Origin of the sequence: Halomonas daqiaonensis, assembly GCF_900109725.1 — a bacterium.
Taxonomy (GTDB): Bacteria; Pseudomonadota; Gammaproteobacteria; order Pseudomonadales; family Halomonadaceae; genus Halomonas; species Halomonas daqiaonensis.
On record NZ_FOBC01000001.1, the window covers coordinates 112,787 to 168,427 of the forward strand.

General features: G+C 64.6%; 52 protein-coding genes and 1 pseudogene (2 of these 53 only partly in view). 20 read left to right on the plus strand and 33 right to left on the minus strand.

What is annotated here, in order from left to right; genetic code table 11:
- Positions 1 to 717: the 3' portion of a Crp/Fnr family transcriptional regulator gene (locus tag BMY30_RS00545; protein WP_089709697.1), read on the plus strand. It extends 165 nt beyond the left edge of the window; the window shows 717 of its 882 coding nt (coding positions 166-882); its start codon lies beyond the left edge, outside the window; it ends in the stop codon at positions 715 to 717.
- A 54-nt stretch (positions 718 to 771) separates the two neighbouring features.
- Here the strand turns inward: BMY30_RS00545 and msrA are convergent, their stop codons facing one another.
- Genes msrA through BMY30_RS00565 form a run of 4 tightly spaced genes read right to left on the minus strand, consistent with a single transcriptional unit; the run spans position 772 to position 8,256 of the window.
- The gene (gene msrA / locus BMY30_RS00550; RefSeq protein WP_089709698.1) at positions 772 to 1,386 is read right to left on the minus strand and encodes a peptide-methionine (S)-S-oxide reductase MsrA; all 615 of its coding nucleotides are present in this window, start codon (positions 1,384 to 1,386) and stop codon (positions 772 to 774) included.
- 42 nt (positions 1,387 to 1,428) lie between these two features.
- The gene (gene tamB, locus BMY30_RS00555; protein WP_089709699.1) at positions 1,429 to 5,499 is read right to left on the minus strand and encodes an autotransporter assembly complex protein TamB; all 4,071 of its coding nucleotides are present in this window, start codon (positions 5,497 to 5,499) and stop codon (positions 1,429 to 1,431) included.
- A gap of 11 nt (positions 5,500 to 5,510) precedes the next feature.
- Positions 5,511 to 7,364, minus strand: a complete 1,854-nt coding sequence (gene tamA / locus BMY30_RS00560; RefSeq protein ID WP_089709700.1) for an autotransporter assembly complex protein TamA — start codon at positions 7,362 to 7,364, stop codon at positions 5,511 to 5,513.
- 28 nt (positions 7,365 to 7,392) lie between these two features.
- The gene (locus BMY30_RS00565) at positions 7,393 to 8,256 is read right to left on the minus strand and encodes a hypothetical protein (protein ID WP_089709701.1); all 864 of its coding nucleotides are present in this window, start codon (positions 8,254 to 8,256) and stop codon (positions 7,393 to 7,395) included.
- Positions 8,257 to 8,500: 244 nt separating this feature from the next.
- Here BMY30_RS00565 and BMY30_RS00570 point away from each other — a divergent pair, with 244 nt between their 5' ends.
- Positions 8,501 to 9,079, plus strand: coding sequence for a superoxide dismutase (locus BMY30_RS00570; RefSeq protein WP_089709702.1), 579 nt, complete (start codon positions 8,501 to 8,503; stop codon positions 9,077 to 9,079).
- A gap of 68 nt (positions 9,080 to 9,147) precedes the next feature.
- On the opposite strand, the gene BMY30_RS00575 is transcribed toward BMY30_RS00570, so the two are convergent.
- Positions 9,148 to 10,437, minus strand: a complete 1,290-nt coding sequence (locus BMY30_RS00575) for a UDP binding domain-containing protein (protein WP_089709703.1) — start codon at positions 10,435 to 10,437, stop codon at positions 9,148 to 9,150.
- Positions 10,438 to 10,442: 5 nt separating this feature from the next.
- On the minus strand, positions 10,443 to 11,333 hold the full coding sequence (gene galU / locus BMY30_RS00580) for a UTP--glucose-1-phosphate uridylyltransferase GalU (RefSeq protein ID WP_089709704.1): 891 nt from the start codon (positions 11,331 to 11,333) through the stop codon (positions 10,443 to 10,445).
- Between the two features lie 141 nt (positions 11,334 to 11,474).
- Between galU and ubiG the strand changes: the two genes are divergently transcribed.
- Both ubiG and BMY30_RS00590 read left to right on the plus strand, forming a co-directional pair.
- Positions 11,475 to 12,200, plus strand: coding sequence for a bifunctional 2-polyprenyl-6-hydroxyphenol methylase/3-demethylubiquinol 3-O-methyltransferase UbiG (gene ubiG, locus BMY30_RS00585; protein ID WP_089709705.1), 726 nt, complete (start codon positions 11,475 to 11,477; stop codon positions 12,198 to 12,200).
- A complete protein-coding gene (locus tag BMY30_RS00590) occupies positions 12,200 to 12,874 on the plus strand; it encodes an HAD family hydrolase (protein ID WP_089709706.1) in 675 nt (224 codons plus the stop codon). The genes ubiG and BMY30_RS00590 overlap by 1 nt, the downstream gene beginning before the upstream one ends.
- Before the next feature lie 36 nt (positions 12,875 to 12,910).
- Here the strand turns inward: BMY30_RS00590 and BMY30_RS00595 are convergent, their stop codons facing one another.
- The 12 genes from BMY30_RS00595 to BMY30_RS00650 all read right to left on the minus strand — a co-directional run bounded on the left by BMY30_RS00595 (position 12,911) and on the right by BMY30_RS00650 (position 23,242).
- Positions 12,911 to 13,675: a YciK family oxidoreductase gene (locus tag BMY30_RS00595; RefSeq protein ID WP_089709707.1), complete on the minus strand. Its 765-nt coding sequence runs from the start codon at positions 13,673 to 13,675 to the stop codon at positions 12,911 to 12,913.
- Between the two features lie 17 nt (positions 13,676 to 13,692).
- Positions 13,693 to 14,472: a tol-pal system protein YbgF gene (gene ybgF, locus BMY30_RS00600; RefSeq protein ID WP_089709858.1), complete on the minus strand. Its 780-nt coding sequence runs from the start codon at positions 14,470 to 14,472 to the stop codon at positions 13,693 to 13,695.
- A gap of 29 nt (positions 14,473 to 14,501) precedes the next feature.
- Positions 14,502 to 15,047 (minus strand): peptidoglycan-associated lipoprotein Pal, encoded by a 546-nt coding sequence (gene pal, locus BMY30_RS00605; RefSeq protein ID WP_089709708.1) that lies wholly within the window; start codon positions 15,045 to 15,047, stop codon positions 14,502 to 14,504.
- 23 nt (positions 15,048 to 15,070) lie between these two features.
- The gene (gene tolB / locus BMY30_RS00610; protein WP_089709709.1) at positions 15,071 to 16,360 is read right to left on the minus strand and encodes a Tol-Pal system beta propeller repeat protein TolB; all 1,290 of its coding nucleotides are present in this window, start codon (positions 16,358 to 16,360) and stop codon (positions 15,071 to 15,073) included.
- The gene (gene tolA / locus BMY30_RS00615) at positions 16,360 to 17,460 is read right to left on the minus strand and encodes a cell envelope integrity protein TolA (protein WP_089709710.1); all 1,101 of its coding nucleotides are present in this window, start codon (positions 17,458 to 17,460) and stop codon (positions 16,360 to 16,362) included. The genes tolB and tolA overlap by 1 nt, the downstream gene beginning before the upstream one ends.
- Before the next feature lie 9 nt (positions 17,461 to 17,469).
- On the minus strand, positions 17,470 to 17,910 hold the full coding sequence (gene tolR, locus BMY30_RS00620; RefSeq protein ID WP_089709711.1) for a protein TolR: 441 nt from the start codon (positions 17,908 to 17,910) through the stop codon (positions 17,470 to 17,472).
- A 13-nt stretch (positions 17,911 to 17,923) separates the two neighbouring features.
- The gene (tolQ, locus tag BMY30_RS00625) at positions 17,924 to 18,613 is read right to left on the minus strand and encodes a protein TolQ (protein WP_089709859.1); all 690 of its coding nucleotides are present in this window, start codon (positions 18,611 to 18,613) and stop codon (positions 17,924 to 17,926) included.
- A 47-nt stretch (positions 18,614 to 18,660) separates the two neighbouring features.
- Complete coding sequence (gene ruvB / locus BMY30_RS00630) at positions 18,661 to 19,677, minus strand: Holliday junction branch migration DNA helicase RuvB (protein WP_089709712.1); 1,017 nt, start codon at positions 19,675 to 19,677, stop codon at positions 18,661 to 18,663.
- 44 nt (positions 19,678 to 19,721) lie between these two features.
- On the minus strand, positions 19,722 to 20,336 hold the full coding sequence (gene ruvA, locus BMY30_RS00635; RefSeq protein ID WP_089709713.1) for a Holliday junction branch migration protein RuvA: 615 nt from the start codon (positions 20,334 to 20,336) through the stop codon (positions 19,722 to 19,724).
- 155 nt (positions 20,337 to 20,491) lie between these two features.
- Positions 20,492 to 21,031, minus strand: a complete 540-nt coding sequence (ruvC, locus tag BMY30_RS00640) for a crossover junction endodeoxyribonuclease RuvC (RefSeq protein WP_089709714.1) — start codon at positions 21,029 to 21,031, stop codon at positions 20,492 to 20,494.
- 124 nt (positions 21,032 to 21,155) lie between these two features.
- On the minus strand, positions 21,156 to 22,937 hold the full coding sequence (gene aspS / locus BMY30_RS00645; protein ID WP_089709715.1) for an aspartate--tRNA ligase: 1,782 nt from the start codon (positions 22,935 to 22,937) through the stop codon (positions 21,156 to 21,158).
- Between the two features lie 50 nt (positions 22,938 to 22,987).
- Positions 22,988 to 23,242 carry an FmdB family zinc ribbon protein gene (locus BMY30_RS00650; RefSeq protein ID WP_089709716.1) on the minus strand — a complete coding sequence of 85 codons (255 nt, stop codon included), beginning with the start codon at positions 23,240 to 23,242 and terminating at the stop codon, positions 22,988 to 22,990.
- A gap of 212 nt (positions 23,243 to 23,454) precedes the next feature.
- Here BMY30_RS00650 and BMY30_RS00655 point away from each other — a divergent pair, with 212 nt between their 5' ends.
- Genes BMY30_RS00655 through BMY30_RS00665 form a run of 3 tightly spaced genes read left to right on the plus strand, consistent with a single transcriptional unit; the run spans position 23,455 to position 26,278 of the window.
- On the plus strand, positions 23,455 to 24,390 hold the full coding sequence (locus tag BMY30_RS00655) for a D-2-hydroxyacid dehydrogenase (RefSeq protein WP_089709717.1): 936 nt from the start codon (positions 23,455 to 23,457) through the stop codon (positions 24,388 to 24,390).
- 14 nt (positions 24,391 to 24,404) lie between these two features.
- Entirely contained in the window at positions 24,405 to 25,337 is a 933-nt protein-coding gene (locus BMY30_RS00660; RefSeq protein WP_089709718.1) for a ribokinase, read from the plus strand.
- Positions 25,334 to 26,278 carry a nucleoside hydrolase gene (locus BMY30_RS00665; RefSeq protein ID WP_089709719.1) on the plus strand — a complete coding sequence of 315 codons (945 nt, stop codon included), beginning with the start codon at positions 25,334 to 25,336 and terminating at the stop codon, positions 26,276 to 26,278. The genes BMY30_RS00660 and BMY30_RS00665 overlap by 4 nt, the downstream gene beginning before the upstream one ends.
- Positions 26,279 to 26,338: 60 nt before the next feature.
- Here BMY30_RS00665 and BMY30_RS00670 read toward each other — a convergent pair whose 3' ends face one another.
- Positions 26,339 to 26,611, minus strand: coding sequence for an acylphosphatase (locus tag BMY30_RS00670; RefSeq protein ID WP_089709720.1), 273 nt, complete (start codon positions 26,609 to 26,611; stop codon positions 26,339 to 26,341).
- A 214-nt stretch (positions 26,612 to 26,825) separates the two neighbouring features.
- Between BMY30_RS00670 and BMY30_RS00675 the strand changes: the two genes are divergently transcribed.
- Positions 26,826 to 27,872, plus strand: coding sequence for a Glu/Leu/Phe/Val family dehydrogenase (locus tag BMY30_RS00675; protein ID WP_089709721.1), 1,047 nt, complete (start codon positions 26,826 to 26,828; stop codon positions 27,870 to 27,872).
- Positions 27,873 to 27,948: 76 nt separating this feature from the next.
- Here BMY30_RS00675 and BMY30_RS00680 read toward each other — a convergent pair whose 3' ends face one another.
- On the minus strand, positions 27,949 to 28,860 hold the full coding sequence (locus tag BMY30_RS00680) for a YihY/virulence factor BrkB family protein (protein WP_244516079.1): 912 nt from the start codon (positions 28,858 to 28,860) through the stop codon (positions 27,949 to 27,951).
- Positions 28,861 to 29,015: 155 nt separating this feature from the next.
- On the opposite strand from BMY30_RS00680, the gene BMY30_RS00685 reads away from it, so the two are divergent.
- Positions 29,016 to 30,107, plus strand: a complete 1,092-nt coding sequence (locus tag BMY30_RS00685) for a bifunctional nicotinamide-nucleotide adenylyltransferase/Nudix hydroxylase (RefSeq protein ID WP_089709723.1) — start codon at positions 29,016 to 29,018, stop codon at positions 30,105 to 30,107.
- 12 nt (positions 30,108 to 30,119) lie between these two features.
- On the opposite strand, the gene BMY30_RS00690 is transcribed toward BMY30_RS00685, so the two are convergent.
- From BMY30_RS00690 to BMY30_RS00720, 7 genes are all read right to left on the minus strand, one after another.
- Complete coding sequence (locus BMY30_RS00690) at positions 30,120 to 31,037, minus strand: LysR substrate-binding domain-containing protein (RefSeq protein WP_089709724.1); 918 nt, start codon at positions 31,035 to 31,037, stop codon at positions 30,120 to 30,122.
- 94 nt (positions 31,038 to 31,131) lie between these two features.
- Positions 31,132 to 32,550: a cardiolipin synthase gene (gene cls / locus BMY30_RS00695; protein ID WP_089709725.1), complete on the minus strand. Its 1,419-nt coding sequence runs from the start codon at positions 32,548 to 32,550 to the stop codon at positions 31,132 to 31,134.
- Positions 32,551 to 32,667: 117 nt separating this feature from the next.
- A complete protein-coding gene (locus tag BMY30_RS00700; RefSeq protein ID WP_089709726.1) occupies positions 32,668 to 34,173 on the minus strand; it encodes a fumarate hydratase in 1,506 nt (501 codons plus the stop codon).
- A gap of 179 nt (positions 34,174 to 34,352) precedes the next feature.
- Entirely contained in the window at positions 34,353 to 35,177 is an 825-nt protein-coding gene (nei, locus tag BMY30_RS00705) for an endonuclease VIII (protein WP_089709727.1), read from the minus strand.
- Positions 35,178 to 35,189: 12 nt separating this feature from the next.
- The gene (gene uvrB / locus BMY30_RS00710) at positions 35,190 to 37,214 is read right to left on the minus strand and encodes an excinuclease ABC subunit UvrB (RefSeq protein ID WP_089709728.1); all 2,025 of its coding nucleotides are present in this window, start codon (positions 37,212 to 37,214) and stop codon (positions 35,190 to 35,192) included.
- 65 nt (positions 37,215 to 37,279) lie between these two features.
- Positions 37,280 to 37,705 carry an OsmC family protein gene (locus BMY30_RS00715; RefSeq protein ID WP_089709729.1) on the minus strand — a complete coding sequence of 142 codons (426 nt, stop codon included), beginning with the start codon at positions 37,703 to 37,705 and terminating at the stop codon, positions 37,280 to 37,282.
- Positions 37,705 to 37,902, minus strand: a complete 198-nt coding sequence (locus tag BMY30_RS00720) for a hypothetical protein (RefSeq protein WP_089709730.1) — start codon at positions 37,900 to 37,902, stop codon at positions 37,705 to 37,707. Before BMY30_RS00720 ends, BMY30_RS00715 begins: the two co-directional genes overlap by 1 nt.
- A gap of 145 nt (positions 37,903 to 38,047) precedes the next feature.
- Here BMY30_RS00720 and ygfZ point away from each other — a divergent pair, with 145 nt between their 5' ends.
- Positions 38,048 to 39,085, plus strand: a complete 1,038-nt coding sequence (gene ygfZ / locus BMY30_RS00725; RefSeq protein ID WP_089709731.1) for a CAF17-like 4Fe-4S cluster assembly/insertion protein YgfZ — start codon at positions 38,048 to 38,050, stop codon at positions 39,083 to 39,085.
- On the opposite strand, the gene BMY30_RS00730 is transcribed toward ygfZ, so the two are convergent.
- Positions 39,082 to 40,053: a helix-turn-helix transcriptional regulator gene (locus BMY30_RS00730; RefSeq protein WP_170840031.1), complete on the minus strand. Its 972-nt coding sequence runs from the start codon at positions 40,051 to 40,053 to the stop codon at positions 39,082 to 39,084. The two genes, ygfZ and BMY30_RS00730, sit on opposite strands and share 4 nt — an antisense overlap.
- Before the next feature lie 104 nt (positions 40,054 to 40,157).
- Here BMY30_RS00730 and BMY30_RS00735 point away from each other — a divergent pair, with 104 nt between their 5' ends.
- From BMY30_RS00735 to BMY30_RS00750, 5 genes and pseudogenes are all read left to right on the plus strand, one after another.
- Positions 40,158 to 40,445, plus strand: a complete 288-nt coding sequence (locus tag BMY30_RS00735; RefSeq protein ID WP_089709733.1) for a hypothetical protein — start codon at positions 40,158 to 40,160, stop codon at positions 40,443 to 40,445.
- 74 nt (positions 40,446 to 40,519) lie between these two features.
- Complete coding sequence (locus BMY30_RS00740; RefSeq protein ID WP_089709734.1) at positions 40,520 to 41,833, plus strand: vWA domain-containing protein; 1,314 nt, start codon at positions 40,520 to 40,522, stop codon at positions 41,831 to 41,833.
- A 59-nt stretch (positions 41,834 to 41,892) separates the two neighbouring features.
- Positions 41,893 to 43,467 (plus strand): Calx-beta domain-containing protein, encoded by a 1,575-nt coding sequence (locus BMY30_RS00745; RefSeq protein ID WP_170840032.1) that lies wholly within the window; start codon positions 41,893 to 41,895, stop codon positions 43,465 to 43,467.
- A 34-nt stretch (positions 43,468 to 43,501) separates the two neighbouring features.
- Positions 43,502 to 43,708, plus strand: a pseudogene (locus tag BMY30_RS18405) (WG repeat-containing protein); the annotation flags it as partial.
- Positions 43,709 to 43,714: 6 nt separating this feature from the next.
- Positions 43,715 to 45,565 (plus strand): WG repeat-containing protein, encoded by a 1,851-nt coding sequence (locus BMY30_RS00750; RefSeq protein ID WP_139195443.1) that lies wholly within the window; start codon positions 43,715 to 43,717, stop codon positions 45,563 to 45,565.
- Here the strand turns inward: BMY30_RS00750 and BMY30_RS00755 are convergent.
- The 3 genes from BMY30_RS00755 to dkgB all read right to left on the minus strand — a co-directional run bounded on the left by BMY30_RS00755 (position 45,554) and on the right by dkgB (position 48,848).
- A complete protein-coding gene (locus BMY30_RS00755) occupies positions 45,554 to 46,318 on the minus strand; it encodes a TatD family hydrolase (RefSeq protein ID WP_089709737.1) in 765 nt (254 codons plus the stop codon). The genes BMY30_RS00750 and BMY30_RS00755 overlap by 12 nt on opposite strands.
- 8 nt (positions 46,319 to 46,326) lie before the next feature.
- Complete coding sequence (locus tag BMY30_RS00760; protein ID WP_089709738.1) at positions 46,327 to 47,916, minus strand: peptide chain release factor 3; 1,590 nt, start codon at positions 47,914 to 47,916, stop codon at positions 46,327 to 46,329.
- 122 nt (positions 47,917 to 48,038) lie between these two features.
- Complete coding sequence (gene dkgB / locus BMY30_RS00765) at positions 48,039 to 48,848, minus strand: 2,5-didehydrogluconate reductase DkgB (protein WP_089709739.1); 810 nt, start codon at positions 48,846 to 48,848, stop codon at positions 48,039 to 48,041.
- Positions 48,849 to 49,036: 188 nt separating this feature from the next.
- On the opposite strand from dkgB, the gene BMY30_RS00770 reads away from it, so the two are divergent.
- From BMY30_RS00770 to BMY30_RS00785, 4 genes are all read left to right on the plus strand, one after another.
- Positions 49,037 to 50,905: a PHA/PHB synthase family protein gene (locus BMY30_RS00770; RefSeq protein ID WP_089709740.1), complete on the plus strand. Its 1,869-nt coding sequence runs from the start codon at positions 49,037 to 49,039 to the stop codon at positions 50,903 to 50,905.
- A gap of 206 nt (positions 50,906 to 51,111) precedes the next feature.
- Positions 51,112 to 51,648: a DUF1269 domain-containing protein gene (locus BMY30_RS00775; RefSeq protein ID WP_089709741.1), complete on the plus strand. Its 537-nt coding sequence runs from the start codon at positions 51,112 to 51,114 to the stop codon at positions 51,646 to 51,648.
- Between the two features lie 154 nt (positions 51,649 to 51,802).
- On the plus strand, positions 51,803 to 53,074 hold the full coding sequence (locus tag BMY30_RS00780) for an ATP-binding protein (RefSeq protein WP_089709742.1): 1,272 nt from the start codon (positions 51,803 to 51,805) through the stop codon (positions 53,072 to 53,074).
- A gap of 43 nt (positions 53,075 to 53,117) precedes the next feature.
- The gene (locus BMY30_RS00785) at positions 53,118 to 53,657 is read left to right on the plus strand and encodes a response regulator transcription factor (RefSeq protein ID WP_089709743.1); all 540 of its coding nucleotides are present in this window, start codon (positions 53,118 to 53,120) and stop codon (positions 53,655 to 53,657) included.
- A 6-nt stretch (positions 53,658 to 53,663) separates the two neighbouring features.
- Here the strand turns inward: BMY30_RS00785 and BMY30_RS00790 are convergent, their stop codons facing one another.
- Entirely contained in the window at positions 53,664 to 54,434 is a 771-nt protein-coding gene (locus BMY30_RS00790; protein ID WP_089709744.1) for a 3-hydroxybutyrate dehydrogenase, read from the minus strand.
- A 129-nt stretch (positions 54,435 to 54,563) separates the two neighbouring features.
- Positions 54,564 to 54,986 carry a [NiFe]-hydrogenase assembly chaperone HybE gene (hybE, locus tag BMY30_RS00795; RefSeq protein WP_170840033.1) on the minus strand — a complete coding sequence of 141 codons (423 nt, stop codon included), beginning with the start codon at positions 54,984 to 54,986 and terminating at the stop codon, positions 54,564 to 54,566.
- A gap of 160 nt (positions 54,987 to 55,146) precedes the next feature.
- On the opposite strand from hybE, the gene BMY30_RS00800 reads away from it, so the two are divergent.
- A protein-coding gene (locus tag BMY30_RS00800; protein WP_089709745.1) for an inositol monophosphatase family protein crosses the window boundary here: on the plus strand, positions 55,147 to 55,641 show its 5' portion. It continues 324 nt past the right edge of the window; the window shows 495 of its 819 coding nt (coding positions 1-495); it begins with the start codon at positions 55,147 to 55,149; the stop codon falls past the right edge of the window.

The window sequence follows — 55,641 nt, forward strand, 5'->3', positions numbered from 1 at the left end:
CGACATGTGGACTTGAGCACATCGGAAAGGGAACTGCTGGCAGGGTTCGAGCAACGTACCCAATCCGCTGCGAAGAATGAGCTGCTCTGGCGTCCCCGCACTAGGGTAGGCGAGCTGTTTATCCTGCAGAGTGGCTGGGCCTGCACCGTCCGTTGCACGGCAGGCGGCGAGCAACAGGTGATCGAGTTGTTGCTGCCCGGTGATATCATCGGACTCAGGGAATTCACCTTCATGAGGCACGTCACCGAGGCCAGTATGATTACCCAAGGCTCGATCCAGCCTTTCCCTCATGAAAATATCGTCGATATCATCACGGCTTCCACGCCGCTGGCGATCGCCCTCTTTGCCATTATCGGCCGCCAGGAAACCCTTCTCACCGAACGAATGCTGATGACGCTTCATCGCAGCGCGCGGTCTCAGGTACTGCATTTCATGGTCGAGACCTTCTTTCGCCTCGAGAAGGTGCAGCCAGTCAATCTGGCATCATTCGAGTTTCCCGTTTCCCAGCGGCTGCTGGGCAACATATTGGGTCTATCACCGGTGCATATCAATCGCATCCTCAAGTCGCTGGAGCAGGACGGCGTGCTGAAAAAGCACCGCGACCACATCGACGTCTATGACACCCAGCAACTTATCAAGGAAGCCGAGTTCGACGCCGATTACCTGAGCGATGAACTTGACGGATTGAAGGAACGGCTAGCGCAACTTCAGCACTAGCTGGGCCTATGTGCCTGCACGATACAAGCATCACACCGGCACGGTATTCGGAGCTCAACCGATCGGACAACGGATGCCGGTCCCCTTCAGGCCGCAGTAGCCACCCGGGTTCTTCGCCAGATACTGCTGGTGGTATTCCTCGGCGTAATAGAAGGACTCTAGCGGCTCGATCTCGGTGGTAACCTCGCCCTTTCCACTACGCGAAAGCGCTTCGGCATAGGCCTCACGGCTGCGTTCTGCCAGTTCGCGTTGAACTGGGGTGGTGGTAAGGATGATCGAGCGGTACTGGCTACCGATGTCATTGCCCTGGCGATGGCCCTGGGTCGGGTCATGCGCCTCCCAGAACACCCGCAGCAGGGTCTCCAGATCGATCGCGCGAGGATCGAACGCCACGCGCACCACCTCGGCATGGCCGGTGCGGCCACTGCACGTCTCCTCGTAGGTGGGATTCGGGGTCACGCCGCCGGCATAGCCCACGGCGGTGACATGCACGCCCGGCTGCTGCCAGAAGAGCCGCTCGGCCCCCCAGAAACAGCCCATTCCCAGCACGATCTCTTCCATGCCCTCGGGCCAGGGAGGCAGCATGGCATGACCGTTGACCAGGTGGGTCCCGCTGATCGGGATCGGCGTGTCGCGCCCCTCGGGCGCACGGTCTGGGTGCAGTGGCATGGTGATGGCTCCATCGTCTGGTGAATATCCGTCTGGCTCGCCTCACGGAGTAGGTGGCTCGCCCGGCAGACTGAACTTGTAGACCAGGTCGACCGCCTGAGACGCCCCCGAGACCGCCTCGAGATAGAGATTGCGCCACAGCTGGTAGCGCAGGGTTAGCTCGGCGATGGGCGAGAAGACGCCCACCCCGTAGCCGATGCTCAGGCGATCGGTAAGATTGCCGGTGACCACCACCTGACTCTCTTCCCCTGCCCCAGCAGTATCGAGGCTAAGATCGTCGATACCGAAAGCCTCGCCGAGGGCGCCTACGGCGCCGCCTGTCTGCCCCAGGGTGAGGCCTATCAGCGCAGAGGTCAGGGCGCCATCGGAGCCGCCGCCGCTATCCGGGGCACGCCCGCGCAATAGATAGGAGAGTGCACTGGCCTCGTCCATGGCTGGCTCGGAGAAGATCTCCAGGGACGGTGATCTCGCCGAGCCGCTGACTCGCAGGCCGGCAATCACATCGTCCTGGGTGGCCGCGGGATTGCGGATTGCCTCGAAGTCGAGCAGCGGTTGTCCTGGTGGCCCGCTGAAGAAGATGGTCCCCTCACGAATCAGCAGGTCCTGGCCGAAAGCCCGGAAGCGGCCATCGACCAGGCTGACGTCACCGTATAGCTGAACCGGTCCGTTCTGTTGGCGAACCTCCAGGCTGCCGGAGAGCCCCGCCTCCAGGCCATAGGCCTCCAGAAGCACATCCGGCCCCAGCGACAGGGTGATCAGGATGTCGATAGCCATGCCGGCCTGGGCCATGGCCTCGGCGGTGGGCTCACCAGGCTTGCTCTCTGTCTCGGCCTTTGCTTCTTCTGTTTCGGCTTGTGCAGCTCGCTGGTCCTGCTCCTCGGTGATGATCACCTCGTCCGAGCTCGGGGCCATGGCCGCATCGGGAACCTCTCCCACTTCGAGCCGTGCCCAGGGAATCTCGACCGTGCCGCGAACCCGGAGCCGCTCGGGGGTGGCGCGGATCCTCAAGTCCGGGGCCAGGCGCAGACGTCCGAATTCGGGCAGGACCGCCAGCAGAGGGTCGTCGATGGCCTGCAGGTCGACGGCGGCCTGCCAACTGCCGCCATCGGACCAGCTTGCATTGCCTCCGATCTGCAGGCGTCCCTCTTCGGCGGCCAGGAAGCCGTCGATGTCAGCCCGATCGCCGGCCAGTTCCACGACGAGTTCCCCATCGCGAATCTCCAGCGGCAGGTCCAGGCCGCCGGCCCTCAGCCCCGACAAGGCCAGGCGGCCATCCAGCCGCGGCGTCTCACGGTTGCCGGTGATGCGAATATCGCCGTCCAGGCCTCCCTGCAGCACCTCCAGGCCAGCGGCCAGGGGGCGATAGGGACCCAGGCGCAAGTCATCGATGCGCAGTTGGCCGTCGAGGGCTCCCACGGTCAACGGCTCGTCGATGGCCAGGGCCAGGCGTACCTCGCCGCTGTCGGCCAGCCCCAGCACCAGGTCGAGATCCGCGCGGGCCTCGCTGGCGGTCACCTCCAGGCCCAGCCGGGTGCCAGGAACCGACCAGGGGCGCCCATAGGCATCCTCGCCGGTGACCTCGGCGCGGCTGTCTAGGTCGGCGGTCAGTTGCCAACGGGCCCCGCCGCTCGACCAGCTGGCCTCGAGGGACCCGGCGTTCTCGCCACTGATGCGCCATCCGGGCGGCATCACGGCATCGGCCAGGTCCATGGGCAGGTCGCGGATCGCGAGCGCCGCCCGGCCGGCCTGGGCCGAAGCCTCCAGCGGTTCGGTCAGGCACACCTCGCCCCCCTGGCGGCGGATCAGGCAGAAGGGTGAGACCCGCGCCAACCCCGCGGGAAGATTGGCGTCGAAGGTCAGCGCCTCGGCGAGGCGGATGTCACCGAATTCGCTGTCGATCTCCAGTGGCGACAGGTTCCCGCGATAGCGCTCACGGGCGCTGTCGAGTCCGCCCTCCAGCGCCAGGACCAGGCGCGACAACGGCAGGTCATCGCCGCCCTCCGCGGCTAGGCGCAGGCGGTGCTGCGAGAGACGGCCGTCAAGGTCCAGAGTAAGGCTGTCGAGACGCTGCCCGCCGGCCTCGAGACGGCTGACCTCCAGGGCCAGAGCCAGGTCGGGGTCCTCCAGCCCGGCGACCTGCGCCGTCAGATCGAGCGACGCCACGCTGTTGTCAGCGAAGGCCAGCGATCGGCCCGTCAGCGTGAGATCGAACTCCGGAGCCTCCAGGCTGCCGGCCGTGGTGAAGCGCCCGGCCAGGGTGCCACCGAGGTCAGGGTAGAGGCTATCCAGGGCGGGCATGTCCAGGTCACCGGCCAGGTCCAGGGCCTGACGGCTCACCCGCCCCGCCACGCTGACCCGATTGGCGCCCTGGCGGAAGTCGAGGGACTGGATGTCCCAGCGCATGTTACTGTCGCCGGAGAAAGAGGCCTCGAGGCTAAGCGGTCGATCGTCCAGTGTGCCCTGGAACTCCAGCCCCGGCACCTCGAGTCGCCAGCCCGTGTCGTCCTGGACGAACGCCAGCTCGGCACCGCCGCCCAGGCGGCCGTCGAGGCCCTCGACGAAGCGGCCAGGGTCAAGGTTGTCCAGTGACAGGCTGGCCTCGACCTCGAGACCGTCGCGCCAGGCGGCCTGGCCTCGGCTGACCAGGGTGGCGTCCTGATGGTTGACGGTCAGCGGTGACCAGCGGAAGTGGCCGAGGTCGCCGCTGCCAATGAGCAGCAGGTCGGTGGGTGGCAGTTGCGGTCCCTGAGCATTCAGCGATACTCGGGTGCGATAGTCGACCAGGCTACCCTCCAGGTGGACCGCAAGATCCTCGATCCGCCAAGGCTCGGCGGGCTCCTCCGCCGCAGCTTCTGTTTCTTCGGTCTCGACCGACGCATCTTCCTCCTGGGCCGGTTCTTCTTCCTCCTCGCTGGTCGCTGTAACCTCGGCACCGGGCAGCGGCCACTGCAAGGCATCGCTCTCCAGTGAGGCGGTGAACGGCAGCGTCGGGTCGAGGGCATCGACCCGCGCCACCAGGTGGGCCTCGACTGGCCCGCGAGTCTTCAGGTCGACCTCGAGGTCGGCCAGGCTTCCGGCCAGGGCGAGCTCGATGCGCTCCCCTTCCAGAGCCGGCATGCGCTCCGGCAGGTAGAGATCAGCGGCCAGACGGGCTTCCAGGGAATAGTCGTCGCGAAGTTCCAGCCGTGCCATCAATTCGGCATCCGCATCGGCGGTGGCGACGGCCAGGGTATCGATCTCGATCTCCTGGCCACGGGCAGTGAGGCTTAGCAGCAACTTCTCGACGCCATACTCGACCGACCCGGCGATCGCGAAGTCCTCAATGACAAGCTCGGGCACCTCCACCGCCATGGGCAGGGTCACCTCGGGGAGCGCACGGCGTGGCTGCTCGTCGAGGGGCAAGTCGGCAAGCCCCTCCAGTTCGGCGGCGGCCTGGGCCGGCAGCGGCGAGCGCACGGCGATGGCCGCGTCGATGGCCACCGCCGAAGGCCGAGGCCCCTCGTACTCGGCCTCGCTCAGGGCCAGGCGAGTGCCGGCCGAGAGCGGCAGGGTCAGCCGCCCCCCGGCGAGTCGGGTGGGCAGCAGGGTCAGGGTACTCTGCTCCGCTCGGATACCGGTGGTGAAGGAGTCCCATGCCAATTGCGTGCCGTCGGCCAACTGTACGTTGACATCAACCAGTGACAGTTCGCGCAGCTCCACCGGGAACGGCAGGCGGATCTCCTCGAGCGGGGCAGCGTCATCCTCTTCTGGCTCGGCCTCCGTTTCGCTGTCCATTTTGGCCAGGCGAATATCGGCGCCTTCAACGGCCAGGCGGTCAAGACACAGCCGGCCCTGCAGGACGCACTCCTCGGACCAGGCCAACTCGAAGCGCCTCAGGGCGATATGGGCAGGCCCTGCCTTCAGACGAAGGTCATGCAGCACCAGGGTATCCAGCGGAGCGCCCTCCACGGCCCCCAGTTCATAGAAGCCGCGCTTGGCACCCTGCTCGAGCAGCACGCCGGTTCCCCAGGGCGAGAGCGCCAGGCCCAGTACCAGCAGCACCAGGCCCAGCAACCAGAGGGGCAGGACGATCAGCAGTCGGGCCAGGGCCCAGATCAAGACGCGGGTTCTCAAGATGCGAGCTCTCAGAATTCCGGACCGATGGCGAAGTGGATGCGGAAGGCATCATCGGCATCGAAGGGATGGGCGACATCGAGGCGAATCGGCCCCACCGGGGAAATCCAGCGCACCCCCAGGCCGGCGCCGGTCTTCAGGTCGCTCGGGCCCCAGTCATTGAAGGCATCGCCGGTATCGATGAAGGCCGCACCCCACCACTTGCCGGTAATGCGGCGCTGGGCCTCGAGGCTGGCGGTGAGCAGCTGCTCGCCGCCGATCAGGCGACCCTCGTCGTTCTCGGGGGCGAGACTTTCATAGGCGTAGCCGCGCACGCTGCGATCACCGCCGGTGAAGAAGCGCAGCGAAGGGGGAATGTCCACGAAGTCGTCGGTGGTGATGCTGCCCAGTCCGACCCGGCCCACGAAGCGGTTGTCGTCGCCGAGCATCCGGATCCATTCGCTGTCGCCCGTCAGTCGCAGGAACTCGGCGGCAGAACCCCACCAGTCGCTGGAATACTCCACGGCCAGGCGCTGGCGATCTCCCCAGGTGGGAAAGGTGGGATTACGGGTACGGATGCGCGACCAGCTGATACCGGGATAGAGCAGCAGCACCTGGTTGGAGACGCCGGCCTGGGTGAAGTCCTCGTAGGTGGCGCGCAGGTAGAGGGTCTGCTCCCAGTCATTGTCGAATTTCCAGCGACGAGCCGCCTCCACCGTGCTCTCCAGCGTCCGCGTGTCTTCGTTGTCCTTGTGGCGCAGGCCGTACTGGAAGCGATAGCTGTCACGCAAGGGGTCCGCCAGCGGCATCGTGTAGATCCCGGTGAAACGCTGCTCGGGCCCCGAGAGGTAGAGATCGTGATCCAGACCATGGCCATAGCGGTTGATCCAGGGTTGGTCCCAGGCGAATCGTAAGCGTGGGCCGACATCGGTGGCGTAGCCTACCCCCACCTCGAACTGGTGGCGGTCGGCGGGGGTCAGCGCTACGTCGATCGGCACCTCGGGAAGGATGGGGCGCTGCAGGCTAGCGGACGCCACCAGCGCATCGGCGGCGATGCGTGGATCGGTGCCGACAGGCTCCACGCCGGCCACGTCCAGCGACTGCCACCAGGTAGATTCCGCCTCCGGCAGCGCCAGGCGCCCCAGTTCCCGTTGGAGGCGCGGACGCACGTTCACCGAGGCGAACCACTCGGTCTGGCCCAGACGCTGGTTGAACCGGGCGACCCTGCTCGCCAGATAGGGCTCGCCGCTGGTGAAGGGAGCCAGGTTTTCCAGCCGCTCGGTCTCGATATGATGGCCCTGGAAGATCACGTCGCCGAAGCGGTGGCGCTGGCCGCTGTCCAGCGCCAGGTAGAGTCGGGCGCTGTTGGCGTAGGGCCTGACTTCCATCCGGCGATCGGTGAAGCGCCAGTCGAAGTAGCCGCGCTCGAGGGCGAGGTTGGCCAGCCGGCTACGCAGGCTGTCGAAGGGGGCATGGCGCAGGCGATCCCCTTTCTCCAGAGGAAAGTCCTCGATGGCCTCGGTGAAGGGGGGATCCTCGGCGGCATCGCCGGTCACGGACAACTCGAGGACCTCGATCAGTACCGGTTCCCCCGGACTGATGGAAAGGGTTACCTGAGTCGGTGCCTCGGGATCGTCGAAACGTGGCTCGATCCGGGGCGAGTAGTAACCGTAGACCCGTAGCGCCTCGCTGCTGCGCCGCAACACCTCGCTTTCCAGGCGAGCGGGACTGTACAGCTCAGCCTCGAGCCCCTCGAGGTAGAGACGAACGTTCTCCGCCAGCGGATCTTCGATGCCCTCGATAGTTGCCTCGAGCGCCAGGGCACCAGGCGCGAGGCCCAGGAAGAATGCCGCCATCCCCAGGCGTGTGTACACGCAATTATCCATTGCTACCGCTTCCTGAACTGGCGACATGTCATTGGCGCAGGACCTCGAGCTGGGCGCTCATGGCAAGCTGCGCCTGGCGCAGCTCACGCAGCCCGGACTCGATGTCCCCAAGCCGATTGCCCAGCGCCTCGATTCGTTCCTGCGCATCATCGCGTGATCCCGCCATCGCTTCAACGTCGGCCTCGAGGCTTGACAACGCCACTTCCAGCGACGCGATGCGAGCCGCTTGAGCACCACGCTGGTCGGCGAAGCGCCCTTCCAGCGTCTCCAGGGTCGTGGCCAGGGCCCGGAGACGCTCGGCCTCTGCCTCGCGAGCCTCATCGAGGGCGGCGAGCCGTTCTTGTAGCGCGGCTCGCCCCTCCTCGCCCGCCCGTTCCAGGGCATCCAGTGAGGTACGGGTTGCGGCCAGGATTGCGGCCTGGGTGTCGTTCTCGTCGCTGATTGCGGCCAGCCGGTCATCGAGAGACGTCATAGACTCTTCGAGTGACATCACCACTTCCTCGAGAGGCGTCAGGCGCCGTTCCTGCTCTGACTCGAACGTGGCCAGGCGTTCATCGATGACCGCATCGAGTTCGGCTTCCAGGTTGGCCAGCTCATCCATGCGGTCCTGCAGCGTGGCGAAGGCCTCTCCTCGACCCTCGTCCGCATCGAAGCGGGCATGCACGTTGGAGAGCTCGCCGCTGACCCGTGAGAGTTCGGCCTGCAGGCGAGTACGCTCCTGCCAGCCGGCCCAGCCAAGAGCGGCACCGGCTGCGATGAGCAACACCACCAGCAGCCACAGCGGCCATACCCGCGGAGGCGGGGGCTGCCGCCAGCGTGGCGCCGACAGGCTGGCATCCGGGTCCGGTACGATCGGCCGGCTGTACCGGGAGGCATCCGGGCGCTCTGCCATGGCGAACTCCTTCTGTGAAAACGGGGTGGCCGGGGCCGCGGCGGAGGGCCGTTCGATTGGCGCCCCCGGAGGCGGGTGCTATGATGCCGCCACGGCACCGACACATCATCCTGATAGTGTAAGGTTTTTTGTCATCGGAACGCACGGGGTACATCAACGACGCTTGCCGGACCTCGTCCCCTGTTATACCGATGAAGCGCCATGGCGGGCTGTACCAGGACCGCCGACGACCAGGAGAGATTCGATGGCATTCGAATTGCCCGCACTGCCTTACGAGAAGAACGCGCTTGAACCGCACATCTCCGCCGAGACCCTTGAATACCACTACGGCAAGCATCACCAGACCTACGTGAACAAGCTCAACGAGCTGACCGATGGCTCCGATGAGGCCAACAAGTCCCTCGAGGAGATCATCACGTCCTCTTCCGGCGGCCTGTTCAACCAGGCAGCCCAGGTCTGGAACCACACCTTCTACTGGCACTGCCTGGCGCCCAACGGTGGCGGAGAGCCGAACGGCGCACTGGCCGAGGCCATCAATGCCAAGTTCGGATCCTTCGACACGTTCAAGGAGACCTTCAACGCCCAGGCGGCGGGCAACTTCGGCTCCGGCTGGACCTGGCTGATCAAGACCGACGACGGTGGCGTCGACATCGTCAACACCAGCAACGCCGACACCCCCATCGCCCATGGCCAGACGCCGCTGCTGACCATCGACGTGTGGGAGCATGCCTACTATATCGATTACCGCAATGCGCGTCCGAAGTACCTCGAGAACGTCTGGAACGTCCTCAACTGGGACTTCGTTGCCCAGAACTTCAGCTGATAGCGCGGCGCTCCAGCACCGAATCTGTACAGCCCAAGCGGCCCCGCCAACTGGCGGGGCCGCTTGCGTTAGGGATCGGCGCGCCGCCCGATGCCACGATAGTGCATGCCACAGGCGGCCACATGGGCAGGGTCGTAGATGTTGCGCCCGTCGAGCAGCAACTTTTCGCCGAGCCGCTTGGCCAGCAGCGGCCAGTCAGGATTCCAGTAGGCCTTCCACTCGGTGACCAGCATCAGCGCATCGGCCCCCTCGCACGCCTCCAGGGGGTCTCCCCGGAACACTTCTAACAGCGGATGCTCGCCGACTTCTGCCAACACGGCAGGGATTGCCGCCGGATCATGCAGGCGAACCCTCACGCCCTGGGCCCACAGCGCGCGAAGCAGCGTGAGCACCGGCGCTTGGTCGATGCGGGCCGTACCGGGTTTGAAGGCCGCACCCCAGATCGCCACGCAGCGGCCCTCCAGGCGTCCATGGAGGTGCGCCCAGAGTTTGCGGAACAGCGTCTCCTTCTTGTGCTCGTTGATATCGAGCACTTGGTCGAGCAGTGCCGAGTGACGCCCGCTAGCCGACTGAACGTCGGCCAGGCGCATCAGATCGCGAGAGAAGTTCGGGCCGCCGAAGCCACAGCCGGGATAGAGATACTCGTAGCCGATGCGTGAATCGGCGCCCATACCCTGGCGAACGTATTCCACGTCCACCCCCAGGCTATCGGCCAGCCCGGCGATATCGTTCATGTAGCTGATGCGCGTGGCGAGCATACCGTTGATGGCCAGCTTGGTGAGCTCCGCGGCGCGCCGCGGCATCCGCTGGAACACCTCGCGGCGGCGATTGAAGGCACGCAGCAGTTCGCGTACCTGACGCTCCGCCCCGTCCGCGTCGCAGCCCAGCAGCCAGCGGGAGGGCCGGGTGAAGGTTTCCCACGCGCGCCCCTCCTCGAGCAGGTCGGCCAGGGCCACTGCCCGACAGCCGTCGAGGCGTGATTCCAGCTGCTCGGTCTCGCCCACCGGAAAGGTGGAGTTGTTGACCAGTACGGCCCCGGGGCAAAGGCCGGTCATCAGGCGTTCCACGCTCTCGGCCGCATCCTGACGCTGGCCTGGGGAGAGGGCGAGCCACAAGACGTCGAAGGCCTCGCGGCCGACAGCGTCCTCTTCGGTGGCGGCCAGGTGCAGGCTGCCCTGACTCATTCCCTCCTCGAGCCGACGCATCAGCTCCGGTTCACTGGTCAGCCAGCCGCTGGTGGAGAGCGCCGACCAGGCAGCCGAGGCATGGGGCAGCCAGGTCACCCGGTGGCCGACCCAGGAGAGTGCCGCCGCGGCGGTGGCGGCGGCCAGCTCGCTGCCATGGATCAGTACCCGCATGGATGTCACTCCTCTCCGGCGTAGCGCGTCAGCAGCTGACGGAACCCTTGGCCGTAGCGAGCATGACGACGACCATAGGCAAGGATCGCCTCCAGGTAGCCCAGCTGGTGGCCACAGTCGTAGGTCTTGCCGCGCATCCGCCAGGCGTCCACGCCCTCCTCACGACGCAGGGTCTCGATGGCATCGGTGAGCTGGATCTCGTTGCCGGCCCCCGGCGGCGTGTCGCCGAGCAGCGAGAAGATCCGGCCCGGCAACACATAGCGACCGATCACCGCCAGGTTCGAGGGTGCCTCATCGACCGGCGGCTTCTCCACCACCCCGGAGATCGGCCGCGACTCGCCGGGGCCGGGAAGCTCGCCGCCGGTGTCGACGATACCGTACTTGTGAACCATGTCATGGGGCACCTCCTCGACCATCAACTGACTGTGCTGGCTGGCCTCGAAGGAGGCAATCATGCCCGCTAGGTCGTTGGGCTTCATACCCTCATTGTCGACCAGCACGTCGGGCAGCAGCACCACGAAGGGCTCCTTGTCGCCCACTACCGGGCGCGCACAGAGCACGGCGTGACCCAGACCCAGCGGCTCGGGCTGGCGCACGCTGATGATGTTGACGTTGGAGGGCACGATGGAGCGCAGCTCCTCCAGCAGCTCCGTCTTGCCCTTGGCCTCGAGGCTCGCCTCGAGCTCGAAGTGCTTGTCGAAGTGGTTCTCGATGGCGCTCTTGGTGCCATGGGTCACCAGTACGATGTCACGAATACCGGCGGCGACGGCCTCCTGGACCACGTACTGGATCACCGGCCGGTCGACGATGGTGATCATCTCCTTGGGGATGGCCTTGGAGGCCGGAAGACAGCGCGTGCCGAACCCGGCAACGGGAAGAACGGCCTTGTTGATCATGATACGGTCCCTGTCAGTGTCGAGATATGGCCACCGGGAAAGCGTGGGAATGCCCTCCCGGGAGCGGGTACAATGCTCAATGATACCGGACCGAGCTCGGCCTGCCAGCGTGTCAGGTCGGCAACTTCATGGAGACAGTAGATGAGTGCAAGCCACCCGGAAGCGGACAACGTCGACCAGACGGAGATCGCCAAGTTCGACGCCTTGGCCGATCGCTGGTGGGATCCGCAAGGCGACTTCAAACCGCTCCACGACATCAATCCGCTGCGCCTGGACTTCATTGATGCCCGGGCCGGACTGGCCGGGCGACGGGTACTCGACGTGGGCTGTGGCGGTGGCATCCTGGCCGAGGCCATGGCGCATCGTGGCGCCGAGGTCACCGGCATCGATCTGGGCGAGGCGCCGCTGGCCGTGGCCCGGCAACACGCCAAGGAGAACGGACTGGCCATTGGCTACCGCCATGTCAGCGTCGAGGAGATGGCCGCTGCCCAGCCCGGTGAGTTCGACGTGGTGACCTGCCTGGAGATGCTCGAACATGTGCCGAATCCCGGCTCGGTGATTCACGCCTGCGCCACCCTGGTCAAGCCTGGTGGCCAGGTGTTCTTCTCGACCCTGAACCGCAATCCCAAGGCCTACGCGCTGGCGATACTCGGCGCCGAGTACCTGCTGCGCATGTTGCCTCGTGGCACCCACGACTATCGGCGTTTCATCCGTCCCTCTGAGCTGGCCGGCTGGTGTCGCGAGGCGAGCCTGGAGGTTCGTGAGCAGAACGGCCTGGTCTTCAATCCGCTGACCCGCCGCTATGCCCTGTCGGCGCGCGATGTCTCGGTCAACTACCTGATGCATTGTCGCCGAGCGGCGGCGTGATGACCGGAGACCTCCCCCAGGCCCTGCTCTTCGACCTGGACGGCACCCTGGTGGACACCGCGCCGGACCTGGCACGGGCCACCAACGCCCTGCGTCACCATCATGGGCTGTCCGCACTACCCTATGCGGTGATCCGTGCCCAGGTCTCCAACGGCGGCAGTGCCCTGGTGACCCTGGCCCTGGGTCTCGACAAGGAAGCTGAGGGCCATGCCGAGGCGCGTACCTTTCTGCTCGAGGCCTATGGTCGGGCGATAGCCGAGGAGAGCCGCGTCTTTCCCCCGCTGGAGCGACTGCTCGCCGACTGGGAGGCAAGCGCCCGTCCTTGGGGAATCGTTACCAACAAGCCCCGGGCCTATGCCGCACCCCTGGTCGAGGCGCTGAGACTTACCCCCGGCGCCCTGCTCTGCGCCGATGACCTGCCGGTCAAGAAACCCGATCCCGAGCCCCTGAGGGAGGCAGCGCGGCGTCTTCAGGTGACACCTGGCGACTGCTGGTATATCGGCGATCACCAACGTGACATGCAGGCCGCCCGCGCGGCCGGTATGCTTGCGGTGGCAGTGGGCTACGGCTATATCGAGGAGGGAGACGACTATCGGGGATGGCCGGCCGACCTGTGGTTCGATACCACCGAGGTGCTGGTAGCGGCATTGCGAGGTATCAGCCAGAAGGCGTAGATGTTAGCGCCGCGGGCGGCCCCGGGGACCTTTCTCTCAACCCTGCTTGGGCGGCTGAGCGTCGAACCTCTCGCCGTTGTGGCCCTGGCTGTCCGGCCCCATCAGCCACAGATAGGTGGGCATGATCTCCTCGGGCGCGCGCAGCGTCATCTCGTTCTCTCCCGGATAGGCGGCCTTGCGCATGGCGGTTCGCGTCGCCCCTGGGTTCAGGCTGTTGACGCGCAGGGTGCCCAGGTGTTCGACCTCGTCGGCGAGCACCTCGACGAAGCCTTCGGTGGCGCACTTGGACACCGCATAGGCCCCCCAGTAGGCCCGGCCACGGCGCCCCACGCTCGAGGAGGTGAACACTACCGAAGCGTCCGGCGACTTCTTGAGCGACGGCAGCAGGGCCTGGGTCATCCAGATAGGGCCGTTGATGTTGACCTGCATCACCTGCTCCCAGAGTTCGGGATTGTATTGCTCGAAGGGCGTGATGCGGCCGAGGATGCCGGCGTTGTGCAGGATACCGTCGAGGCGCCCGAACTCCTTGTCGAGGGTCTCGGCCATGTCATGGTAGTCCTTGAGCGTGGCACCCTCGAAGTTCAGTGGGAAGATGGCCGGCTGGGGGCCCCCGAAAGCCTCGATCTCGTCGTAGACCTTCTCCAGCTTGGCAGTGGTGCGTCCGAGCAGGATCACGGTGGCCCCATGGCCGGCGAAGGCCAGTGCCGCGGCCCGACCGATGCCGTCACCGGCACCGGTCACCAGGATGATGCGGCCATCTAACAGGTCGGCTGTAGGCCGGTAGTCGATCTTGCAGGTCATCACGGTTCCTCTGTCCCTCAGTTGCCTGCCTGGCGCAGGAAGTCGTCGGCCAGCCCGGCGGCGCTGCTGTCGGGATGCTCCTCGCGCACGCGGTCGAGTAGCGCACGGCTCTCTTCCGGGCGTCCCTGGCGAGCTTCGAGCAGCCCCAGCTTGTAGAGGGCGTCGGGCACTTTGCTGCTCTCGGGGAAGTCCTGCAGGACCCGCCGGAAGGCGGCGTCGGCGGCATCCAGCTCACCCTCGGCCGAGTGGAGCTCGCCGAGCCAGTAGTGGGCGTTGGCGGTCAGGCGGCTATCGGGATGCTCGCTGACGAAGGACTCGAAGGCACTGATGGCCTGGCCGAACTCGCGGGCCTGGACGTGCGCGAAGGCCGCCTGGTAGGCGGACTGTGCTTCGGGATCGTCGACGCTCTGCGAGGGAGCCTCGGCGACCTGACGGATGCTCTCCTCGTCCACGGCCGGGGCGGCCTGATCGACCCCGCTGCTCACCGCCATCAGGCGATCCTCGATGTCCAGATATTGCTGGCGGGTCTGACGACGCAGTTGCTCCAGCTGGTGGCGCAGTTCCTCCACCTGGCCGCGTAGCTGGCGAAGCTCTTCCTGGTGCTTCTGCACCTGGTTGAAGATCACCAGGCTGCCGCCGGCCTCCTCGCGAGTGGCCGCCTGGTCATAGAAGCTAGCGGATCCGGAACGCCCGGTGAGGTCCTCCACCACCGGCTGCTGTGCCAGGAGTGGCGCCGCTACGGTCAACGGGAGCACCAGGGCTCCCGCACCGCACAGTCTCTTCAGACCGTGTCTCATCATTCTCTCCCTCTTGGTGTCGGCCCGGCTCAGTAGGCGAAGACCACCCGCCGGTTCTGGGCGTAGGCTTGCTCGTTCTGGCCGCGAGCTGCAGGCCGCTCCTCGCCGTAGCTGACCACCTCGACCTGGGAGGGGGACACGCCCTGGACGTTGAGGTAGCTCGCGACCGCGTCGGCACGACGCTCACCCAGCGCCAGGTTGTACTCGCGGGTGCCACGCTCGTCGGTGTGACCCTGCAGTACGACGCTGGCGCTGGGGTTAGCGCGCAGGAAGCGGACATGGGCGGTCAGCACCGGCTCGAACTCGCTGCGAATGGCGTCACTGTCGTACTCGAAGTAGATGGTGCGGGTCTGCGGGATGCGTCCATCGGCATCGATTCTCTGGCCATCTCGTCCGTCACGGTCGCCATTGACGCCGCGGCCGTCGGCACTGCCCGTGGTGATACCGCCACGGTCGGTGCCACCGGCGCTTCCCGTCAGGTCGCCGTCCTGACCGCCCCCCGTGCTGGAACAGCCGGCCACGAAGGCCAGAGACAGGGTGATGGCCAGAGTTCTGGCATAGGGCTTGATCTGCATCGTGAAACTCCTTGTTGGCTGCATCAGTTCAGAAACGGTGACCATGCGGGTTCGCGGACATCACCCTGAGCCGCCGGCAGGCGGAAGGAGGCGCGCCCATCGGCGGAGATCCCACCCAGCACCCCACTCCCCCCCTGCTGGGTGGCGAAGATTACCATGGTGCCATTGGGCGCGACACTGGGAGATTCGGCATGCCCGATTTCGGTCAGAGCTACCAGACGACCGCTTTCCAGATCCTGGCGCGCTACCTGGAAGCCTCTGTTACCCCGGTGGATCAGGAAGATCGCCTCGCCGTCCGGTGCAAAGCGTGCCCGCGCATTATAGTTGCCGGTGAAGGTGAGGCGTTCCGCCTCGCCACTGCCCAGGTCGAGACGGTAGATCTGCGGGCCGCCACTGCGATCCGAGGTGAACAGCAGGCTGCGACCATCCGGCGACCAGGCAGGCTCGGTGTCGATGCTGGAATTGTTGGTGACACGCCGGACATCACGCGAGCCGATATCCATCAGGTAGATATCGGGCTGGCCATCCTTGGAGAGCGACATCGCCAGGCGGCGACCATCGGGTGACCAGGCTGGCGCGCTGTTCAGCCCCTCGAAGGAGGTAGCCCGCACGCGCCGGCCCGAGGCAAGATCCTGGATATAGATCGCCGGGCGCTCGGTCTCGAAGGAGACGTAGGCCAGCTTACCGCCATCCGGCGACCAGGCCGGTGACATGATCGGCTCGTCGGACGAGAGGATCTGCTGGCTATTGCGGCCATCGGCATCGGATACATGGAGGGCATACTGTGTATCGTCACCGATGCCACTGGAGGTCACGTAGGCGATGCGGGTCGAGAAGGCCCCCCGGATGTCAGTGATCGCCTCAAAGACCTGATCGCTGATGTAGTGAGCAGCATCGCGCAGCCCTTGGCCACCGGATGTCACGGTCTCGCCGAGCATCTGACGCTCACCGCTGATGTCCATCAACTCGTAGCGGATGCGGTAGTCATCGCCATCGCGACTGATCCGCCCCACCACCAGGTAGCGAACGTCCAGGGCACGCCAGTCGCCATAGAGGACCTCCTCGCTCGAGGAGGGGAGTTCGAACATGGCGCGACGTTCCAGCGGCTCGAAATAGCCGCTGCGCTCCAGGTCATCGGAGACGATCTGGGCAATGTCCTGAGGCAGGTCTTCGCCGTCGGCAAGGGGCACGATGGCTATGGGGGTGGCACGGTCGCTGCCACGGGTAATCTCGATGGTCAGGTCGGCGGCCTGTGCGAGGCTGGTAAACAGCATCAGCATGACAGCCAGCCAGGTTGTCTTCAGTAAGTTCATCAGCGGATATCCCCCGGTCGGAATCGCAGGTTGAATTGTCGGTAGTCGCGCTGGGCCGACGCCGGTAACTGGCGAAGCTCAGCGAAAGGCGCGGCAGCCTCCACGGCCTGGACCGCGGAGCGGTCGAAGGCGTTATTACCACTGCTCTGACCAATGGTAGCCGCGAACAGCTCCCCTGAGGGGCCAAGTCGCACCGAGATTTCGGCGGTGGCCCCATCGGGCACGTTAGGGGGAATCACCCAGGCCTGCTCCACCGCACGGCGCACAAGGTTGATGAAGCTGTTGGCCGCTTCGCTGGCCTGGCGGGCATTGGCCACCCGTTCTTCGGATTCCTGAATAAGGCGCTGCATTTCCGCTTCCTGCCGTTCTCGATCAAGCCGGGCCTGTTCCTCGGCCTGGCTCTGACGTTCGGCTTCTGCCTCGGCCTGGCGCTGACGTTCGGCTTCTGCCTCGGCCTGGCGCTGACGTTCGGCTTCCGCCTCGGCCTGGCGCTGGCGTTCGGCTTCCGCCTCGGCCTGGCGCTGGCGTTCGGCTTCTGCTTCGGCCTGGCGCTGACGTTCAGCTTCCGCTTCGGCCTGACGCTGGCGTTCGGCTTCTGCTTCGGCCTGACGCTGGCGTTCGGCCTCTTCCTGGCGGCGTCGCTCGGCCTGTTCCTCACGTTCACGGGCCTGCTGCTCGGCCTGTTCGGCGCGACGGGCGGCTTCCTCCTCGGCGGCCCGACGAGCCTCCTCGCGAGCCTGTGCCTCTTCCTCTTCCTGGCGTAGGCGTTCTGCCTCCATCTCGGCCTGGCGAGCGGTTTCTTCGGCGGCCGCCTCGGCTTCCGCCTGGCGAGCGTCTTCTGCGGCTTCTTCGGCGCGCGCCTCAGCGGACTCTTCCTCTTGCTGGCTGGCCGCCGCCCGGGCGCGGGCCTCCTCGGCACGCTGGGCCCGGTCGGTGGTGGTCTCAGTGCTGACGAGCGTCGCCTGAACGATAGTGCTGCTCTGCGGCTCTATCTCCCGCTCGGGAAAGCGGATCACGCTGGCCACCAAGATCGCCAGGTGGAGGGCAACGGCGAGCACCAGCGGCAGGCCATAGCCCACGCGTCGGTCATATCTGGCCATGTGGGCTCCTCAACTGTCCCCGGGAGGCGGTTCCGAGATCAGCCCGACATTGCTCACCCCAGCGGTCTGCAGCGTGCTCATCAGCGTCACCACCTGGCCATAGGGGACATTGCGATCGCCGCGCACCATCACCGGGGTGCCCGGCTGACGCTCCATCAGGATGATCACTCGCTCGCTGACCTCATCCAGGCTGACTGGAGTCTTGTCCTCGCCAAGGGAAATGTAGTATTGGCCATCACGATCGACCGAGACGATGATCGGCTCACGGTCCTCTGTCTCCTCGATGGGCTCGGAACTGACCTGGGGCAGGTCGACCTGTACGCCCTGGGTAAGCATGGGCGCGGTGATCATGAAGATCACCAGCAGCACCAGCATGACGTCGATGAAGGGCACGACGTTGATCTCGCCCATAGGCTTGCGACGCCCGCCACGATTGAAGGGTCCTAGCATGAAGGCCTCCCCCTCACTCGGTGCCGGGGTCGGCCCGACCCTGCAGGTTGCGGTGCAGGATGGAGTGGAACTCCTCGGCGAAGTCCTCGTACTTGCCCAGCAGGCGGCTAGACTCGGCAGAAAGCCGGTTATAGAAGATCACCGCGGGAATCGCCGCGAACAAGCCCATGGCGGTGGCGATCAGCGCCTCGGCGATCCAGGGGGCCACGGTGGACAGCGTCGCCTGCTGTGTCATGGAGAGCGACTGGAAGGAGCCCATGATGCCCCAGACGGTCCCGAAAAGCCCAATGTAGGGGCTGGCCGAGGCGACCGTGGCTAGGAATACCAGGTGCAGGCTGAGACGGTCTTCCTCCCGGGACCAGGCCACGCGCATGCTGCGCTGGACGCCCTCGAGGATCGCCTGGGGACTGCGAGTCTTGGCCAGCAGGCGGTTGAACTCGCGGAAGCCGGCGCGGAAGACGTGTTCGGCGCCCTGGGTGTCCTGCTCGGCGGGCGTTTCACGATAGAGATCGTTGAGGTCGACGCCGGACCAAAAACGGTCCTCGAAGGCACGGTGTGCCTTGCGCGCCCGGCGCATCACGAAGGTGCGCTGGAAGATCACCACCCAGGAGAGGATGGAGCCGATCACCAGGATCAGCATCACCATCTGCACCACGCCGCTGGCGTTCATGATCAGGTGGGGTATGGACATCGAGTCGTTCACGGGCATCCTCGTCGGTCTTGGTGAGTCGTCACGGGAGTGGGTGTCGGCTAGTCGGGCGCCCGCTCATGAGGCGCCAGGTCGAAGTGTTCCCAGGCCTGACGGGTCACCACCCGGCCACGGGCGGTGCGCATCATCAGACCCTGCTGGATCAGGTAGGGTTCGATGACATCCTCGATGGTGTCGCGCTCCTCGCCGATTGCCGCGGCAAGGGAGTCGATGCCCACAGGACCGCCGTCGAACTTCTCGATCATCGCCAGCAGCAGGCGACGATCCATGTGATCGAGACCGTGGTGATCCACGTGGAGCATGTTCAGGGCCAGGTCGGCGATCACGGCATCCACTCGACCCTCGGCACGCACCTCGGCAAAGTCGCGCACCCGGCGCAGCAGCCGGTTGGCGATACGTGGAGTACCCCGGGAACGGCGCGCGACTTCCATGGCGCCCTCCCGGTCGCTCTCGACCCCCAGCAGTCGCGCCGAACGCACGACGATCTCGGTGAGCTCGTCAATGCTGTAGAACTCCAGGCGCTGGACGATGCCGAAGCGGTCGCGAAGCGGCGAGGTCAAGAGGCCCGCCCGGGTGGTGGCGCCGACCAGCGTGAAGGGGGGAAGATCCAGCTTGATCGAGCGTGCCGCCGGCCCTTCACCGATGACGATATCGAGCTGGAAATCCTCCATGGCGGGATAGAGGATCTCCTCCACCACCGGCGACAGGCGGTGAATCTCATCGATAAAGAGCACATCGCCGGGTTGCAGGTTGGTGAGCATGGCGGCGAGGTCGCCCGCCCGCTCGAGCACCGGCCCCGAGGTAGACTTCAGCCCTACGCCCATCTCGGCGGAGATGATATTGGCGAGCGTCGTCTTGCCGAGTCCCGGCGGGCCGAACACCAGGGTGTGGTCGAGGCTCTCCTCGCGGCCTCGGGCGGCGCTGATGAAGATATCGAGCTGCTCGCGCACCCGTGCTTGGCCGATATAGTCCACCAGCCGCTTGGGACGGATGGCATGGTCGACACTGCCCTCCCCCTCGCGGGGATCGGCGGCGATCAGGCGATCAGTCTCGAGCATCGCGACCATCCTGCATCAGGTGAAAGCGTGGACATGACATCGGTTCAGCCCGCCAGGCGGCGGGTCAATGCTGCCTTGATCATCGCCTCGGTGGAACCGGACTCTTCCAGGCCGACCAGCATGCGCGCTGCCTCGGCGGGCTTGTAGCCCAGGCTGACCAGGGCCGCCTCGGCATCGGCGATGGGATCCGCGGCACCGGAGGACACGCTACCCAGGGTACCTTTGGAGCCGACGGCCAGCTCACCCGGCTGTTCCCAGTGGGGAAAGCGGTCACGCATCTCGATGATCAGCCGCTCGGCGGTCTTCTTGCCCACCCCGGGCAGCCGGGTCAACGCCTTGACGTCGTCGTCCATCACGCAACGCACGAAGGCGTCCTCATCCATGCCGGAGAGGATACCCAGGGCCAGCTTAGGGCCGATACCATTGACCTTGATCAGGGCCCGAAAGAGTGCCCTCTCCTGCTCCCGGGCGAAGCCGTAGAGCAGGTGGGCATCATCCCGAATGGTCAGATGGGTATAGAGCGATACCGGCTCCCCGGTACTGGGCAAGGCCACCAGAGTCGTCATGGAGGCTTCCAGCTCGTACCCGACACCGGCCACGTCCACCACCATCCAAGGGGGCTGTTTCTCGAGCAGGGTGCCCCGCAGACGTCCTATCATGGAAATTCTCTATCCCTCAGGGGGTGAGTTAGGGCATTGAGGCCATCACGGCCCGCGGGGCCGTCGTCGAGCCACTATACTGTTCGCCCGTGCCGCATGCCAGCCCGCGGGAACAGCGTTCGACAATGCTCCACCGCCACTTGGCGGCAACAACGTCACGGGCGGAAGTCTCGCCAGGAGCCTCCCTTGCGGCGACTGCGATGCCCGCCATAGCTTCCCTCTCGCACCAGTCCCAAACGGGCATGGGCATGGGTGAGCGCAATGGCCAGGGCGTCGGCGGCATCCGCTTGCGGCGTGGCCGAGAGGCCGAGGATCGCCGTCACCATGTGCTGCACCTGAGTCTTTTCGGCGTTGCCGCTGCCGGCCACTGCCTGCTTGATCTGGCGAGGGCCGTACTCGCTGACCGGCAGGCCATGATTGGCGGCACAGACGATGGCCGTGCCGCGGGCCTGGCCAAGCTTGAGGGCAGAGTCGGCATTCTTCGACATGAACACCTGCTCGATGGCGAACTCCCCGGGAGCATGCACCGCGATCAGTTCGCTGATCCCGGCATAGACCTGCGCCAGGCGCTGGGCCAGGTCGTCAGCCTGGATGCGGATGCAGCCGCTGGCCACGTAGCGCGGCGTAGGCGTGGTGACATCCAGTACCCCGTAACCGGTGATCCGCGAACCGGGGTCAATGCCGAGGATCAGCATCCACGAGCGTCAGTCGAGCGGGTCGAGGACATCGTCGGTGAACTCCGCGTTGATAGAGTGAGATTCTGGACATGACACCGGCGCCCTGAGGCGCCGGTGGGATGACATCGGCTCGGGATCGCCGTCACTCGCCGGCGGTTTCCGCCTTGGCCTTCTGCCGCAGCCGGATGTTGAGCTCCTTGAGTTGCTGGGCATCGACTTCGCTGGGTGCGTCGGTCATCAGGCAAGCGGCACTCTGGGTCTTGGGGAAGGCGATCACTTCGCGAATGCTGCGTGCCCCGGTCATCAGCATCACCAGACGGTCGAGGCCGAAGGCCAGGCCGCCATGGGGCGGCGCGCCGTATTGCAGGGCGTCGAGCAGGAAGCCGAACTTCTCCCGTGCCTCCGCCTCGCCGATGCCGAGCACCTCGAGCACCGCACTCTGCATGGCACGGTCGTGGATACGGATCGAGCCGCCGCCCAACTCGGTGCCGTTGAGTACCATGTCGTAGGCGCGAGACAGTGCCGCCACCGGATCGGCCTTGAGGGTTTCCACGTCGCAGGCGGGGGCAGTGAAGGGATGATGCAGTGCCTGCATGCGGGCGCTGCCGTCGTCCTCGAACATCGGGAAGTCGACGACCCACAGCGGCGCCCAGTCGCGTGTGTAGAGGTTGAGGTCCTCGCCGAGCTTGACGCGCAGGGCACCGAGTGACTCGTTGACGACGCGCGCCTTGTCGGCACCGAAGAAGACGAGGTCGCCATCCTCGGCGCCGATACGGTCGAGCAATTCCTCGACCACGTTCTCCATGAACTTGACGATGGGCGACTGCAGCCCCTCGAGGCCCTTGCTGCGGTCGTTGACCTTGATCCAGGCCAGGCCCTTGGCGCCGTAGATACCGACGAACCTTGTGTACTCGTCGATCTCCTTGCGCGACAGGCCGGCGCCATTGGGTACCTTGAGCGCGGCCACGCGACCGTCGTCGGCGTTGGCCGGGCCGGAGAACACCTTGAAATCGACCTGCTTCATCAGATCATCGACATCGGTCAGCATCAGCGGAATGCGCAGGTCAGGCTTATCGGAACCATAGCGGCTCATCGCCTCGTCCCAGCCCATGCGGGGGAAGACCGGCAGCTCGACGTCGAGCACCTCCTTGAACAACTGGCGGACCATCGCTTCGGTGATCGCCATGATGTCCTCCTCCTCGACGAAGGAGGCCTCGAGGTCAATCTGGGTGAACTCGGGTTGGCGGTCGGCGCGCAGGTCCTCGTCGCGGAAGCACTTGGCGATCTGGTAGTAGCGGTCGAAACCCGACACCATCAGCAGCTGCTTGAACAGCTGCGGCGACTGCGGCAGGGCGAAGAAGCTGCCCGGATGGGTGCGGCTGGGCACCAGGTAGTCGCGGGCCCCTTCCGGCGTGGCGCGCGTGAGCACCGGTGTCTCGATGTCGAGAAAGCCCTCTCCCTCGAGGAAGGCGCGCACGCTGTGAGTGATACGCGAACGCAGCCGTAGCTTTTCGACCATCTCGGGACGGCGCAGGTCGATGTAGCGGTGCTTGAGACGCACCTCCTCCCCCACCTTGCCATGTTCATCGAGCTGGAAAGGGGGCGTGGCGGCAGTGTTGAGCACCTCGACCTCGCTGGCCAGCACCTCGATCAGCCCCGTGGGCATCTTGGGGTTCTGGGTGCCCTCGGGGCGCAGCCTGGCGCGGCCGGTGATGCGCAGTACGTACTCGTTGCGGGCACTGTCCGCATTGGCGAAGGCCTCGGCGGTATCGGGGTCGACCACGACCTGGGCGATGCCGTCGCGATCACGCATGTCGAGGAAGATCACGCCCCCGTGGTCACGGCGGCGATGGACCCAACCGCACAGGGTCACCGTCTGATCCACCAGGGTCTCGTTCAGCTGGCCGCAATAATGGCTGCGCATGTCAAATCCTGTTTTGTTGCATGAAAGGGGGAAAGGCGGCGTCGGGCGGCTCAGGCCGCCGCCCCGTCCTTGCTCGGCGCCTTGTCGGCCTTGCCGCCTTCGCCGGCCAGGTTCTTCTTGCTGCCGGTCTTGAAATCGGTCTCGTACCAGCCGCCGCCGGCCAGTCGGAACCCGGCGGCGGAGATCAGGCGGCTGAGCTCGTCCGCCTCGCAGGCCGGACAATCTTTCAGCGGCTCAGCGCTGATCTTCTGAAGCTTCTCCAGGCGGTGGCCGCAAGCCTTGCACTCGTATTCGTAGATGGGCATGGTTTGATCACTCCCGATGTACTGACATGTCCCATGGGTCAAGCACGAGCAGGGGAATCCACCGCCTCGCGCTTGCATTGTGCGATATTGGGCTGGCCCGCGGATAATCCAAGCCTGCCCGAAAGCCGGCTATTATAGCCTGTCGCGTCGGGTAAGGCCCAGCCCTGCCGTGGCCTGTTATCCGACTCGTCTGCATCGACAAGGAGCATCGCATGAAAGCCGTCATTCTCGACGCCGCCAGCCTGGGTCCCGACATCGACCTGGCACCGATCCGCCAGCGTCTCGACACCCTGGATGTGCATGACCTGAGCACGCGTGAACAGGCCGCCGAGCGCATCGGCGGCGCCGAGGTAGCCATCGTCAACAAGGTGGTGCTCGATGCCGAAACCCTCGACGCCCTGCCCTCGCTCAAGCTGATCTGCGTGCTGGCCACCGGCACCAACAATATCGACATGGCCGCGGCCGAACGCCTGGGCATCGCCGTGAAGAATGTCACCGCCTACGGCACGGCCAGTGTGGCCCAGCACACCCTGATGTTAATGCTGGCTCTGGCCACCCGACTGCCCCTCTATCAGCGCGACGTTGCCGAGGGGCGTTGGAACGACAGCCCCTTCTTTTGCCTGATGGATCACACGACCCTGCAGTTGGAAGGCAAGCGGCTGGTGATCGTCGGCCAGGGGGAACTGGGCTCGAAGGTGGCACGTCTTGCCCAGGCCTTCGGCATGCATGTCGATTTCGCCGCACGACCTGGCAACGAGATCCATGACAGCCGCCCTGGCCTGCGTGAACTGGCGCCCGAGGCGGACGTGATCAGCCTGCACTGCCCCCTAACCGAGGCCACCCACCACCTGGTGAATACCGAACTGCTGGCCACCCTCAAGCCGGACGCCCTGCTGGTCAACTGTGCCCGGGGCGGGATTATCGACGAGGAGGCGGCTCTCGAGGCCCTGCGCCAGAACCGCCTGGGCGGGCTCGGCGTCGACGTGCTGCCCAAGGAGCCGCCTCGCGAGGGCCATCCGCTGCTCGATGCCTTGGGCGAGCCGCTCAATCTGATCGTCACGCCGCACAACGCCTGGATCACCCCCGAGGCCCGCCAGTGCATCGTGGCCCTCACCGCCGACAACCTGCGTGACTGGCAGGAAGGCTGAGCACGGAGGCTCGCATGCTGCACAACTTCGGCTCCATCAATCTGGACCACTTCTACCGCGTTCCCCATCTGGTGCGTCCCGGCGAGACCCTGGCCAGCCGCGATTATCGGGTCGGCCTGGGAGGCAAGGGCGCCAACCAGTCGCTGGCCATGGCACGCGCCGGTGGGCGGGTCCGCCACTGGGGCCGCCTGGGTCGCCAGGACGCCTGGGTCCGTGACCTGCTGGAGCATGCCGGAGTGGAGGTGGAGGCGATTGCCCTGGTCGACGAGCCTAGCGGCCACGCCATTATTCAGGTCGACCAGCGTGGCGAGAACGCCATCATCCTCTTTCCCGGTGCTAACCACGGCACCACGGAACAGGTCCTCGACGAGCATTTCGCCGCGGCCTCACCCGGGGACTGGTTGCTGGCCCAGAACGAGTGCAATGCCCTGCCGGGGGTGCTGGAACGCGCCGCCGAGGCCGGCCTGAACATCGCCTTCAACCCGGCACCCATGAGCGATGCGGTGCTGGAGCTGCCCCTGGCCCACTGCCGGCTGCTGTTCGTCAATCGCGGCGAGGCCGCCTGGCTGGCCGGCCTGGACGAGGCCTCCCCGACCGAGGCCCTGCTTGACGGCCTAGCCCGTCGCCTGCCCACCTGCGAGATGGTGCTGACGCTCGGTGGTGACGGCGCCTGGTACCAGGCCGGCGATGAACGCCACTTCCAGCCGGCCCTGCCGGTCACGCCGTTGGATACGACAGCGGCCGGTGATACCTTCATTGGCTATTACCTGGCCGCCCTGCAGCAGGGACGGCCGGTGACAGACTGCCTAACATGGGCCGCCACCGCTGCCGCCCTGGGCGTCATGGTCGCCGGCGCCGCCGAGAGCATCCCCGAGGCGACGGAGGTCGAGCGCGCGCTGCGCGATGGCATCCCCACACCCGACCGCCGCGACAAGGAGACATCTTGAGCCATCCGATCATCTTCGATACCGATCCGGGCATCGATGACGCCCAGGCCATCGCCATCGCCCTGCGTCATCCCGAACTCGAGCTGCTGGGTCTGACCACCACCTACGGCAACGTCGACGTGGAGACCGCCACCCACAATGCCCTGCTGCTTTCCGAGCTTGCCGGGCGGGCCGATGTCCCGGTCGCCCAGGGCGCCGCGGCGCCACTGGTCAAGGCGCGTCATCCACCGCCCGCTCATATTCACGGCATCAACGGCCTGGGCGATATCGAGCTGCCGACGGTCAAGGGCAAGGCCGATCCACGAAGCGCGCCGCAGTTCATCGTCGATACTCTCAATGCCCGGCCCGGCGAGGTCACCCTGGTGGCGGTGGGCCCGGTGGGCAACCTGGCCGCGGCTCTGCAACTCGACCCGACCATCACCCGCAAGGTCAAGCAGGTGGTGATCATGGGCGGCTCGATTCGCGAGGGGGGCAACGTCACTCCGGTGGCCGAGGCCAACATGTTCAACGACCCGGACGCCGCCGCGCGAGTGCTTACCGCCGGTTGGCCGCTGACCCTGGTGGGGCTGGACGTCACCCATCGCTGCGTACTCACCGGAGCGCACATGGCGCGCATCGCGGCCGGCCAGGGCGCACTCGGCAAGGTGCTGGCGGGCAGTTATGGCTTCTACCGGGACTTCTACCGGCAGTTCCTGGGTATCGATGGCTGCTGCCCCCACGACAGCTGTGCTCTGGCCTGGCTGTTGCGTCCCGAGCTATTCACCACAGACCGCGGCCACCTTAGCGTGGCTACCTCGGGCGATGCCGAGGGCCAGACGATCTTCGCCCCGGAGGATCGCGGGTTCATCGAGACGCGCTGGTCCCGCAATCCGCTGGTGGAGGTCTGCCTGGGCGTTGACGGCGAGGCCGTTAGCGACTGGATCGCCGATACCCTGGCCTGACAGCCGGCAATCGAACCGGTGCGTCACTAGCGACAAGCATCGCACCGGTTGCTGATGGCGCTAGCCGGTGCGGAAATCATCCGGCTCGTGGGTATCGATCACCGCGAATTCCACATGGGTGACCCGGGCATTCTCCGGCCCCTCCCACAGCCACTCGGCGAGTCGCTTGACCGCCTCGCGCTCGCCGCACATCAGCACCTCGACTCGTCCGTCCGGCAGATTGATCGCATGGCCGGTGATCCCGGCCTTGAGGGCCTGCTCCTGAGTCGCCCCGCGGTACCAGACACCCTGAACCTTGCCGGTCACCAGCGCTCTCGCGCAGCACTTTTCCATGGCCATCTCCTTTCTCGTCGATCAGATCGCATGGTCCTTTCTACCAGCCGGATGCGACCCCGACCAGCCGTCGGGCCTTCCCGTCCGAGGAACGATGCCCTAGTCTTGTCCCTATCCCCGGACGCCACACGGCCACAAGCTCTTCGCGGCCGAGGATCGCCCTACCCGGGACACCACAACCACAATATGATCATCCTCACGAGGGAGTTACAGCATGCCAGTCTTCGACCACCCCGAGTTCGACCACCATCAGCAGGTCGTCTTCGGCAGCGACGAGGCGAGCGGGTTGCGCGCCATCATCGCCATCCATGACACCACCCGCGGCCCGTCCCTGGGGGGCCTGCGCATCTTTCCCTATGCCAGTGATGCCGAAGCACTGACCGACGTGCTGCGCCTCTCCCGCGGCATGACCTACAAGTCAGCCCTCGCCGACCTGCCACTGGGTGGCGGCAAGGCGGTGATCATCGCCGACCCTCACCGTGACAAGACACCCGGTCTGCTACTCGCCATGGGCCGCCTGGTCGATTCTCTGGGCGGCGCCTATATCACCGCCGAAGACTCCGGTACCAGCGAGGCCGACATGCGGCTCATCGCCGAGGCCACCGAACACGTCGGCGGCCTGCCACGCCATGGCAGTGCCTCGGGCGATCCTTCGCCCTTTACGGCCTGGGGAGTGTTCTGCGCACTGAAGAGTGCCGTCCGCCATCGCCTGGGGCGCGAGGATCTCGCGGACGTGCGGGTGGCGGTGCAGGGAGTCGGCAATGTCGGGGCCCACCTGGCGCGACACCTCCACGCCGCCGGCGCCCGGCTGGTGCTGACCGATGTCGATGCCGCCGCCCTGGCTCAAATCGCCGAGGAGCTCGGTGCCGAGACGGTGACACCGGCGGCGATCGCCGATGCCGAGGTCGATGTCTTCGCCCCTTGTGCCTTGGGGGCCGCCCTCTCGGAAGCGGTGGTCGACCGCCTGCAGGCAAGGGTGGTATGCGGCGCCGCCAACAACCAGCTGGCCACCCCCGCCGTTGCCGAGCGCCTGATGGCTCGCGGCATTCTCTACACCCCGGACTATGTGGCCAACGCCGGCGGGGTGATCGAGATCGCCTGGCAGCGCCGTGACGATTACCGCCGCGATGCGGTGATGAGGCATATCGAGGGAATCGGGACCACCCTGGACGAGATCTTCGCCCGTGCCGACCGCGATCGGCTCAGTCCAGCCACCGTGGCCGACGACCTGGCCAGGGAGCGCTTCCGCCCTGCCAATTGAGGCGCACTCTCGTATCCTGATATCACCAAGAAGGTCGGCCATCGCAGGCCTTCTTGTCTTGGTACGGCGGTATCGCTCAGTGCTCCAGCAGCTCGTGGCGGACCAGCACCGCGGAATTTCGCGGCACTACCATCTTGCCTGCCGCCAGCAGGTGGCACTTGGTGAAGGCGGCCCCGAACAGCAGGATCAGCGAACTGTAGTAGACCCACAGCAGGATCATCACCACCGACCCGGCCGCACCGTAGGTGGAGGCCGTGGCCGTGTAGGCCAGATAGATGGCAATACCCGAGCGACCGATGGTGAAGAGCAAGGCGGTAACGACGGCGCCGACCAGCACGTCATGCCAGCGAAGCACCACGTCCGGCAGGACCTTGAAGATGGTGGCAAAGAGCGCGGCGATCACCGCCAGCGAGACCAGGAACTCGGCACCGGTGGTCAGGAAACCGACGAAGGGCAGCAGGTCGTCTGCCGCCTGCAGCATGGCCCGTATCGCCACCCCGAGGACCAGCGACACCAGCAGGATGAAGCCGATGGAGAGCACCACGGTCAGTGACAGCAGGCGGTTCTTGATGAACTTGAGGGCACTGTTGCTGCTGGGCCTGGCCGTCACGCCCCAGAGAGTGTTCAGCGAGAATTGCATCTGGGCGAAGACGGTGGTGGCACCGACCACCAGCGCCCCCACCCCGAGCAGGGTCGGCATCAGGCCAGACTCCTCGATGCGTGACTGAGCAACCGCCTGCTCGATGGCGGCGGCGGCGTCAAGGCCCATGGTGCCCTGCAACTGGGCGACGATCTGTCCATGGGCCGCTTCTTCACCAAGCACCACGCCGATTACCGTCACGGCGATGATCATCGTGGGTGCCAGGGAAAAGAGCGTATAGAAGGCCAGCGAGCCAGCGTAGCTGAAGGCGTTGCGCTCGAGCCAGAGCTTCGCGGCACCCTGCACTACCTTCCCCCAGAACAGTGTCGCGTCCCTGATGGTCGTCATACTCGCCTTGATCATTCCGTTCCCCGTATCCCTTTCATTTTCTTCAGCATACCGGAATGCAGCCGCGTTCGCCGACGGTGGTCCGGATTGCAGCTGACGACTGGCCTGACCATAATGGGCTCCGCCCATTCCTGCCTCTCTCCCCAGGAGCGACCATGACCGCACCACCGGAGCCCGACAGCCCTCGCGACTTCGATTGCCTGGTGTTCATCGGCCGTTTCCAGCCGCCTCATCTGGGGCATCTGGCGGTGATCCGCGAGGCCCTGCGCCATGCGCGCCAGGTCATCGTACTGGTGGGTTCCGCCTGGCAGGCACGCTCACTGCGTAACCCGTGGCACTATGAGGAACGCCTGGGTATGCTGCGTAGCGCCTTCGAGGAGGAGGAAAATGCCCGGCTGGAGGTCGTGCCGCTGCTCGACGCTCTCTATAACAACGATGTCTGGGTGCGCGATGTCCAGCGCAAGGTGCGCGACATCGCCAGCCCCGAACACGCCCGACTGCCGCGCATCGGCCTGATCGGCGCCAGTCGAGGTCAATCCAGTTACTACCTCGCACTCTTCCCGCAGTGGGAATCGGTCAGCGTGCCCCTGGTGGAGGGCATTTCGGCCAGCCGCATCCGTGAGCGGCTGTTCCGTTCCGCGTCATCGGCGGATGACTACCTGAACACCCATGCGGCCCATGACCTGCCTCCCGGGGTGGTGGCACGGATTCGCGACTTCCTGGATGAGGCGTCCTGCGATCAGCTGGTCGAGGAACAGCATCTGCTGGACCAGTACCGCCAGGCCTGGTCCCAGGCCCCCTACCCGCCGATCTTCGTCACCGTGAATGCCGTGGTGGTGCAGTCCGGGCACGTGCTGCTGGTCCGGCGGACGGCCGCGCCCGGCAAGGGGCTCTACGCCCTGCCCGGCGGCTTCATCAGCCCCCATGAACGACTGATGGACGCCTGCCTGAGAGAGTTGCGCGAGCGGGTACGCCTCAAGGTGCCTGAGGCCGTGCTAAAGGGCTCGCTGCGCGGCCAGAAGCTCTTCGACGAACCCCATCGCAGCTGGCGTGGACGTACCCTCGCCGAGGCCTTCTACTTCGCCCTGCGTCCCGAACAGCAGTTGCCCCGGCTCAAGCCGGTAAAGGGCGGTGACCATGCTCGCTGGGTCCCCCTGGCCGACCTCGACCCGGAGAGCCTGTTCGAGGACCATTTCTTCATCATCCAGGACTTCCTGGGGCTGCCCACCGATTTTGGCAGATCGTGAGTCGGCTGAGACTTATGCCTGCAGGAAATCCCGTGGAAGCTTCATCATCTGCCGCCAAAGCTTCTCGACCCCCGGCTTGTGCACCAGTGAACAGCGGTAGAGGCGTATCTCCAGCGGCACGTCCCACTGTTCCCCACCGGCTCGCACCACGCGACCGTCCTTGAGTTCCTGGCGAATACAGAAGTCGGGTATCCAGGCCACGCCCATGCCCTGCATCACCATGCCCTTGAGCCCTTCGGCCATTGCCGTCTCATAGACGGTTCTCAGACGCATTCGCAGAGGATCGTTCTTGAGCAGCATGCGCACGCTACGTCCCAGGAAGGCGCCCTGGGTGTAGGCCAGGTAGGGAATCGACTCCTGGACCTCCAGCGGGAAGCGTGGCCGGCCCCTCGGGTCAGGCAGGCTGACAGGCAGCATCTTGACCTGCCCGATGGAGAAGGAGGGAAAGACCTCGGTATCTAGCTGCATGCTGGCATAGGGATCGTAGTAGGCCAGCATCAGGTCGCAGTTGCCCTCGCGCAGCACATGGATCGCATCCCCAACGTTCATGGCCACCAGCCGGGTAGGCAACTCACCCAGGCCCTGCTGCAAGCGAGAGATCCACTGGGGGTAGAAGCTCAGCGCCAGGGAATGGGCGGCGACGATATCCAGCGCCTCATTGGCCATGGCCAGGCCGCGCAAGTGGCCGAGACTCTCGTTGAGCTGCTCGACGATATTGCGAGCAGTGACCAAGAACAGCTGTCCTTCCGGTGTCAGGTCCACCGGGGTGGTCGAGCGGTCGACCAGGGTCACGCCGACCGCCTGCTCCAGAGAGCGGATGCGTCGACTGAAGGCCGGCTGGGTGACGTGTCGCTGACGCGCCGAGGCGGAAAAGCTGCGCGTACTGGCCAGGGCGACGAAGTCTTCCAGCCACTTGGTCTCGAGGTTCACCGGCACTCCCCAGGCTGTCTGCGTGCACGACTCCCGCCGGGGAGCCCTCAAAGCTTGCTAATGTACCCCAGCGGCGGCCAGGACCCAAGCCGCCTCACTGGATCGGCGAGAGCAGGTAGGCCGCCCGGGACAGCAGCTTGCGCCATAGGGGGCGACGGGTCAGCTCCTCCAGGGCGACGCGACGACAGTCGGTGAAGTCGTGCTCGAGCATCAAGCGGACCTCGGCGGCGAACTGGCGGTCGGGCACCACGGCGGTGATCTCGAAGTTGAGTCGAAAGGAGCGGTTGTCCAGATTGACGGTACCGACACTGGCCGCAGCATCGTCAACCAGCATCACCTTCTGGTGCAGGAATCCCGGCTGGTAACGGTAGACCTTGACCCCGGCGCGCAGCATGTCGGGCAGGAAGGAGAAGGCCGAAAGGAAGACCAGCAGGTGATCGGGGCGTTCGGGCATCATGATGCGCACATCCACTCCGCGCATCGCCGCCAGGCGCAAGGCATCCTGCACCCCCTGGTCGGGCACGAAATAGGGGCTGGTGACCCAGAAGCGTTCATGGGAACTGTGGATCGCCAACTGCACCAGCAGGCTTGCCGTTTCCTGAGTATCCGCCGGTCCGGAGGGCACGATCACCACGTTCTGGTTGGCTAGCGTGCTCGGCCAAGGCGTCCAGTTCAGCGAGAGCATCTCGCCGGTGGCCCAGTGCCAATCCTCCCAGAAGGCTTCCTGCAGGCCCAGCACGCTGGGCCCGCTGAGCTTGAGATGGGTGTCCCGCCAGTGGCCGTGGCGGGGGTGCTGCCCAAGGTATTCGGTGCCGACGTTGAAGCCCCCCAGCCACCCTTCCCGGCCGTCGACCACCAACACCTTGCGATGGTTACGGAAGTTGAGCTGGAAGCGATGCTTGAACCCGCGGGAGGAGCGGAAGGCGCTGACCTCCACCCCGGCCTCGGCAAGGTCGCGAAGGAAACGGTCGCCGAGCCCGCGACTGCCGATCTCGTCATACAGGAAATAGATGCGCACAGCGCGTTCGGCGGCCCGCTGCAGCCGATGCTTGAGCTCGATGCCCAGATCATCGTCGCGGACGATAAAGAACTGAACCAGCACATACTCTTCTGCCTGTTCGATCCCGGCGAAGAGACTGTCGAAGGTCGCCTCGCCATCGATCAGCAGCTCAGCACGGTTACTGCAGGTCAGCGGCATCATCGCCAGCTGCTCCACGGCACGGATGTCTGTATCGACGGTGTCGGGCAGGTAGGGGTCGAAGCGGTCGCGATAACGTGCTAGCAGGCGTCGCAGCACGGTATCGCGCTCGCCCCGTGCCGATACATAGCCGTAGAAGCGCGGCCGGCCGAAGATCCAGTAGGCCGGCACCGCCACGTAGGGCATGGTAATCAGCGAGATGATCCAGGCGATGGCCCCCTGAGAGGTGCGGCTAGACATCAGGGCCAGTACCGCCGAGACGAAGCCCAGCAGATAGGTCAGGAAGATCGCCAGGCCGAACAGCCAGGAGGTCATGGTCGGATCCCCGTTCCGTGGGTGGACGGCAGCGCCGCCCGGAAAGCAGTCAACTGCAGCATACCCCCAAGGACGACGGCCCCACCAGATGGCGGGGCCGCAGTCGGCAGAGGATGATCAGGCGCGCTCGGCGATGATCTCCTTCCACTTGGCGGGGCCGGTCTGGTGCACCGAGGTGCCCTTGCTGTCCACGGCCACGGTCACCGGCATGTCCTCCACCTCGAATTCGTAGATGGCTTCCATGCCCAGATCCTCGAAGCCTACCACGCGGGCCTTCTTGATCGCCTGGGCGACCAGGTAGGCGGAACCGCCCACGGCCATCAGGTAGACCGCCTGATTGTCGCGAATCGCCTCGATGGCCGACTCGCCCCGCTCGGCCTTGCCGACCATGCCCAGCAGGCCGGTTTCCTCGAGCATGGTGCGGGTGAACTTGTCCATGCGGGTCGCCGTAGTGGGGCCGGCCGGTCCGACTACCTCATCACGCACCGGATCCACCGGGCCGACGTAGTAGATGAAGCGGCCCTTCATGTCCACGGGCAGCGGCTCGCCCTTGGCGATCATGTCGACCATGCGCTTGTGCGCGGCATCGCGGCCGGTGAGCAGCTTGCCGTTGAGCAACAGGGTGTCGCCGGGTTGCCAGGTACGCACCTCTTCCGGCGTCACACTGTCGAGGTCGACGCGCTTGACGTTGTCGCCCGTCTCGCGGGTGACCTCAGGCCAGTCTTCGAGCTTCGGTGCCGGCAGCGAGGCGGGACCTGACCCGTCGAGGGTGAAGTGGGCGTGGCGGGTGGCGGCACAGTTGGGGATGATCGCCACCGGCTTGTTGGCAGCATGGGTCGGAAAGTCCTTGACCTTGATATCGAGCACCGTGGTCAGGCCGCCCAGGCCTTGGGCGCCGATGCCGCTCCGGTTGACCTTGTCGAACAGCTCCAGTCGCAGCTCCTCGGCACGATTGGCGGGGCCGCGGGCCTTGAGCTCCTGGATATCGATGGGGTCGAGCAGCGCCTCCTTGGCGATCTCCATGGCCTTCTCGGCCGTGCCGCCGATACCGATGCCGAGCATGCCCGGCGGGCACCAGCCGGCACCCATCTTGGGCAGCTGTTCCATCACCCAGTCGACCACGTTGTCGGAGGGATTGAGCATGGCGAACTTGGACTTTGCCTCGCTGCCACCACCCTTGGCCGCCACATGTACCTCGATGGTATCACCGGGCACCAGCTTGTGGTGGATGACGGCCGGGGTGTTGTCGCCGGTATTCTTCCGGGCGCCGTCCGGGTCGGCCAGCACCGAGGCACGCAGCACGTTGTCGGGAAGCTGGTAGGCGCGTCGTACACCTTCGTTGACCATGTCGTCGAGGCTCATATCAGCCTCGAAACGTACGTTCATGCCGACGTGCACGAAGACGGTGACGATGCCGGTGTCCTGGCAGATCGGGCGCTTGCCGAAGGCGCACATTCGTGAGTTGATCAGGATCTGGGCGATGGCGTCCTTGGCCGCGGGATTCTCTTCGCGCTCGTAGGCGGCCGCCATGGCGTCGATGAAATCCTTAGGATGATAGTAGGAGATGTACTGCAGGGCATCGGCGACGCTCTGGATCAGGTCGTCCTGGCGAATCACGGTCATGGGCAAGGGACTCCTTGGCTTTGTCGGCATGCCCGCGGCGAGGCGATGAAAGGGCCTATCGGCGAGCTTGAACGGCGGGCATTATACTTCACCTGTTAGCCTGTCGACATTGTACGTATGTCGGTTCTGGCAACTGAAGTTAGTAACTAGATAGATAACGGTATAAATACCCTGCCCGATCAGCCCGCAGACTCGCATCGAGGACAGAAGTAGAGCCGCCGAGAGGTCACCATCACCCGTTCGATGGTGGTGCCGCAGGCGTGGCATGGCAGGCCGTCACGCTCGAACACGGCAAAGCGCCAACGCCGTCGACTGGACCCTCGGGCGCGGTCGGCGGCAGCCCAGTCGGCACGATTGGTCACCCCCGCCTGGTCGTAGGCCTGGCGCGTCACCGTCAGGATAGACGATGCGAGGCGCGCCAGGGCGCTCTCCCCCAGGTCCCCCGGCCTGGACATGAAATGCAGTTCAGCAAAGAACAGTATCTCGGCACGCAGGTAGTTGCCGATGCCGGCGAACAGCGACTGGTCAAGCAGCAGCCCAGCCAGCCCTCGCCTCCGGAAGCGTGGATGGAGAAGCCTCGCCGTGACCTCCTCCATCGTCACCCCATGGGTCAGGAGATCGGGACCAAGACGAGACAGGAAGGGGTGCTCATCGAGCCTCTCCTCTTCCCATAGCGAGACATCCGAGGCGCTGTAGAGGCTGGCAGCCCTATCCTGTGCGATCAGGCGGACACGCAGCGAACGGCCGGTATCCGGCTCGCGGTCGGCATCGTGGAGTTTCCAGACACCATAAAGCTGGTTGTGCGAGTAGAGCACGCGACTGTCGTCGAAGCGGGTCAGCAGCGCCTTGCCCCAGCTGTCCACGGCGATGACCTTGCGCCCGATCAGCGAGGCGGCCTGCCCGGCCAGATCGGGAAAGGCGAACCAGGCATCATCGAGACGCCTCCCGGCGATTTGCCGATGCACCTGATCCGCCGCACGACGGATCTCCGGACCTTCCGGCATGCGGGCAACCCGTCAGGCGGAGCCCAGGAGCAGTTGGCGCTCCTTGAGCTCGTGCAGGCGGTCGCGCAGTCGAGCGGCTTCCTCGAATTCCAGATTCTGCGCCGCCTCATGCATCCCGTCCTCGGTCCGCGAGATCTCCTTCAGCAGCTCGCTCGGCGACAGTTCGGCGGGATCGTAGAGGGCTTCACGCTCAGCCACCTTGCGCTCCCCCTTGCGCCCTTTCTTCTTCCCAGGCGTCTTGGCGGCCTCCATGATGTCGGCCACCGAGCGGGTCACCGTGGTCGGCGTGATGTCGTGGGCCTGGTTATGGGCAATCTGCTTGTCGCGACGGCGCTGGGTCTCGTCCATGGCGCGGCGCATAGAGTCGGTGATCCGGTCGCCGTAGAGGATCGCCTTGCCGTTGGCATTACGCGCCGCCCTGCCCATGGTCTGGATTAGAGAGCGCTCATTGCGCAGGAAGCCCTCCTTGTCGGCATCGAGGATCGCCACCAACGACACCTCGGGAATATCGAGCCCCTCTCGCAACAGGTTGATACCCACCAGGACATCGAACTTGCCCAGGCGCAGATCGCGGATGATCTCCACTCGCTCCACGGTATCGATATCGGAGTGCAGGTAGCGTACCCGCACGTCGTGTTCGTCCAGGTACTCGGTGAGGTCCTCAGCCATGCGCTTGGTCAGAGTGGTCACCAGAACCCGCTCCCCCACCTCGCTGCGCAGGCGGATCTCCGAAAGCAGATCGTCCACCTGGGTGGAGGCGGGACGCACCTCGATCTCGGGGTCCAGCAGACCGGTGGGACGCACCACCTGTTCGACCACCTGGCCGGCATGCTCGGCCTCGTAGGGTCCCGGCGTGGCCGAAACGAAGACGGTCTGCGGACAGATGCGCTCCCACTCCTGGAAGGTCATGGGGCGGTTATCCAGCGCCGAAGGAAGCCGGAAACCGTACTCGACCAAGGTCTCCTTGCGCGAGCGATCGCCCTTGAACATGCCCCCCACCTGGGGAACGCTGACGTGGGACTCGTCGATGAACAGCAGGGCGTCGCTGGGCAGATAATCGAAGAATGTCGGCGGCGGCTCGCCCGGATTGCGCCCGGAGAGATAGCGCGAGTAGTTCTCGATGCCGTTGCAGTAGCCCAGTTCGAGCATCATCTCGATGTCGTAGAGGGTGCGCTGCTCCAGGCGTTGGGCCTCGACCAGGCGATCGTGCTTGCGCAACCAGTCGAGGCGCTCCACCAGCTCTGCCTTGATATCGTCGATGGCGCCGAGAATCGTTTCCCGCGGCGTCACGTAGTGGCTCTTGGGATAGATGGTCATACGCGGCACCCGGCCTCGCACTTCACCGGTGAGCGGGTCGAAGAGGCTGATAGTGTCGATCTCGTCGTCGAACAGTTCGACACGCACCGCCTCATCCTCGGCGTCGGCCGGGAAGATGTCGATGACGTCGCCGCGCACCCGATAGGTGCCACGCTTGAAGTCCATGTCGTTGCGCGTGTACTGCAGTTCCGCCAGGCGGCGCAGGAACTTGCGCTGGTCGATCAGTTCCCCGCGCGTAAAGTGCAGGCGCATCTTCAGGTACTGGTCGGGATCCCCCAGGCCGTAGATCGCCGACACCGATACCACGATGATGGCGTCGCGGCGCTCCAGCAGTGCCTTGGTGGCCGAGAGACGCATCTGCTCGATGTGGTCGTTGATCGAAGCGTCCTTCTCGATGAAGGTATCCGACGAGGGAACATAGGCCTCGGGCTGGTAATAGTCGTAGTAGGAGACGAAGTATTCCACGGCGTTGTCAGGAAAGAAGGCCTTGAACTCGCCGTAGAGCTGAGCCGCCAGGGTCTTGTTGGGCGCCATGACGATAGTCGGACGCTGCTGGTTCTCGACCACGTTGGCCATGGTGAAGGTCTTGCCGGAGCCGGTGACGCCAAGCAACGTCTGGTGCGCCAGTCCCGACTCCAGACCGCTGACCAGATCCCGAATGGCGGTCGGCTGGTCGCCGGCAGGCTGGAACCTGGACTGCAGACGGAAGGGTTTGCTCATGGCGGCTCCAATGACGAGACAGGCGCCTACGGCGCCCGCGGGTATATACGAGATCCGGCCCGGAGTCAGGCCTTGGCGTTGATGTCGACAGTGCGGGTGCTCACCTCCACGGTGGAGGAGGTCATCAGCCGGTGGATCGGGCACTTGTGACTGATTTCTTCCAGGCGGACACGCTGCTCGGGATCCTCGATGCCATGGAAGGTCATCGCGACGTCGAGCCGGTAGGTCCCGTGACGCTCCTGGCTGTCGTCCCGGTTGATCTTCACGCTCACCCCGGTGAGCGGCCACTCCTTGCGCCGTGCATACATCTGGGCGGTGATCGCCTTGCAGGCCCCGAGGGAGAGGTCGAAATAGTCATGAGGATCCGGCGCAGTCCCCTCGCCGCCATAAGCTTCTGGCACGTCGACGAAGAGGTCATCGAAACCATCCAACTCGACTCGTTGACGATAGATATGGTTGCGTTCGCTGACGACTTCAATGGTCTTCTTCATCACTTGACCTCGATACCCAGCTTGAGAGATTGCACCGCCTTGATCAGTGCCTCGCGCCTGGCGCGCCCTTCCACCTCGGCTCCGTGACGACCGACTTCGACACTGTCGACGCCGTCCAGCATCATCAGGGCAGTAGTGATGCGATTGACTTGTTCGGCGTCCTCGACGCCCTGGAAGCTCAATGACTGGTAGGTCATGCGCAGCTCCTGAAATGGCATGAAGGAGATGGAGTAGCGAGTCTAGCATGCCACCCGTGCGCCAGGCAGCGCTTGCAAAACCACCGCCTCGCCCGCACCTCACGAGACACGTTCATGCCTGAAGCCGAACCCAAGGAGCGCGGATATGATGGATTGGATCGCTGCCACAGGCGGTCGGCAGGAAACCGGACATCGGGTGACGTTCGACACGCCCGATGCGCCACGGTTGGCCCTGGATGCCACCGTGATCACGCCCCTCGCCCATCTCGGGGCGCTCGACGTCGAAGGGCCGGATGCCGAGACCTTCCTGCAGGGCCAGACCAGCGCTCAGGTATCGCTGGCCGACGGCGAATTCGCCCCGCTGACCTGCTTCTGTACGCCCAAGGGGCGGATGCTGGCCAACGCCCAACTGCTGCGCATCGCCCCGGCACACTACCGACTGCTGATGCATGCCAGCCTGGTATCTTCCCTGTCTGGGCATCTGAAGAAGTTCGCCCCCTTCTACAAGGTCGAACTTCGTGAGCGCAACGATCTGGCGCTGTTGGGGCTCATCGGCCAAGAGGCTCCCGCGCTTGCCGAGGTGCACTTCGATGCCCTGCCTTCCCGACCCTGGCACCAGGCCGGCAATGACGAGTTCCAGATGCTGGCTCACCCCGGACCCCGCCCACGCCTGCTGGTCTGCCTGCCGGCCGAGCGGGCCGATGACGCCTGGCAGTGGCTGAAGGAGCACGCCACACCGGTCGACAATGCCGTATGGCGACTGCACGACATCCAGGCGGGGCTTGCCTGGCTCGATGCCGACCAGCAGGACACTTACCTGCCTCAGATGCTCAATTGGGAGGCGCTCGGCGGCATCAGCTTTAAGAAAGGCTGCTACACGGGCCAGGAAGTGGTCGCTCGCGCGCACTTTCGGGGCCAGGTCAAGAAGCGGCTGATGCGCGGCCAGCTCGAGGGCGACAAACTCCCCGAGCCAGGCAGTGCCGTCGTGGATGCCGAGGACAAGCGGCTGGGCGAGGTAATCAATGCCGAACTCGATGCCTACGACCAGGTCGAGATACTCGCGGTGATGAGCACGAAAGAACCGACTGAGCCGCTGAGTCTCGAGGGCCAGCACCTCAAGCTGCTCAAACTGCCTTACCCCATCGAGCGGGTGGATCCGGAAACCATGGCAACAACAGACTAGCCATCCACCAACTCACTCAGTGAAAGTATGGCCAGCTGATCACGACGTGCCACGCCCGCCTTTTGCAACACCGCTTCACAGTGTCGGCGGGCGGTATTCATGCGAATCCCGAGCTGATGGGCGATTTCACGGGAGGTGAGCCCCCGCAACATCAGCTCGGCTGTCTCTCGCTGCCTGGGGCTTAACGCAAAGCGCTTCGCCAGGGCGGCTGCCAGATCCTCAAGGTGCAAGGCGTCCAGCGATACCTGCAACTGGCCACCCTCTTCCCCGGAAAGTTCGGGTAACGGCAGTCGAATCAGGGGCGTGCCAGCCCTGTCCCGATGAAGATGGTGACCATTGATGCCAGGCCTGTTCAGGGTGGCAGGCACCCTAGCCTCGGCGATGGCCTTGTCGAGTCGCTGCTGATGTCGATGGGCTCGGTCGATAGCACCGAAACCGAAGCTGAATGCCGGCAGCAACAATCTCAGCAGTGTCTCCGTTCTGCCACTGACGAAGCCGGGGTCGTCATCCCCCTCGAACCCGAAGGCGAACAGCGCCTCGCCAACGGCCAGCCGTGTGGTCATGCCGATGACGTGATGCATGCCGGCCGGTGCGAACGCCTCCTGGAAATAGGCGGCTCGCGTCACGCTCTCGCGCTCCGCCAGTACATTCTCGTGATAGACCCCCGACCCCAGGCGTCGCCGGGAGAGATTGATCCTGTCCAGGTCCGGGTCCGTGGCCCTGAGATTCCCTTCGACATCCACTCCGTCGAAGACACGCGCGAAATAGGTTTCGATCTGAGGGCCGGCTCGATGGGTGACGATGATCGGCACACCACCATCGAGCCAGGCCCCCATCGCAGCCTTCGCCTGCACCAGCGCTGCCACCTCGGCGAGCAGGTCCCCTATCCTGCCTCGATCGAGGCGGATATTGAGAAGCGCTTCCTGAAGCCGCGTGATCTGTTGAAGTTCCTTATTGGATAGCTCCATGACTCCAGCCTTGTCGATATGCACGCATAGTGCAACTGCACCATGCGGGGATCGCACACTGCTGTCTAGGCTGAAAGCGTGAACATCCATCAGGGGAGCCGACCATGAAACCCATAGTCACCGGCCTACTAGCCTTTTCGATGATGACGTTCGCCATGGTGCTTGACGCTCAGGACGCAACGAACACCAACCCGCGGCTAGCGCCTGACAAAGGTGAAGACACGAAGCAGTTTCCCGACTCTTTCTTCAATAAGCGAGAGAAACAAACGATTACCTTGCCGAGCGACCAGCAGCAATACCCCGATTCCGTCTTTGATGAGGAACGTCAGAAGCGGGATATCCAACGTAAGTTTCCCGACTCCGTTTTCGACGAGAAGCGTCGTTCTCCCTGACAAGGGGCCATCGGTCCCCTGGCCGGGGTGAAACGCTGAGACAACGACACGCTTAGGGTAGGGAGAAGGGAACCATGAAGCATCCGATCAGGACCGGTCTGTCCATCGCGCTGGCGTCGCTGCCATTCTGCTTGCAAGCCCAACCGGCAGGAGGCGCCGCGATGCTCGTGCTGGATGGCTCGGGAAGCATGTGGGGCCAGATCGATGGCACGCCCAAGATCACCATCGCCCGGGACGCGATCGACACCATGATGGGTGACTGGCCGGCGAACAGCCCCATTGGGCTCATGGCCTACGGGCATCGCCAGGAGGGCCAGTGTGGCGATATCGAGACACTCATAGAACCCGGCTCCCTGAATCGGGCTGCCTTTCGTCAGGCGATGGAGAGCGTCACCCCGCGTGGCAAGACGCCCATCGGGCGTTCGGTGGAGAGAGCCGCCGAGGCCTTGTCCCACGAAGACCGTGCCGCTTCGGTGATCGTCGTGACCGATGGGCTGGAGAACTGCGGGGCCGACCTCTGTGAACTGGGCTCGCACCTCGAGGCCTCAGGCATGGCCTTTACCGCCCATGTCATCGGTTTCGACATCGGCGACGAGGAAGGTCAACTCGCCTGCCTCGCGGAGGCGACCGGCGGGCGCTACCTGCCCGCTTCCAATGCCGACAACCTGACCGAAGCTCTTCAGACAGTCAGCGAACCTGAACCTGAGCCGGCCGAGACACTCTTCGTCGACGAGTTCGAGCGTTCTGAGCTGGGTCCGGACTGGACCATTGACTATCCGGAGCCATCGGGTTTCATCCTCGACAACGGCGTCCTGGTGACAATGACGGTCCGGGCCGGCGGTATTGGCGATGCGGAGGATCAGCCAAACATCTTTCGTTGGACTGGCGCGGAGCTTCCCGACGGTGATTGGGACCTCAGCGCTGATTTCACTGCCCGCATGGGTGAGGTCAAGTCGCTGGGCGGGCGCCGCGCCATCATTCAGGTGAGCCGCTTCGCGGACGCGGACAACCACATCTCCGCCTATGTGGTTCGCCAGGGAAATTCCAACGACGACATGTGGCTCAGGGTCCGCTCCGTTTCGGACGGCAACGCTTCTGTTTCCGATGTCGAGATCGCCGGCGATCTACGTGGCTACGACCTGGCGCAGATTCTGCGCGATTTCGAGGAGAAGGGCGCGCGGCTGACCTTGTCGAAGCGCGGGCGCGACTATCTCGGCCGGCTGGAAATGAACGGCTGGACGATGCAGGAGGGCGGCCCCGAGGCGATCGAGACACCGCCGCTGCAGGTCCTTCTCACCTCAGGTGCCCCTGCCATCTTTGCCGGCACGCTTGGCTCCGAACAGACCGTGGCCGAGTTCGACCGCGTCGAGATCCGGGGAGCGCCATGATACATCGTCTCGTCCTCATAGCATTGCTCGCCACCGGGCTTGCCTCTCAGGCAGCAGCCATGCCGACGCTCACCGCCATGGCGCCGCTGACCCGCCTCAGCGAGAGCGGGCCCACCAGCGCCCTGGTGAACCTCATGCTCAGCGCTCCGGCCGAGGAGCCCTTCATCGTGATGGTCACCACCTCCGACTTGACCGCCAAGAGCGGCATCGACTATGTCCCCATGGCCGAGCCCGTGACCTTCCTCCCGGGAGACATCTACAAACAGGTGGAGGTCGCCATCATCGACGACCCCGAGGATGAGCCGGTTGACGAGATGTTCCAGTTGACCCTCGGCGATGTCATTCCCCTGGGCGACAATCCGCTGCCGCCCGTGGTAGTGGCGTTGCCGTTTCTTCATTTCACCATCGAGGACAACGATCACACGCTTTCGACCGATGCCGCCGACGTCAAGGCGGGCGAACCCGTGCTGGTGAATATCAACCAGCGTTTCGATTCTCAGGATACCGTCGGCACCTATGTGCGCATCACAGGCGGTACCGCAAGGCTCGGCGTCGATATCGCACCGCCACGCCGCACCGGTTTTCTGCGTGCGGGAAAGACCGAACAGACACTGGGCTTCGAGACCTTCGAGGGCATGTCCGAGGAGGACAGAACCGTCGTTTTCGAGGTCGGCGGTAACGCCCCGGGCACCGTGACCGTCGAGCCCGAGACACTCAGGGTCACGATTCGAGTCGAGCCGTCCGAGTTCGAACCCGCCATGCTGCAATATGGCCCGGGCACCGGCTATATCTACTATGCAGGCGATCTCGTGATGGAGCGCCCTTTCCCGCCCCAGAACTTTGACATAGAGATGCGCGTGCATATGGGCGGTTCGCGTTTCACCCTGCGTCAGCAGGGAACCTCCTTGACCTTCGCACGTGTCTGCCGCAACGACGTCGATGCCAGTACGGCCATGGCCTCGATTCAGGGGATGTCGGTCGAGGATATGCGCGAGGCGGGCGAGGAACTGTGGCGTGCGGCCTACCAGGTCGATGGCGTGCCGTTCACCTATGTGGTGGCCGGCGATCCGGCGGAAAAGCTGGTTGGCTATGCCACCTCGAACTACTCCACGGACGGGATGGCCCACGAGCAGTATTTCACTTATATCGTCACCCCCGTTGCACCGGAAGACCCCGAGATGGCTCAGGTCCCCCGCCTGCCCCCCGAGAGGGATCCAGTCGTGCCACCGACGGCGGCACGCGATGCCGTCGCACGGGCCATCGCCGACGACATGGGGCTCTCGGCAGACGCCTTGACACCTTACCTGACGACCTCGCTGGGGTCCGGCACCAACTCGGTCAAGGTGGCCCTGTGGCTGGGCCCGGACGGCCAACTGGTCCAGCCCGGCCGCGACGACCTTGATCCCTGTGACCCGGGCTACGGCGAGATGGTGCCGGCGGTAAGCCGCGTAATCTATACCGTCCACACCTTCGAAGATCGTTTCATCGTCCAGTCCAAGACCCAGGATATCGAGACTGGCCGTTACGAGCGCGCCTACATGGAAGATTTAGACACTGCGTCGAACGCACTGGACGAGGCCGTCACGCGCGCCCACGAGGGACTTTCCCCCGACATTTCCGCCCCGACCGACTGACGGCCGGTGCGAGACATCGCCACGGAGGTCCACTGTGCCTTTACTACGTTCGAGTCTGATCGCCACTACCTGCCTGTTTGCCGTCTCCGCCCACGCGGGTCCCTGTGGCACGGAGTTTGAATCTCAACATCCCCCACTCTACCCTCTTCCCGACGAGGAGCGATGGGGTTATGTCGGCGCCGACGGCGAGTGGCGCCTCGCACCGCAATGGCGACAGGTCCGCCCCTTCTCGGAAGGACGCGCCGCGGTGGAAACCAAGGAGGGATGGGGCCTTATCGGCCCCAGCGGCGCCTACGTCGTGCCACCGGGTCCACGAGATGCCGATGCGGTGATCATCGACGAGACACGCTATCACCTGTCACCTTACAAGCCGTTTTCCGAGGGCTGCAGCGCCGCAACCCCGGAGGAAGGATCGCCGCATTTCATCACCCCTGACGGTACCCGCTGGGATCCGCCCGCATTCACCGAGCATGACATCCTCGATATCGGCGCCTTTTCCGAAGGCCTCGCGTGGGTTCGTGTCGACAATAAAGACGACAGCGAAACAGGCTGGATCGACAGCGATGGTTCCTGGGCGATCGAACCCGAATATCACGATGGTGGAGATTTCGCCGCTGGCCGCGCGCCGGCTGCAATGTCGGACACCAACTGGGGCTATATCGACAGAAATGGTGCACTGGTTTTTCCGAGCAAGTTCGTTCTGAGTGAGTCGGGCCCTTATGCCGATGGCCTTGCCCCGGTGAAGCTTGGCGACGACATCGGCTACATGGACGCCGACGACTGGGCGATCCGCAAGATAAGCTTCGCCGATGGCACGAGCAAGGCGATGGCGGCGGCAGGCCCCTTCGCCGATGGCCTCGCCCCCGTTCGGGAGGCTCAGGCTTACAACCCGGCTCCGGTCTGGATCAACCAGGAGGGCGAGGTCGTCATCGACCCTGAGTCAGACAGTCGCCTGACGATCTGCAATAAAAGCCGTCTGCCTCGCTATCATGACGGTTTGCTGCCGCTGGTCGTAGGCGATGGCACCAATCTTTGCGGCAACACGCCCGAGGTCTCCCATGAGGGGCTCGGCGACACGCGCAGTGGACCGCAACAGATGCTCTGGGCACTGCCCTGGGCGCGCGACAAGCTGGTCTGGCTCGACCGGGACGGCCACGAGGTGATCGACTCTAGCGCGTGCCGTCGCCCCGCTGGCATGGAACCGTTATCAGTCGAAGCCTATGCGGGTGTGCTTGCCGCGGGTGCCTATCGGATGGAAGTGTCTGGCGCCGCCGAGGGCCAGTTCGGTCCTGTGCGCGCCGATGCGCCCTGCAACCGTTCCGAATACACGCTCGCCGATAACGAAGGGACCAATGATGGCGGGCCGTGGCGTTTCAGTTTAAGAGGCGAGGCACGTTGGCAGGGTCACCCCGTCAACACGAACCTGAGCCTCAACCTGCCTGAAGGACTGTCCGCGGGCACCCATGAGGTGGGTGCGTTCGACGACGACACGGCGGTGAACGGTCTGCTCTGGCTCTCCCTTCAGCAAAGCCGTGCGTCAGATTCGGAGCGGCCCGCTACTTACCGCTCGCAAGGCGGGACGTTGACGCTCTCGAAATTCGATCAGGCGTCGGCAACCGGGCATATGGAGGTCACGCTGGCTCCACGCGATGCGCCTGAGCGGACGATCAACCTATCCGCCCGTTTCCGGGAAATCCCCTACACTTTCGCCCCGGAAATCGAGATAACCCAACTCTCCGGCGCCCTCGCCGAATTGCAGGAGGAGATGCCCGACGACCCTCTGGTGAACTTCTTCACCCCCATCGAAGTAACAGAGGCAGACGGACGGCTTTACGTGGTGTTCGGCACACGCGGTCCCAACCTCGAACTGGTCTTCCCGGCCGGGCATTATGGTCCCTTCACCGCCGGACCCGATGAACCGGTTTCAGCCAGCCTGTCCGAGATGCCGGTCAGTGCAGAGGGCACCCTCTCGCGCGCTGACGGTGTTATCGCCGGCGATGTTGCCGTCGAGATCCGGAATCATCCGCGATTCGACGGGGGTGCGGGCATGTCGCTTCGCTTCGCCCATGTGCCGTTGGCAACGTCATCAGACGAGTAACTGGAATAGTCGACGAGCGGTGGCGGTGCTGTCTGCCGCCACCTGCTCCGGGGACTGCTCGCGGACCTCGGCCACCACCCGGCATACCTGGGCGACGTTAGCCGACTCGTTGCGCTCGCCCTGGTGGCCGGCAAGCGGCATGTCGGGGCTGTCGGTCTCGAGCACGTAGCCGTCATCGGGTAACGACTTCACTGCCCGGTGAAGACGCTTAGCACGGTCGAAGGTGACCGCCCCGCCGAGTCCCAGCACGAAGCCCAGGTCGAGGAACTTCCTCGCCTGCTCCGGTGAGCCGGCGAAGGCGTGGATCAAGCCGCCGGCGGGAAGTTCGAGCTGGCGCAAGCGTTTGGCCACCTTGTCGTTGGCCTGCACGCAGTGGATCACCACGGGCAGTTGGCGCGCCTTGGCGATGCGCAGTTGGGCATCGAAAGTGTGCCATTGGGCGTCCCAGCTCTCTTCGAAACGCCCATCGATCCCGCACTCTCCCACCGCCACCACTCCTGGATTGGTATCGAGCGCCTCCTCCAGTGCCTCGAGATCCGCATCGCGATGCTCGTCGATGAAGTAGGGGTGCAGTCCCAGGCAGACATCGACATCGTCGCGCTCACCCAACGCCAGCACCTCCGGCCAGCGCTTGCGCGTCGTGCCCGGTACCAAGAAATGCCTCACACCCTCTGCTTTGGCACGCTCGAAAACCGCTTCGCGATCGGCGTCGAAGTCGGGGAAGTCCAGATGGCAGTGGGCATCGATGAGCATGAGAGAGATCAGTGTTCCCGCGTGGGCTGGAAGCGGATCTCCGGCCAGCGCTCTTGGGTCATCTGCAGGTTGACCCGGGTCGGCGCAATGTAGGTCAGGTAGCCGCCGCCGTCGATCGCCAGGTTGGCGCTGGCCTTGCGCTTGAATTCCTCGAGCTTCTTGGCATCGTCGCAGTAGATCCAGCGGGCGGTGTTTACGTTCACGCCCTCATAGACACAGTCGACCTTGTACTCTTCCTTGAGGCGGTGGGCGACCACGTCGAACTGCAGGGTGCCCACGGCACCGAGGATCAGATCATTGTTGTCCAGCGGCATGAACACCTGGGTCGCACCCTCCTCGGAGAGCTGTTGCAGGCCCTTCTGCAGCGCCTTCATCTTCAGCGGATCCTTCAGGCGCACCCGCTTGAACAGCTCCGGGGCGAAGTGCGGAATGCCGGTGAAGCGCATGTCCTCGCCCTGGGTGAAGGTATCGCCGATCTGTATGGTGCCGTGGTTGTGCAGGCCGATGATGTCGCCGGGCCAGGCCTCCTCCACCTGGGCACGGTCCGAGGCCATGAAGGTCAGGGCGTCGGCGACCTTGACGTCCTTGCCGATGCGCACATGGCGCATCTTCATGTTCTTCTCGTACTTGCCCGAACAGACCCGCAGGAAGGCGATACGGTCACGGTGATTGGGATCCATGTTGGCCTGGATCTTGAAGACGAAGCCGGTAAGCCGTTCGTCCTCGGGTTCCACAATGCGAGTGTCGGTTTCTCGCGGCTGGGGCGGCGGCGCATACTCGACGAACCCGTCCAGCATTTCGCGCACCCCGAAATTGCCCATGGCGGTACCGAAATAGACTGGCGACAGCTCACCCCGCAGATAGGCCTCGTGGTCGAAGGGATGTGAGGCGCCGCGCACGAGTTCCACTTCCGTGCGCAGCTCCTCGGCCTGCTCCTCGCCGAGCACCGCGTCTACCTCGGGATTGTCGAGCCCTTCGATACGCCGGTCATCGGGTATCTGACTGCCCTGCCCTTGGGTGTAGAGATGGATGACATCGTTGTGGAGGTGATAGACGCCCTTGAAGCGCCGCCCCATACCGATGGGCCAGGTCATGGGGGCACACTGGATGTTCAGTACCTCCTCGACCTCGTCCATCACCTCGACGGGGTCGCGCACCTCGCGGTCCATCTTGTTGATGAAGGTCAGGATCGGCGTAGTACGCAGGCGACAGACCTCCATCAGCTTGATGGTCCGTGCCTCGACGCCCTTGGCGCCGTCGATCACCATCAGCGCCGAGTCCACGGCGGTCAGGGTGCGGTAGGTGTCCTCGGAGAAATCCTCATGGCCCGGGGTATCGAGCAGGTTGACGATGCGCCCGCCGTACGGGAACTGCATCACCGAGGTGGTCACCGAGATGCCGCGCTCCTGCTCCATTTTCATCCAGTCGGAGGTGGCATGGCGGTCGTTGCGCTTGCTCTTCACCGAACCGGCCATCTGGATGGCGTTGCCGAAAAGCAGCATCTTCTCGGTGATGGTGGTCTTGCCGGCGTCAGGGTGCGAGATGATCGCGAAGGTTCTACGCAGCCCGACTTCACGGGCCAGGGTGGGGTTTGACATCAATGCAGTGCCTGGTCAGGACTCGAATGAAATCTCGAAAGACCAATATGATACCGCGACAGGCCATGGCTCTGCACCCTGCCAACACAGCCACGGCAATACCTTCAGGCGGATGACAAGAGTCAGTCCCACTCCGGCGCAAAGTCCGGATCGGCGATACGCTCGCCGCGGTCCAGACCGGCGATCGCCTCAAGCTCGTCATCGCCGAGCTTTATATCGACGGCTTCCAGGTTGGCCGCAAGATGCTCGCGCCGGGTGGACGAGGGGATGGTCACCACGCCACGCGACCGCGTCCAGGCCAGGACGACCTGGGCCGGGGTGACACCATGGGCTTCGGCGATGTCTTTCAGGGTCTCGTCTTCCAGCACCTTGCCCACGGCTAACGGCATGTAGCCGGTCACCGTCAGGCCGCGAGACTGGCAGTGCTCGACCACCGCACGGTTCTGCAGGAAAGGATGCACCTCGACCTGGTTGGTCAGCAGCCACTCCGGGCCGAGGATCTCGAGGGCCCGGTCGACCTGGGCGATGGTGAAGTTGGAAACCCCGATGTGGCGCGCCTGGCCCGCCTGCTGCACCTCGCGCAGGGCCGTCAGGTAATCGGTCATGGGCACGGCCTCGTCCGGCGAGGGCCAGTGGATCAACAGCAGGTCGACGTAATCGGTGCCTAGCTTCTCCAGGCTCTCCTCGACGCTGGCCTTGAGGGATGCGGGCTCCAGTCGATCGTGCCACACCTTGGTGGTAACGAAGAGCGTCTCGCGCGGCACCTCACTTTCGGCGATGGCTGCGCCAACGTCCTGCTCGTTATCGTACATCTGGGCGGTGTCGATGTGGCGAAACCCCAGCTCCAGGGCATCGTGGATCACCCGCTTCAGGGTGTCGCCCTGGAGGCGAAAGGTACCTAGGCCGGGATTGGGCAATGTCGGGATGCTCATGAGATCTCCTTGTCATGCCATGGTGTCGGTGTGACATCCTACTAGATGCGGCAGGCGGCGGCCGACTTCAAGGGACAGCATGCGCCGGGGCCATGCCTGCCGGGCGTGCCCTACACTGAAAGCCATCATCGGGGTATCCAGCCTGAAGTATCCATGCCGATACGCCCCGATCGAGGAGGAAAGAAAGCATGCAGGACATCGACCGAAGCGACGACGCCCAAGGGGCTGAATCATCCGCCCCCGGACGGCCCCTGGCCCCCCAGCCGGAAAAATCGGCCCCTCCCCTGTGGCGACATCGACACGCCTTCAGTGGTGGCGAACGAGAAGCCGAAGGGGAAGGTGACCTCTATGCCACCACCGACCGCATGGCCCATGCCAGCCTGGGCAGGCTGACCGGCGGGGTGTCACCGATCGCCATCATGCAGGCCTTCAGCGATTGGGCCTGGCATCTGAGCATCTCGCCGGGCAAGCAAACTCAACTCGTCGAGGAGATGGGACGCGAGATGAGCCGACTATGGGGGTTCCTGCCGCACTCGATGAATGAAGGGGCATGCAAGCCCTGTATCGAACCGCGCCCCCACGACGACCGCTTCGCGGGGGAAGAGTGGCAGAAATGGCCCTACAACGTCTTTTCCCAATCCTTTCTGCTGACCCAGCAATGGTGGAACAAGGCCACGACGGGCGTGGATGGCGTGGACCCACACCACGAGGACATCGTGAAGTTCATGATTCGCCAGATTCTCGATGGCTTGGCACCGACCAACTCGCCCCTGACCAATCCAAATGTCGCCAGACGCACCTTCGAGACCGGCGGTAGGAACTTCGTCGACGGCTACATGCACTTCCTCGAAGATGCGCGCCGCATGATGACGGGTGAACCTCCGGCGGGGACAGAGAAGTTTCGCCCCGGCGAGACGGTTGCGGTAACGCCCGGCAAGGTCATCTATCGCAACCGCCTGATGGAGCTCATCCAGTACTCCCCGACAACGGACAGGGTAAAGAGCGAACCCCTGCTGATCATTCCCGCCTGGATCATGAAGTACTACATACTGGATCTCTCGCCGCACAACTCCCTGGTGCGCTGGCTCGTAGAGCAGGGCTATACCGTCTTCATGGTGTCGTGGAAGAACCCCGACGCCGACGATCGCGATCTGGGCATGGAGGACTATCGCAAGCTGGGCATCATGGAAGCCTTCGATGTCATCAATGCGGTGGTTCCCGACCAGAGGATACACGGCGTGGGCTACTGCCTGGGCGGCACCCTGCTGTCGATCGCGGCGGCCGCCATGGCTCGAGATGGTGATGACCGGCTTGCCTCCTTGACCCTGTTCGCCTCGGAGACGGATTTCGAGGAAGCTGGCGAGCTGGAATTGTTCATCGATGAGAGCCAAGTGAGCTTTCTTCAGGACCTGATGTGGCACCAGGGCTATCTGGACAAGTGGCAGATGCGCGGTACCTTCGTCTTCCTGCGCTCCAACGATCTCGTCTGGTCGGCCTTCGTGAAGTCCTACCTGATGGGCGAGTCGCTGCCGATGTTCGACCTGATGGCCTGGAGCACCGATTCCACTCGCATGACCTTCCGCATGCACTCGGAATACCTGGAGCGCCTCTACCTCGAGAATGCCCTGGCCAATGGAGACTACTGCGTAGACGACTTTGCGGTAGTGCTCAACGATGTCGAGGTGCCGATCTTCGCCGTTGGCACAAGCAGCGATCACATCGCCCCGTGGAGGTCCGTCTACAAGATCCATCTGCTGACCAACACGGATGTCACCTTCACGCTGACCTCCGGCGGCCATAACGCCGGGGTGATCAGCGAGCCGGGCAAGAGCAAGCACGTCTACCAGATCGCCGACAAGCCTGCCGACGCCTCCTATGTGACGCCCGAGACCTGGCACGAGAAGGTTCCCGAAAGGCAGGGTTCCTGGTGGCCGGAATGGCATCGCTGGCTTCTCGAACACTCCAGTGGCGAAACGCCCCCGCCACCGATGGGTGCCCCCGAAGCCGGCCATGAACCCCTGGAGGACGCACCGGGACACTATGTGCTCCAGCAGTAAGAATGCGCCTTTCATGAATGACCAGGCCACGAGTCTCGCGTGAGGCACGAGACTCCAGAACCTTCTCGTGCCTGTCTCGGTGATGATCGCCAGAGAGGGGCCTGCATAGGGTGCGTTGGAAGACAAGGTGCATTCCACCTTTGCCGTTTACGACAATATCAACAACCTTGTATGAGAAATCCTTGCTGCGAAAACAGGAGAATAATATGAGCCGCTTGTATTTCTTGACCCCTGACCTGGATACCACGGTAAACATCGCCCGTGAGCTCGACGAACTCGGGTTGAGCAAGGACCAGGTCCATGTGACAGGCGAGAACTGGAGACAACTGGAGAAGAGGGGGGTGCATAACGCCACCCTGCGCGAGACCAGCGATGTGGTCAACGCGGCGAAACGGGGTTTGATCTATGGCCTGCCGCTGGGTCTGGTGCTGGGGGTCGTCACCTACTATGCCCTCGAGAACATGATCGGCGACATGAGCTTTCTGATGATTGCCATTGGTATGACGGTGTTCGGCGGCCTCTTCGGTATCTGGAGCAGCACCATGATCGGTGTCTCGGTGCCTGACGTGAAGATTGAGAAGTACAAGGATGATCTGGGAGAGGGGGCCTTCCTGATGATGGTGGATGTTCCGAACAACCGCGAGTCAGAGATCAACTCGGTTATCCACCGCCACCATCCCGAGGTGGTCATCGACAAGGTTACCCAGGAGGAGAAGAAGCACCACGCCGGCGTAGGACGTTGAAGGGAGACCAGCTCTCTCGCTGACCTCAAGGCAGAAGGATATCTCATTGTCGCATCCGTGGTCAGCGATCGACACTGTGCTTCAAGGGGGCCCTCTCGGGCAAAGGCTCCCCATGATCGAGTACCATCGGGCCTGACCACCTGACGGAGTCGTCATGCCAGCCGCCCTGCCCTTGCCGCTCTCCACGCCCAACCGCAATCTGGTGCGGCTGACCATCGTGCGTGGCATCACCTGGACCGGCTTCCTGGCCGCGATCATCATCGGCATCGAACTGCTGGGCTTCTCGCTTGAAGTGCCTGCGGTGATTGCTGTGATTATCGCCATGGGGGCGATCAACATCGCCACCTGGTGGCGCCTGGGCCGCCCGCGGGCGGTGACCCACGTCGAATATCTGGCTCACCTGCTGATCGACGTGACAGGCCTGACGCTGCTGTTCTACTTTACCGGCGGCTCCCACAATCCCTTCATCAACTACTATCTGGTGCCGGTCACCATCGCCGCGGCGACCCTCCCGTGGCGGCACGCCTGGGTGGTCGCCGCCGCCTCCATGGCCGCCTACAGCTTCCTGATGATGGCCTATCAACCGGTACCGCAATTCGCCCAGGGCCAAGGCGGGGCAACTCTCAGCCTTCACGTGCTGGGCATGTGGCTCAACTTCGGGCTTTCGGCAGGTCTCGTCACCTTCTTCATCTACAAGATGGCCCACGCCCTGCGCAGTCGCGACCAGGCACTCTCGCGTACCCGCGAGGCCGCCTTGCGCAACGAGCAGGTGCTGGCCGTGGCTACCCAGGCGGCAGGGACGGCCCACGAGTTGGGCACGCCGCTCTCCACCATGGCGGTACTGCTCGGCGAGATGCGCAAGGACGCCAGGGACCAGCCGGCATTGACCCGGGACATCGAGCTGTTGCGTCAACAGGTCGACACCTGCAAGTCGCGGTTGCGCCACTTGGTGGAGAACGCCGACCGCAGTCGCATGGCCGAACCCGAGGTCCACGACGCCCAGGCCTGGCTGGCCGGGGTGGTACAGCGCTGGCTGGTGCTGCGCCCCGATGTCAGCCACCATCTGGAGATCGCCGAACGGCGCGGCCCCCCCTGGCTGGCGGTGGATGCCACGCTCGACCAGGCACTGACCAACCTGCTCAACAACGCCGCCGATGCCAACCCGGACGATATCTCCATCCGGCTCGACTGGAACCGCGACGAGGTGATCATCGATATCCGCGATCACGGACCCGGCGTGGCGATGTCCATCGCCGACCAGTTGGGCGAGACCTTCATCTCTACCAAGAGCAAGGGACTGGGCATCGGTCTCTTTCTGACCCACGCCACTATCAACCGCTTCGGGGGCGGCGTCAGCCTGTACAATCATCCCGAGGGCGGCACCCTGACAGAAGTGACCTTGCCGCGCAGCCAGCCTCGACCCTGACACCCGACGGCAGCAGGATGCCGCGCCCGCCTGCGAGGACACCATGCAAGAAACCGCCGAACGCCTGCTGATCATCGACGACGACGAGATGTTCTGCCATGTGCTCGACCGCGCCCTGAGCCGCCGTGGCTTCGAGGTGCTCGTCGCCCATGACGCCGCCCAGGCCCTCTCCCTGGCACGCCGCCACCAGCCCCAGTTGGCCACACTGGACCTCAAGCTGGAGAACGAGTCGGGGCTGAAGCTGCTGCCGGAATTGCTTGAGGTCGTACCGAACTGCCGGGTGGTGGTGCTGACCGGCTACTCGAGCATCGCTACCGCAGTGGAGGCAATCAAGCTGGGTGCAGTCAACTATCTTTGCAAGCCGGCGGATGCCGAAGAAGTGCTGATGGCGTTATCACGGGAGGAGGGCGATCCGGAGACCGAGGTGGCCGACAATCCACCCTCGATCAACCGCATCACCTGGGAGCATATCCAGAAGGTACTGCAGGAGCACGACGGCAACATCTCGGCAACCGCCAGGGCGCTGGGCATGCACCGACGTACCCTGCAGCGCAAGCTGCAGAAGCGGCCGGTGCGACGGTAAGCCCGGTTATTGCGCCGTCCAGCCCAGGTCGATGTTCCAGCTGGACCCGGTGACGGCGCCAGCGAGGTCGGAGGCCAAATAGCCGACCAGCTCGGCTACCTCGGCGGGCTCGATAAGGCGCTTGACAGCCGCATTCTTGAGCATGATGTTCTCGATCACCTCCTGCTCCTCCATGCCGTGCATCTTCGCCTGGTCGGCGATCTGGTTGTCGACCAGTGGCGTCTTGACGTAGGCGGGGCAGATGGCGTTGGCGGTAATGCCTTGGCTGCCGCCTTCCAGCGCCGCGGTCTTGGTCAGGCCGATCATGCCGTGTTTGGCGCTGATGTAGGCCGACTTGCCCGGTGAGGCCACCTGGGCATGAACCGAGGCAATATTGATGATGCGTCCCCAGCCGTTCTCGCGCATGGAGGGCCAAGCGGCCTGGGTGAGCAGGAAGGGGGCGGTGAGCATCAGGTCGATGATCTGGCGCCACTTCGTTTCCGGGAAGTCCTCGATGGGCGAGACATGCTGGATGCCGGCGTTGTTGACCAGGATGTCGACACGCCCGAAGCGCTTGATCGCCTCGCCCACCGCCGCCTTGCAGGCCTCACCGTCGGTCAGATCGGCCTGGAAGAAGGCGGCACCCGCCTGCTCGGCGATCTCCTTACCCGCCGGGTTGAAGTCCACGGCAAGGACCTGGTGACCCTGTTCGCAGAAATGGCGGACCACGGCTTCGCCGATACCGCTACTGGTGCCGGTGATCATGGCGACGCGAGGGATGGAAGCGTTGGCGGTCATGCGTGACTCCTTTGTCCTGTGAACCGGGCTGGAACCCGGGCAGGCCCCTCATGGGACCGGGGTGATGTTGTCGATATCCGCCTCCAGCATAAGGTGGATGACGCAGCGCGTCATCCGCCCAAGGGCTCATCACGCCGACGTCATGACACGCTCCATGAGTTGCTGGGCGAGACGACTGCCCTTCTGGAGGGAACCGACATCCGAGAGGTCGTCGAGAAGCTCGCAACGCCACCACCCATCCGCTTCCCCCAGGGTTTCGAACATGAAGGGATAGCGACCGGAGGGCAGTGCCAGCGTAAGGTCCCCTGTCAGCGGCCGCGGAGCAGTCACTTCGTCGATGACCAGGACCAGCGAGAGCGAGACGGGTGTGACCAGTGCACCCAGCAGTCCCCTGCAGCCGTCCTCGATCCGGTGGCGCTGGAAACAGAGGGCATCCACCCCCAACCGGGGGTTGAAGTGGGGCTCACGCTTGGCGGCCTTCAGGTGGTAGCGATTCCAGGCCTCGGCCAGCTGGCGCAGCCGGGCATACTGGTCGGCAGTCAGGGCCTGCATGGTGTCCTCCGGGGCGTGGAAGGGGCGCCAGTATAGCCGCCATGCTATTTCCTTCGCACCAGACCTTCGCACCAGACCTTCGCACTCTGGCCTTCGCATTCGGCAGGGGCAGGGTGAGCTGATAGCATGCAAGGCCGTTTTCTCCTGACGAGGAGCCACCATGACACCCGCCCAGCGACTGGAGCTCGCCGTCGACATCGCCCACGAGGCCGGCCGGATGATCGTCGAAGCCCGTGAGCGTCAGGTCTTCGGCCAACGCTACAAGCATGGCCACGAGTTAGTCACCGATACCGACATCGAGGTGGATACGCACATCAGCGAGCGCCTTGAACAGCACTTCGCCGGAGAGGCACGCCTCAGCGAGGAACTGGCCCCGAGTCGCGAGGCACTGTCCAGCCCGAGGGCGCTGTGGGTGGTTGATCCCATCGACGGCACGGTCAACTTCGCCCATGGCCTGCGCCATGTGGCGGTCTCCATCGGCTGGGCCAACCAGGGCCGCACCCGCCTGGGGGTGGTGCATGCCCCCTTCCTCGGCGAGACCTTCACCGCGCTTGACGGCCAGGGGGCCTGGTGCAATGGCCAGGCGATCCATGCCAGCCGTACCGGTAACCTGAGCCACGCTCTGGTAGGCACCGGCTTCCCCTATCGCCGCGAA

What these genes read in the sequence shown, in the direction of transcription:
- msrA (WP_089709698.1), bottom strand. Translation starts at nt 1,386, where the DNA reads ATGCCACTGCACCCAGACCGTGCGCCCGAGGGGCGCGACACGCCGATC.
- tamA (WP_089709700.1), bottom strand. Translation starts at nt 7,364, where the DNA reads ATGGATAATTGCGTGTACACACGCCTGGGGATGGCGGCATTCTTCCTG.
- BMY30_RS00565 (WP_089709701.1), bottom strand. Translation starts at nt 8,256, where the DNA reads ATGGCAGAGCGCCCGGATGCCTCCCGGTACAGCCGGCCGATCGTACCG.
- BMY30_RS00570 (WP_089709702.1), top strand. Translation starts at nt 8,501, where the DNA reads ATGGCATTCGAATTGCCCGCACTGCCTTACGAGAAGAACGCGCTTGAA.
- BMY30_RS00575 (WP_089709703.1), bottom strand. Translation starts at nt 10,437, where the DNA reads ATGCGGGTACTGATCCATGGCAGCGAGCTGGCCGCCGCCACCGCCGCG.
- galU (WP_089709704.1), bottom strand. Translation starts at nt 11,333, where the DNA reads ATGATCAACAAGGCCGTTCTTCCCGTTGCCGGGTTCGGCACGCGCTGT.
- ubiG (WP_089709705.1), top strand. Translation starts at nt 11,475, where the DNA reads ATGAGTGCAAGCCACCCGGAAGCGGACAACGTCGACCAGACGGAGATC.
- BMY30_RS00590 (WP_089709706.1), top strand. Translation starts at nt 12,200, where the DNA reads ATGACCGGAGACCTCCCCCAGGCCCTGCTCTTCGACCTGGACGGCACC.
- BMY30_RS00595 (WP_089709707.1), bottom strand. Translation starts at nt 13,675, where the DNA reads ATGACCTGCAAGATCGACTACCGGCCTACAGCCGACCTGTTAGATGGC.
- ybgF (WP_089709858.1), bottom strand. Translation starts at nt 14,472, where the DNA reads ATGAGACACGGTCTGAAGAGACTGTGCGGTGCGGGAGCCCTGGTGCTC.
- pal (WP_089709708.1), bottom strand. Translation starts at nt 15,047, where the DNA reads ATGCAGATCAAGCCCTATGCCAGAACTCTGGCCATCACCCTGTCTCTG.
- tolB (WP_089709709.1), bottom strand. Translation starts at nt 16,360, where the DNA reads ATGAACTTACTGAAGACAACCTGGCTGGCTGTCATGCTGATGCTGTTT.
- tolA (WP_089709710.1), bottom strand. Translation starts at nt 17,460, where the DNA reads ATGGCCAGATATGACCGACGCGTGGGCTATGGCCTGCCGCTGGTGCTC.
- tolR (WP_089709711.1), bottom strand. Translation starts at nt 17,910, where the DNA reads ATGCTAGGACCCTTCAATCGTGGCGGGCGTCGCAAGCCTATGGGCGAG.
- ruvB (WP_089709712.1), bottom strand. Translation starts at nt 19,677, where the DNA reads ATGCTCGAGACTGATCGCCTGATCGCCGCCGATCCCCGCGAGGGGGAG.
- ruvA (WP_089709713.1), bottom strand. Translation starts at nt 20,336, where the DNA reads ATGATAGGACGTCTGCGGGGCACCCTGCTCGAGAAACAGCCCCCTTGG.
- ruvC (WP_089709714.1), bottom strand. Translation starts at nt 21,031, where the DNA reads ATGCTGATCCTCGGCATTGACCCCGGTTCGCGGATCACCGGTTACGGG.
- aspS (WP_089709715.1), bottom strand. Translation starts at nt 22,937, where the DNA reads ATGCGCAGCCATTATTGCGGCCAGCTGAACGAGACCCTGGTGGATCAG.
- BMY30_RS00650 (WP_089709716.1), bottom strand. Translation starts at nt 23,242, where the DNA reads ATGCCCATCTACGAATACGAGTGCAAGGCTTGCGGCCACCGCCTGGAG.
- BMY30_RS00655 (WP_089709717.1), top strand. Translation starts at nt 23,455, where the DNA reads ATGAAAGCCGTCATTCTCGACGCCGCCAGCCTGGGTCCCGACATCGAC.
- BMY30_RS00660 (WP_089709718.1), top strand. Translation starts at nt 24,405, where the DNA reads ATGCTGCACAACTTCGGCTCCATCAATCTGGACCACTTCTACCGCGTT.
- BMY30_RS00670 (WP_089709720.1), bottom strand. Translation starts at nt 26,611, where the DNA reads ATGGAAAAGTGCTGCGCGAGAGCGCTGGTGACCGGCAAGGTTCAGGGT.
- BMY30_RS00675 (WP_089709721.1), top strand. Translation starts at nt 26,826, where the DNA reads ATGCCAGTCTTCGACCACCCCGAGTTCGACCACCATCAGCAGGTCGTC.
- BMY30_RS00680 (WP_244516079.1), bottom strand. Translation starts at nt 28,860, where the DNA reads ATGACGACCATCAGGGACGCGACACTGTTCTGGGGGAAGGTAGTGCAG.
- BMY30_RS00685 (WP_089709723.1), top strand. Translation starts at nt 29,016, where the DNA reads ATGACCGCACCACCGGAGCCCGACAGCCCTCGCGACTTCGATTGCCTG.
- cls (WP_089709725.1), bottom strand. Translation starts at nt 32,550, where the DNA reads ATGACCTCCTGGCTGTTCGGCCTGGCGATCTTCCTGACCTATCTGCTG.
- BMY30_RS00700 (WP_089709726.1), bottom strand. Translation starts at nt 34,173, where the DNA reads ATGACCGTGATTCGCCAGGACGACCTGATCCAGAGCGTCGCCGATGCC.
- nei (WP_089709727.1), bottom strand. Translation starts at nt 35,177, where the DNA reads ATGCCGGAAGGTCCGGAGATCCGTCGTGCGGCGGATCAGGTGCATCGG.
- uvrB (WP_089709728.1), bottom strand. Translation starts at nt 37,214, where the DNA reads ATGAGCAAACCCTTCCGTCTGCAGTCCAGGTTCCAGCCTGCCGGCGAC.
- BMY30_RS00715 (WP_089709729.1), bottom strand. Translation starts at nt 37,705, where the DNA reads ATGAAGAAGACCATTGAAGTCGTCAGCGAACGCAACCATATCTATCGT.
- BMY30_RS00720 (WP_089709730.1), bottom strand. Translation starts at nt 37,902, where the DNA reads ATGACCTACCAGTCATTGAGCTTCCAGGGCGTCGAGGACGCCGAACAA.
- ygfZ (WP_089709731.1), top strand. Translation starts at nt 38,048, where the DNA reads ATGATGGATTGGATCGCTGCCACAGGCGGTCGGCAGGAAACCGGACAT.
- BMY30_RS00730 (WP_170840031.1), bottom strand. Translation starts at nt 40,053, where the DNA reads ATGGAGCTATCCAATAAGGAACTTCAACAGATCACGCGGCTTCAGGAA.
- BMY30_RS00735 (WP_089709733.1), top strand. Translation starts at nt 40,158, where the DNA reads ATGAAACCCATAGTCACCGGCCTACTAGCCTTTTCGATGATGACGTTC.
- BMY30_RS00740 (WP_089709734.1), top strand. Translation starts at nt 40,520, where the DNA reads ATGAAGCATCCGATCAGGACCGGTCTGTCCATCGCGCTGGCGTCGCTG.
- BMY30_RS00745 (WP_170840032.1), top strand. Translation starts at nt 41,893, where the DNA reads ATGCCGACGCTCACCGCCATGGCGCCGCTGACCCGCCTCAGCGAGAGC.
- BMY30_RS00755 (WP_089709737.1), bottom strand. Translation starts at nt 46,318, where the DNA reads ATGCTCATCGATGCCCACTGCCATCTGGACTTCCCCGACTTCGACGCC.
- BMY30_RS00760 (WP_089709738.1), bottom strand. Translation starts at nt 47,916, where the DNA reads ATGTCAAACCCCACCCTGGCCCGTGAAGTCGGGCTGCGTAGAACCTTC.
- dkgB (WP_089709739.1), bottom strand. Translation starts at nt 48,848, where the DNA reads ATGAGCATCCCGACATTGCCCAATCCCGGCCTAGGTACCTTTCGCCTC.
- BMY30_RS00770 (WP_089709740.1), top strand. Translation starts at nt 49,037, where the DNA reads ATGCAGGACATCGACCGAAGCGACGACGCCCAAGGGGCTGAATCATCC.
- BMY30_RS00775 (WP_089709741.1), top strand. Translation starts at nt 51,112, where the DNA reads ATGAGCCGCTTGTATTTCTTGACCCCTGACCTGGATACCACGGTAAAC.
- BMY30_RS00780 (WP_089709742.1), top strand. Translation starts at nt 51,803, where the DNA reads ATGCCAGCCGCCCTGCCCTTGCCGCTCTCCACGCCCAACCGCAATCTG.
- BMY30_RS00785 (WP_089709743.1), top strand. Translation starts at nt 53,118, where the DNA reads ATGCAAGAAACCGCCGAACGCCTGCTGATCATCGACGACGACGAGATG.
- BMY30_RS00790 (WP_089709744.1), bottom strand. Translation starts at nt 54,434, where the DNA reads ATGACCGCCAACGCTTCCATCCCTCGCGTCGCCATGATCACCGGCACC.
- hybE (WP_170840033.1), bottom strand. Translation starts at nt 54,986, where the DNA reads ATGCAGGCCCTGACTGCCGACCAGTATGCCCGGCTGCGCCAGCTGGCC.